Source organism: Paenibacillus sp. MT124 (assembly GCF_058792755.1).
On sequence record NZ_CM179500.1, the window covers coordinates 3,397,991 to 3,455,661 of the forward strand.

Below are 57,671 nucleotides of genomic sequence, written 5' to 3' on the forward strand. Positions count from 1 at the left end.
ACACGTATGTCCATGACAAGGCTATACTCCTATGACCATGATCATCCCGTTCGAGATCACAACATGGTGAAACACTGCCTCATTTCGTTTTAATGGGTTCTATTTATCAAAAAGTAGGTGCAGGTAATTCATCAATTTTCAAACGTAGTAAACTATACGGTTTTATTCGCAGGTCTTTTCCATAATGAAATCTTGCCTGTCTATGTAATTGGTTCACAATTACATATAAGTATTGATCCGGTCCAATAGAAAACGTATCTGGCCATAAAATTCGGGGATCATGGGCGATGGTTTCCATGATTCCATTCGGCAATATCTTTCGAATACTATCGTTTTCATAATCTCCAGCATACACGTTTCCTTTTGCGTCCGTGATCATCCCATCAGATGCACCCTTCTCTCCCCAATACTGCACAAGATCACTTAACTTGAAATCCGGTATCGTTCTGTCTCTTAACGATTCTGTTGAGATCGAGTATAGCTGGCGACTGGTTAATGGACAATAGAATAACATTTTTCCATCAGGGGAAATGGCTATCCCATCAGAGGCCAAGCGAAAGGGAGATGTGGAACCATCCGCGTTTCGATTCATCAAAATTTTACCTTCCACTTTCGGTACAAAATACGGATCGGGTGAGGTTGAGCTTGCTCCATGCAACCGTCTATACGCATTGCCGTTTTCTAGATTTACGACGATAATAGCGCCGGGACCATTGGAAGAAGAATCCGTTATATAGGCGTAACCTGCGTTACCTACACGAAAGTCAAATCGGACATCATTCAGATACGTTGTCGGCAGGACCACATCATCTGCAAATGTATAAACTTTTCTTATTGTGTTTGTTTCTAAATCTACCGCGACTAATTTTGCCCCTCCTATAATTGGCTCAGAAAAATTTGGTGCAGCCGTGTCCAGTACCCACAGGGCTCCCCTTCCATCTGCAACAACACTTTGGACACTAATGAAGGACATCGCGAGATTCAATGGGTTGATCAAATTCGTTTCTACATTAGGATAAGGCTGCAGCTGTCCCTCAACAATTTCCGCAACCGTAAATCTAACGTCATCTCCCCATTTCGGAAAGCAAATAAAGATTCGCCCGGTTTCGGATACACTAACGCCTGTAGGCATAGCCCCGTAAAAGGAATGAACGAGTTCTAGCTTACCAAAATATTCTTCCATAGGTAACATAGGCTGTATGATGTCCTCCTCAACATAGTTGGATAGATATTACCTATAATTATGTTCAAGACTTTTTCTAATGCCTGGCCCTTAATCATTCTTTATCAACCGTGATTTTGAAATTGTCCGATACATCTAAAAATACAAAAAACTTCGGCGTAAGCCGAAGCATGTTGACCGTAACGATATGTGTTCTAGGAAAATTGCTTCCTCCGATCGTCAACGCAGAGTAAATCCCCATGCAGAGAGTATCGGAGAAAATACGGAATAGAAAGAAAAACGCTGCCAAGCTTATCAGTACCAGCACCGTTTTATTGTTGGTCCGGGAGACGTAATGCGTTTGCGGAAGTTTGCGCTTGATCTAAAAATTCATCTGCTCGGGTCAATTGCTGCCGGGCTTTTTCCAAAGCTTGTGAATTTGTTGCATTAGATTCATTTAACGAGCTTATTGCCTGATTTAAAGCCGTCTGCACCTCAGAAACCGCATTAGATGCATGCTGCTCCAGTGTATTTCCACTCGAGTTAAGGGCACCTTCTGCCGGTTTTCTTGCATTTTCGGTGGCTAGATCAATTTTGTTTTTATTGGGCACAGTGAGTCCTCCTCCCTATTTCAAAATCATTTAAAACAGAAATAAGTATCGGATTATGATTTTGTTTATATTCCTGCAACTGTATGGGAATATTCGGATCTCCCATATCCCGCAATCCATTTTAGTATAAGATCCGATTCGTTGGAAAATCTAACGCTAATGAAAAAGGAGGTGATCATTTCTCCATGAACAAACCAACACTAGCGCCGCACGAATCGATGGAACTGCATGAAGCTTTAAACTTTAAAACGCTATGCATCGCTAAGTCAAAACTGATGCAAGGCCTGGTCTTTGACCAAGAGCTAAAAGCTTTAATGCAGAAAGACGTCACTGAGTCCATACAACAGATCGCCGAGCTGCAAGCAATCTACGCGAAAGCTCCTTTCCAAGCACCTGTCCCGAGTAGTCCGACACCTATAACACATTAAGGGGAGCTCAAATGAATACCGATTATTTAGACCCGATTAACTCATTAAATATGCCGGAAATGGCAGATATGACTTTTGCCATGGACTTCCTTATTCGTGCCAAGGAAGGTGTACGTAATCTGTCTATCGCCCTAACGGAAACGGCTTCACCAGATGTAAGAGCCCTTCTGCACACTCAGCTTAAACAAGGGATTGCAATGCACCAGGAAATCTCGGAGCTCATGATTCGCAAAAAGTGGTTCCATCCTTACGAGCTGAATGAACAGTATCAACTCGACCAGCTATCGGCGAATAATACGGTAATGATCGGGCAGATGAATCTGTTCCCGGGAGATACGTCGCGTAAAGGGATGTTTGATCGGACCCCAGATGAACATATTGGAGGACATAATGCATGAAGGCGGTAACGTATCAAGGGGTTAAAAATGTCGTGGTCAAAGAGGTTCCGGATGCGAAGATTGAGAAACCGGACGATATGATCGTAAAGATCACCAGTACCGCCATTTGCGGTTCTGACCTTCATCTTATTCACGGGATGATCCCTAACCTTCAGGAGAACTATGTCATCGGACATGAGCCGATGGGGATCGTAGAAGAAGTAGGCCCTGGCGTGACCAACCTAAAAAAAGGCGACCGTGTAATCATCCCGTTTAACATCGCATGTGGAGAATGCTTTTATTGCAAAAATCAGCTGGAAAGCCAATGTGACAATTCCAACGAGAACGGAGATATGGGGGCATATTTCGGCTACTCGGGAACGACGGGCGGATATTCTGGCGGGCAAGCTGAGTATTTACGGGTTCCGTTTGCCAATTTCACCCACTTCAAAATTCCTGAGAACTGCGAACAACCGGACGAAAAGCTAAGCTTGATTGCTGATGCCATGACCACGGCATTCTGGAGCGTAGATAATGCCGGCGTAAAAAATGGAGATACGGTCATCGTTCTCGGATGCGGCCCAGTTGGACTCCTGGCCCAGAAATTCTGCTGGCTGAAAGGAGCAAAGCGGGTCATAGCCGTTGACTATGTAGATTACCGCTTGCAGCATGCGAAGCGAACGAACAACGTCGAAATCGTAAACTTCGAACAAGATAAGAACATTGGCAATACACTCAAGGAAATGACCAAAGGTGGCGCCGATGTTGTCATTGATGCAGTAGGCATGGATGGCAAGATGAGTGATCTTGAATATTTAGCCAGCGGTTTGAAACTGCAAGGCGGCACAATGAGCGCATTTATCATTGCTTCTCAGGCCGTCCGCAAAGGCGGCACCATCCAAGTCACTGGGGTATACGGTGGTCGATATAACGGCTTCCCGCTCGGTGACATCATGCAGAGAAATGTGAATATCCGTTCCGGACAAGCTCCAGTTATTCACTATATGCCGTATATGTACGAGTTGGTTACGTCTGGCAAAGTGGACCCCGGCGACATTGTTACTCACGTCATTCCGCTCAGCGATGCCAAGCGGGGCTATGAAGTGTTCGATACAAAAACGGACAATTGTATTAAAGTCATCTTAAAGCCTTAAATATGGATAGATACTTGGGAGGACAATCCGAATGAATTCCAAATACGCATTGCATGAGGTGCTTGAGGTACATGAAATAGCTACATTCAAGACAGTTTGCTTGACTAAATCCCAGACCATGCAAGCTCTGGTAACCGATCCGGAACTCATGCAAATTTTGCAACAAGATGTGACATTATCACAGCAGCAGCTTCAGGAGCTCGGTGAAGTGCTGTCTAAAGCGACTGTATAGGAGATAAAATAATGAACCCAATATTAGAACACATGTCAGGCCTTCATACGCTTACTGATGACGTGATCGCAATGGATTTGTTGATAAACGCCAAGAGCGGAGTCAGAAATTACGCCATGGCTGTAACTGAATGTGCCACCCCCGAAATCAAGCAAATTTTGATGAAACAGCTCGATGAAGCTATAGTCTCTCATGAAAAGATATCAAATTACATGGTACAGCAAGGTTTATACCACCCTTACCATATTTCAGAACAAATTCAGCTTGATCTGAAAAACATTCAAACGGCTATGAACATTCCGTCCTGACACCTTAACCACTACCGGAGACTTCAGAGTGCATAATATACCTGCGTCCATAATCAAGTAATGAAACAAGGGCGGATGCACTCCGCCCTTGTTTCTGCTGCGTCACTATACAAAACTTAAATAAGAGTTTCGTTCCTTTTCCTTCGCCAGTTTTCCTTTGATATTCCTCGCGATACTAGCGGGCACAATTCCATTTTAGAGCAACTTAATTAACTCTTCTAACTCATCAACCAATACTTTTGCAAGTTCAAAATTAGTATTTTTTAAAGCCAATTCTATTTTCATTTCAACTGATTTTTTCTGTTGTTCAGTTTCTAAATAATCTTTATTAAAATGACTAGCATAAATCATCTGTCTAAATTCTTGCATATTCATTTTGCTAATCGTTTTATCGTCAATGATTAAAACATAATCCATACCATTTACAACAGAATAAAAATCATGAGAAATCATGAGAATTGCACCTTTATAGTCTTCAATAGCTTTCTCCAGTGCAATTTGTGAGTAAGTGTCTAGATGGCTTGTCGGTTCATCAAGAAGCAACACGCCTGCTTGACTACCAGAAACTTTAGCCAGTTGAAGCATGTTTTTTTCTCCACCAGATAATGATTCAATCTTCTGATCAAGGATTTCTCCTTCAAATCCATAATCGGTAAGATGCGATCTAATCTCATCATACGTTTTAAACCCAGCATCTATGAAATCATGTAGTATGGTATTCGAATCTTTTAGCATTTCACCTTGAAGCTGAGATAAATAAGCCACATTAACATCATCATTTATTTCAATGGAAGCCTGATTGTTTTTATAGATTTCACGGAGTAAAGTGGTTTTCCCGGTACCATTTGGACCGATCAGGGCTACTTTATCTGTTGATTTGATCTCGAAGTTCACATTTTCCAAAAGCAACTCGTCAAAGGAAACGCTATAATTATTGACTTTAAGAACAACGGTGTCTTCGATTTCCTTATTGATACCAAAACGGATATTCGGCTGCTTGATATCGACAAACGGCTCTTTTATCCGACGTGCTTCCAATCTCTCTTGAAACTTGACTCTGGCTTTTAACGCTCTGCCTCTTGAAGCTTCCGAATTATACGTGGCGATCTCTCTAAGATTGTCGATGATATGATCGTATCTCTCTATTTCTTCAGCTTCAGCAACCGCGATTTCTTGCAGCTCGATCTTAGTCTGAAGCAGCGAGAAGTTGTACTCGATATATCGCCCGTCAAACTCTTGGATTTCCGTATTTTCAAGGTGAATAATTTTGTTGAAACAATGATTCAATAGATAACGGTTGTGCGTAACAACGAGCAGCATTCCCTTGTGGGAATTAATTAATTTTTTAAGCGAATTTAGGTTTTCAAAATCCAAAAATACATCGGGTTCATCCATAATCAATAAGTCTGGACGATTGAGCATTTCCTTCATTACTTGAATAAGTTTGAATTCCCCACCACTCACGTCGGATATATTGAGATCTTTGAGTTTCATGAGGTTGGCCAGGTTTAGCTGCTTATTAATAGTGTTTTCGAAATTATCCCCATCCATCGATTCGAATGCATCCAAAGCCAATTGAACCTTCTCCATCAGCGAATCCATGTCAGACGTGGTGGACATCTCCGCATACAGTGCTGTGATTTCATCTTGTATCTTAATAAATTCTTCTCCGATATATTCAAATACGGTTGTTTCTTTCGTTTTGTCGACTTGCGAGAACTGACTGACATACCCTATTCTGCATTCCGGGTCTATCTCAAACTTGCCCTCGAACAAATATCTTTCAGGATCTATCAGTATATCGACCAGTGTACTTTTCCCACTGCCACTTGTTCCTATAAAAGCGCAATGTTGTGCCTCTTCTAACGTAAATGAAATGTTGTTATATAGTTCTTTTTGCGGAAATGAGAAGGATAAGTTATCAACTTTTATCATCGTGTTACCTTTCTTTATAACCTAAATGGTGACTATTATTAAATAAATTATTGAACACAGACTTTCAGAGTAACACTGTTTACCAACTAGTTCAATCTATTTAACTTTAATCTTACCTTCCCAAGTAATATAACTGATGTATCATTTATTCACCATTCCCTTTTGCCATCGTGTGGAAAGGAAAACTTCCAAAGTTTCAATGCCTATTTAATGGTATTTTTGCATAGTGTAAAGCAATACACCTAAGCCTAGGATTAAAAAAAAGACTCCGCTCTCTAAGAGGAAGTCTTCAAAAATTTACCCATTAACTTATAAAAAATGGGAGGTAGAATACGAGACACACTATATCCTTAATACATCATTTCTATATGGAATTCATAAAAAGCTTTGGCCTTGCCTCTCGACAGCGCCTATTTTAATTTTATCTGCTTTTGCCAGTCACGTTTCTAAAATGTAATGACAATTTTACCTACAGCGTGGTGTGTTTCACTCAAAGCATGTGCATCATAAATCCCCTGTCTGCTAAACGGGAATGTTGCCCCTACAATGGACTTCATCTTTTGGTCTTCCATGAGGTCAGCTAATTTCTGTAATTGATCACCATCTGGCTGCAGCCAAATTCCCTTTGCTGATACGTGGTGAGACTTCGCCATTTCATGGTCGGGTTGACCAACAATGGTAATCAGTCTTCCGGTATTGGGTTTAAGCACTTTATAGCTGTTCTCAGCTACTACTCCACCCATCGTGTCAAATACTAAATCGATCTCTTTTAGAATCTCCTCAAATTTTTCCTTTTTGTAATCAAGGACTTGATCCGCACCCAATGAATAGAGAAGTTCATGGTTTTTTTCACTTGCTGTTGTAACAACGTGAGCGCCCGCATACTTTGCTAATTGAATGGCGTACATCCCTACACCACCTGCACCAGCATGGATAAGTACAGTTTCACCTTCTTTTAGATGGCCATGTGTAAACAAAGCCTGCCAAGCCGTCAAACCTGCTAAAGGTACAGCAGCTGCCTCCTCATATGAGATGGAATCTGGTATTTTTGCCAGTAGGTGCTCATCAACGGCTGTATATTCAGCATATGTCCCGAAACGAGTGGTTTCAGGACGACTGAATACACGATCCCCCACGTTCCACTTCGAAACGTTTGAACCTATTTCAGAAATAACTCCAGCTGCATCCCAACCTAAGATAATAGGGAATTCCCAATCAAACATTTGTTTTAAGTAACCTTCTCTTAGTTTCCAATCAATTGGATTAATCGATGTAGCCTCTAGTTTTACAACCACTTGATTAGCTTCAGCCCTTGGTTTATCCACTTCCTGCTCAACTAACGCATCTTTACTTCCATATTGATTAATCACTACTGCTTTCAATTTTTTATAACGCTCCTTTAAGCTAATAGCCCTTTTGCATGCTATTCCCGATTATTTATTTATATCTAGTCATTGCGTGTTCATAAATATTTATTTTTAGTCTTACTTATTTTTCAACAACTAATACAATATTATGCAAATAAACCAATTGAATGTTTAACTAAAGATCGGCCATCAATACTTTAAAGAACGCCCTTCCTCCCCTGCAGCGATGCGAATTTCCAATTCGCCCGGCCTTTGATGCGGTCAGTGAGCGCTGCCTGAGCTAAAAAGGCTACAATTTTTGCATATCTATAAGGAATAAAAAAGAAGCACATCTAAAAGACATGCTTCCTCTTTGACTTTATTAACTATTTGCCTCGGTGCTTCTTCTTAGCCTTTTGAACTCTTAGTTGGTATTTTCTCTCATTCTCTTCAAGAAGTTGTTGACGATTATGCACTTTTCGTTGGAGTTTCCTAGACTCAAGATCCAGCTTTATTGCCTCCTGAGCATGACTAGTCAAACCTCTCTGGGCAATCTCCTTAGACGCCTGGCGAGCTAGTCTTTTCGGATTTACTCGAGTGCTTTTGCTTCGGTTAGCATTCGTCTCTACCGTAATAAGGCTCATCAATTTCATCATTTTCTCACTTACGAACTCTAAAACCTCTGAATCCTTCGGTTCGTTACCAAAGATATAACGACAAGCTCTTAGACGTCCCTGCTCTTCCTGCTCTATCACACCGATCCAGTACTTACAACTTTCATCAAACAATACGGTAAGCTTCACAACTTTACTCCCCCTCTGTTTATACTGGAGTGATGGACATCCCGAGGGGGGAAGGTCACTGACACAAGGAATAGCCCTGTGCGACCGGACTACCAACCGATCTGTGTTTTTACACTCCTATAAGGTTATACCACACTTTTTACAATTGTTAAACTGCCCTACTATCTGCTCCTTAGTTTAATAAGTTTAATGAAATGACGCGATAATTACGATTAGTTATTCGCCTGAAACGTCAATCGTATACGCCCTTGTCCATTCTGGTAATCGGTATTGATTCTTGAACTTTCTACCATTATATAAACGAGCCCACAAACGAAAAAATACCTGCCCTCTCCCGGGCAGGTATTAAAGGTGAATCGTATGAATGGCTTACCAACGTCGATCACTAAATATTAGTCCAGCAGGCTGTAGATCTGAATGCTCTCCACCTTGGCATCCTTGATATGAAACGACATCACGTCCACATAATTGGACGGCTCGTAACGGAAGTCATCCTCCTCATCAGGGGCTCCATCACCAAGCAGTTTCCCCTCAGGGTAGGCGTTTTTGAGTGTATCCAGGCTGTCTCCTGCTTTAATGTTTCGTACTGTTGCGTACTTAGGATCTGTAATTTCGATATGAAAGATGGAGTCTTGTTTGCCCTCCGGTATGCTGATGGTTTTAATCTCAAGACCAGGATACGTGTACACTTTTTCTGTAAAACCGATTAATGTATCCATGTTTGTTCCATCGCCTGCACTGTACGTATGGGATTTCAGGTTATCCGGTTTGCCCAGCATCTGTTCCATCTGATCTTCATTCGCTGTATCAGAAATCGCAATGGTGTGCTCATTATAGACAAAAGCAAGCTCCTTCAACACCACATTGCCTTCCTTCTCCATCGAACCTTCCTTAATAGCTTCAGTACCCTTTTCTTCCGAATTTTCTGAAGCAGGCGCTGTGGAATTCGCTGCTCCTTCGCCTTTGCTTTGTTCATTCGCAGTGTTCTGTCCGGTTGCTGGAGATGTAGCATCACTGGACTGACAGCCTGTTAAGGCCACCGTTAGTAAAGCACCTAGTACGATAAAACTTGCAGCTTTCTTTGTTAACTTCATCTTGATCCCTCCATAAATCTGTGATTTCTTCTTATGAAGTGATTATAAAAAAAGCATTTGTTAGTCTCATAACAGAAATGTACCAATCTTGTAACGTTACCTATTTAGGCTTGGGTTTAGATGCAGTTCTACACACGAGGCAAAACAATCGTAACGGTCGTTCCTTCCCCAATCTGACTTTCCATGTCGATATATCCATTAAACCGCTCTACAATCTCCTTGCAAATCGAAAGTCCAAGACCTGAACCGTTCGCTGTGCTTGCATTTTTCGCCCGGTAAAAGCGTTCCTGCACTCTCTCCAGTTCATCGCTCGCGATCCCGATACCTTGATCACGTATCCGTATAACTACCTCGCTTGGCGTATGTTCCATCTCTAACTTAATCTGTGAATTATAGCCTGAATATTTGATGGCATTGTCCACAAGATTGGCGATTGCATGGGACATTAACATTGGATTTATGTTGGCGTAAACTCTTGTTGTACCCTCATCATCCGGTTCTTCCTCTCCTTTACTAACCATGATCTCAATCGCTTTATCCTTGGCCTTCGCTTCCATATTCATTGCGACTTGCTGAATCAGTTCGTTCATTTCCGTTTTCCGGGCTTCCAGTTCGTTAGAACCAGCCTTGTCGAATCGGGAGAGCAGCAACAATTCATTAATCAAGCGTGTCAACCGATCCGACTCCTGCAGCAGATGACCATAGATTTTTTGCAGTTCCTTGTTCTCATTCTCCCCTTCAACCAAGTATTGAGAGAAACCACGAATCGCTGCCAAGGGTGTTTTTAACTCGTGAGATACGTTGGAGACAAATTGTTTCTGGTACTGAATGTAATCATGCAGCTGACGCCCCATGGAATCCAGCCCATCTGCCAGCATGCCCAGCTCATCCTTCCGGTTAAGATGAACTCTTCGAAACTCTTGTCTAGAGAAGCTTTGCACTGCTCCAAGCAGCAGCTTAATCGGCTTGGTTGTGTTGCGGGCAATCCACAGACTGGCTAACGTAATCAGCACAATGAATCCGCCTGCACCCACAAAGAGGATATAACGAATTTGATCCATCATCGCATAAAAGTACGAAATGTCGTCCACGAACTCATACACATAAGCATTTTCGTAAAATTGATTCTGAATGGGAGTTGCAAAATAAAGCAGATGATCTTCCGTTACGGTGTAGGCATAACTGCCGCTCAGGGCTTTTTCAATATTTTTGTCAAAAATAAGCGGTTTGCCATCATTAATGATGATGCCATCCACAGCGAGGCCCAGCAGCTGCTTGGAGCTGTCGTAGATACGCACTTCCTTGCCTGAAGCTTTCAGCTTCTCCAGAGCAAGTCTGACGATTTCCTGAGTCTGTGGCTCTCCTGACGATGACCTATGCTGTGCCAACACCTCACGGAAGGACAACTCGGACAGATCGGCCTTCTCCATCATTTGCTTTTCAATGGTAATGAAGCTGTAGTAGTCGATGGCTTTATTCACCGCAACAATGATGATGCCAAAGGACAGCACCGAGAAAAATAAATAATTCAGCAGTAACCGGGTTGCATACTTCAGGCCTCGCCACCTCCAAGTTGATAGCCGAATCCATAGATCGTCCTGACATATTTCGGTTCGTCCGCGTTATCCTCCAGCTTCTTCCGCAATCGCATGATGGTCATATCCACACTTCGACTGTCTCCCATGAAGTCATACCCCCATCCGATCTGCAGCAGCTCATCCCGGGTAAAGATTTTGTCCGGCCTTTTGAGTAACGTTTCCAGAATTTTAAACTCTTTGGCCGTTAAAGACACGGGTACACCGTTTTTCAGCACCCTTCGGCTTTCCAGATCAAATGTGAGCTCTTCATGAACGATGCGCGTTGATTTCACCTCTGTTCCTTCACTGGCTTCCTCCTTGCTCTCGTTTCTTCTCAAAATCACCTTGATCCGAGCGAGCAATTCACGATTGTCAAAGGGTTTGGTCATGTAATCTTCCGCCCCCAGTTCAAGTCCGAGTACCTTGTCGATAACCTTATTTTTGGCAGAGAGCATGATCACAGGAACGGCACGTTTCCCGGTGATTTCCTTGCACAGGTCATATCCGGAGCAGTCAGGCAGCATCAAGTCAAGCACCACTAAATCGGGTTGAAAAGATTCAAGCAAATGCATTCCAGTTTTGCCATCCTCTGCCGTCTGCACATCGTAGTTTTCTCGCCTTAGCACCAGCTCAATTAAATCTCGAATTGCAATTTCATCATCAATGACTAGGATTTTCTTCATTGTACACCCCTATGTATCCTTATTCTTCAGCTTCAATTATATTTAACCCAATCTTAGCACAGACACTTTAGAATCCTCCACCAACTGGAAGATGAGGTATATTCCACTGAGCCCAACATAACTTGTAATAAACCCGAAGAAAGGAGAACAACTCAATGGATCTGCTCTGGGTACTCATTGTTGGTGGACTTATTGGCTGGTTAAGCGGCAACTTGATTGGGCGTGACGTACCAGGCGGTGTACTTGGGAATATCATTGCGGGTTTTATCGGTTCCTGGTTAGGAACAGAATTGCTGGGACCAAGGGGTCCGGTGATTGGCGGATTTCATATTATTCCAGCCATCGTTGGCTCGATTATTGCCCTGCTCATTTTCTTCGCTCTGGCACGCGGCGGAGCCTTCCGAAGACGTTAACGAAGTGAAGCGGAAACCGATACCGTCGTTTATTAGAATTTTGTTAAGATGATGTCACGGCATAGTAGGTAAAGGATAAAAACAAAAGGACCGAAAGCATTCATCGATGAAAGATGAACACTTACGGTCCTTTTTTGTTCTGAATTATCCCTTCTTCAGCGCAGCGATCTGGCGTGCTACCCTTTCGGCTAATGTTGCATCAGCCTCGAAAAAATAGCCTAACACAATCGTCTGTATCTCTTGAGAAACTGCCGATAAGTCATTAGCGAGGTTCTGAACAAGATGATCCTGTTGAACTCCTGTTAGCGACTGGTAGAATTGTCCCGCTTGGGTGAAATTATCAGCCTTCGGAATATCGGATCGAACGAGCCGACCAGCTACATAACGCCTTTCTCCGCTCGTTACCTGATCCGTCGGTGACCAGTTGGCTTGATGGTTAATCGGAATTTTGCGAAAGTCCGATCCAAGGCGATGGCGCTGTGAATCCCAATAAATATTACTGCGGCCTTGCAGCATTTTATCATCGGACAGCTCAGCACCATCCAGAAGGTTGGACGGGGAGAATGCCAGCTTCTCGATCTGCTCCTGATAATTCGTAGGGTTTTTATCCAAGACGAGTCGACCAACGGGCAGAAGCGGGAATTGACGCACATCCCACACTTTCGTGTCATCCAACGGATCGAACGGCAGCATTGCCTCATCCTGTGGGTTCATCAACTGCACATACAGCCCATACTGGACAGGTGTACCTTGTGCAATCGTGTCATATAAATCTTTACCCGAATAATCGGGGTTCTCGCTGGCCAAACGAGCCGCTTCTTCCGCATCGATATATTGCTCTCCAGCTAAAGGAATCCAGCGATATTTGACGTAGAAGCGTTCGTTTTGTGCATTTTTCCATACATAGGTGTTAACACTGTGTCCTGGCGTATGGCGGAGGCTCTTGATCGTCCCTTCGTCCGAGTACAGTCGTACAACGAAATGAGTTGCCTCTGGTGCTCTAGCAATGAACCCCCAGAATCGATTCGGATCAATGAGATTGTTAACGGGTGATGGCAGGAAAGCATGAATTGACTCAGGAAACCGGATCGGATCTCGTACGAGAAACACGGGGATATGATTACAAAGCAGGTCGAAAACGCCTTGCTCGGTATAAAATTTCGTCGAAAATCCACGCACGTTGCGGGATGTATCGGGTGTTCCTTTGTTGCTAACCGCAAGTGAGAAACGAACGGTAACAGCAACCTGTTGTCCTGGCTTTTGCAAGAAACACAGGTTCGTATAAGCGGCCATCGAGTGTAGGGTTTCAAAATAACCCAATGCTCCGAATCCCTTTACGTGGACCGGACGCTCTAAGATCTTTTCGTGGACAAAGTTTTCGAGTGTTTCATGCAGCATGCTGTCCTGCTCCAGAATCGGCCCCCGTTCCCCTACTGTCTGTGAATGGTGTTCTGGCGACTGCTTGGCATGCCACTCGGATTGTACATTGCCTCCCTTCCAGCTTCGACTGTTTCCCTGATTATTAGCATTGTTACCGTCCATTGTTCCGCCCCCTATACCTACATTCTCGGGGATATATATGCATGGCTAGGTACTCAATATGACAGCATGTCATATTGAGTGGCCGTGTCTAGAACTTACAACGAAAAACTACTAGGACAAACCTTGGTTTGAAACGACGATGCGTCTTTTTTATAACAGACTGGTGACAGGATGATTCTCACTGAACGTTCAGACTACTGAAAAATCGTTCAACAAAAACATCACCATATATTTTCTTCATATGTACTGTGTTAAAAATATATTGATCCATATGCTCAAGCTTGCGCAGACTGCGTACCAATATTTTCCGTTCATCGTCAGATAGATGAGGGTCATTTTCAATCTTCGGTATCGCATTTTTCACACGTGAGGATACCTGTTCAACATACAGATGATTTTTGGATTTTGGCGGAATACATTGCGTCAGATCACAGTTCACAAAACGAACACCTTCAAAGATGCAGTTTTCAAAATTGGCGATTAGCTTTTGTTTGCCATGTCCCTCAAATGTAATATCCACGAGCTTCCCGGTAAAGGAACAATTTACGATATTCGCTGCTTGTAAAATCCGGTCATTAAATCTGCATTTAACAAAAGTACAATCGATGAAGGTTGCATTCTCCAATGTCATGCCTCTCATATCGCAGGAGGAAAATTCGCAATTGGTAAAAACAGCTTCGCCCTTGGCAATGCCAACTGAGCGCAAGTCGGAACGAATAAATGTACAATGATCAATCGTACTACCGGCAAAAAATCTCGCATTGGTAAGATCGCAGGTATCAAACACAAGTTGATTCAGATTACAGCTCCAGAATATTGGTGAACCAACATTCGAGTTTTTTATGGTCGTTCCGCTTATCGTTACGTGCTCATACCTGACAATATCAGAAAATAATTCGTTATCTATGGACATACCAGACTCGAGTCTTTTCATCCTTCTCATCCTTTCATTTTTTCCTTCAGAATCTCTTATCATTAAAATACACTATACTTTCAAATGCTGCTTCTAAAAGTGATGATTCCCTCTTAAATTTTTCAAGTTATTTCTATATAACTAAAACCCGAAATTCTCAATCCACCATCTCAGTTTATCAAGCAATTTTAAATAATTTATTTATCTGGAGAGATCAAAACAAACCGACGGGTGTTTCAATACAAGGCTATTTGTTTTATTTTATCAACAGCTGGCATTCCGAAATATTACATGCTGGACTAGTACATACTAAGGAAATGTTGGATGAAGCTTACATATCGGAGGTCTCTTCATGGTATTTACAATCACAATTATCATCGTTGCACTATTTGCAATATGGGGAGCTGTCGCTCCTGATCAGCTGGCTGATGCGGCTAACGTAGCCTACAACTTCTCTATTCAGAATTTTGGCTGGTTTTATTTGCTGGCGACGCTGTTCTTCCTGATCTTCGCTTTTTATCTGGCATTCAGCCGATTTGGCAGTATCAGGCTGGGGGATGACGATGATGAACCGGAATATTCTACGGTTTCCTGGCTGTCCATGCTGTTTAGCGCTGGCATGGGTATTGGGCTGGTTTTCTGGGGAGTGGCTGAACCGCTGTCCCACTATTTATCTGCACCGGAAGGAGCGGTACCCGAAACAACGCAAGCCGCAAGACTTTCAATGCGTTATTCCTTTTTCCACTGGGGGCTGCATCCTTGGGCAATCTATACCGTCATCGGCTTAGCGCTCGCTTATTTCCAGTTTCGAAAAGGCTACAAGGGGCTAATCAGTTCCACCTTTATTCCTTTGATCGGTGAACGTCTTGCTGCAGGATGGCTTGGCAAGGTCATTGATATTCTGGCCGTCATTTCCACCATCTTCGGAGTTGCGACCTCGCTTGGATTGGGCGCCCTTCAGATCGGTGGGGGGTTGAATTACTTATTCGGCATTCCCAACTCAACGCTGTCCCAGGTTGTCATCATCGCCATTGTAACGGTATTGTTTTTAATCTCGGCAACCTCCGGTCTGGATAGAGGTATTAAGATTTTGAGCAACACCAACCTCGTTATAGCTGTGCTATTAATGTTGTTTGTTTTGGTGACTGGGCCGACTTCTTTTATATTTGACACATTCACGACCACCTTGGGAAGTTACCTGCAGAATATTATTAACATGAGTTTGAGACTGACGCCGTTCTCAAGAGAAACCTGGATTGGAACCTGGACGTTATTTTACTGGGCCTGGTGGATCTCGTGGGCTCCTTTTGTTGGAACGTTTATCGCAAGGGTATCCAAAGGAAGAACCATTAAGGAATTTGTAATTTACGTCATGGTTATCCCAAGCCTTTTCGGATTTATCTGGTTCTCCGTCTTTGGGGGAACAGGACTTCAGTTGGAATTGTTCAATGCCGCTCATCTGGCAGAAGCCGTCAAAGAAGACACGACAACTGCTTTATTCCTTATGCTGGAACAGCTGCCTCTAGGCACGATTACTGCATTCGTTGCTACCCTTCTGATCATGATCTTCTTTATTACGTCGGCGGATTCAGCTACCTTTGTGCTGGGCATGCTGACTTCAGATGGCAGGTTGGACCCGAGTACAAGAGTAAAATTAACCTGGGGAATCTTGCAATCCTCCATCGCGGTAGTTCTTCTAATCAGCGGGGGATTGAACGGCCTCCAGACGGCCTCCATTGTGGCCGCACTGCCGTTCGCTGTTGTCCTTATCGGCATGTGTGTCTCCCTACTTAAAGCGCTGCAGGCTGAGGACAGAGAGCGCCGTCAAAAGGAAAAACGGCAGCGCCAAAAATTGAAACGATTACTGGAGGAACAGGAACTTGCAAAATGATGTTCCCCATAGATAATGTATACTTGATCTCTATAGAGATGGCACCTGCCTATAGGCGGGTGCCTTTTGATTTGTCTGTCCTACATTATTGATATCTAAGTTTTCAGTACTACTTGACATGTGAATCGATTATCGATATGGTGTGAATGAGTTCACACTTTATATTGAGGAGTACTCTATGCCAAAAAAAACTTTCTTTCGTTTAGATGAAGCAAGACGCGAGGAAATATCTAATAGCGCTATGCATCTTTTTGTTAATAATCTTTATGAGGATATATCGATGAAGATGGTTTTGGATTGTTTGTCCATGCACCCTGGAACATTTTATCGGTATTTTGAAGACAAAGATGACCTTTATTGTCACTTAATGCGTAATGTGACCCAGAAAAGAGCTTCGTATTTTAATAACACGAATGAAGATTCCCTTTACCGGTTTTTCCTTACTGGCTTATTTGGTCATGTTAATGGCAAGATGATCGAGCCATTGAATGAGTTGGAAATCAAACTTACTGAAACAGTACTATACATTCCTGAGGACATTTTGCTTAAAATCTATCTGGATGTGCTAAAGGGGGAGTCATTCCCCATCATCAAGAACATTTTACGTCGAATGAGGGTTGATGGATCTCTCCGACCTGATATTGATGACGACCTGATTTCTTTTATGTTTGAGTCCATGCAGTTTAATCTTGTCATGTTTTTTCGAGAATTCGATATCAAGGACTCTAAGCTGCAACTGAAGATTAGCAAGTACTTTACTGACTTTATGGGTCATGGGCTGCTCGAAGATCATAAATATTCTGAAATGGTTAGCGATCTCAAGAAAGCTAAGGAGTAGATACGATTCCAACGAATATAGGGGGAATAAGAAAATGAAAACGTATGACGCATTTCCAGAACCCATTGGCGGCTATACGGTCGGTCGAACCCAGATGGATTTTGAGTACACGGCATCAGACCACTCAAAAAGAGAACTGACGGCGTTTGTGTACTATCCGTCCGACAGTAACGAAGGGAAGACGACATCAACGTACATGTTTCCTGAAGTATACGAGATGTTGCATGAGCAGCCACTTCTCACTGCGTTGAAGGATGCTTACTCTATCGATATCCAGACCCAGTGTTACGACGACCTTGCTCTCTCCGGGAAGGAAAAGCGCTATCCGGTATTATTCTATGTTTGCGGCGGGGGAGGTTCTCCAGAATGGGGTACCGTGATCTGTACAGACTTGGCAAGCATGGGATATGTAGTGGTCAGCGTCGGCCACCAGAATAGTACCATGTATAAGTGTAAAGATGGACGCCTGTTTAATGTATCAAAGGATTTTTCGGATGTTATTATGGCGTTTTCTGAAGATCCGGAAATGGTGGAGTTGGCTGGTAAGATGGAGATGCGGCCTGACGAAGAAACTGCCATTGAGATGTGCCAAAACGTGCTTACACTGCCGATACTTGCCAAGTTAACAGAGCATAGCGAATTACAGGCAGAAGATATAAGGTATGTAGCCGATTATCTTTACAAACTGGACTCTGGAGAACTGAATTCCATCTTTAAGGGCAGATTATGGCTTAACATCGGCATGGGCATAGTCGGACATTCTTATGGAGGACCTACGGCGGCGATTGTTTGCCGGGACGACAAACGGTTCGCCTGCGGGATTGGCTTGGATAGCGGTGCGTTCGGACTTCAGGACAGCGACCTTAAGAAACCCTTCTTGCTACTGTTTAGTGAACCTAACTATAATATGAATGCGATAATTGGCGCTAACAATAGCATGGAAACCTATTATTTCTCTGTTGATGGTGCTGCACATTTAGATTACTGTGACATCGTGTTTACCAATGTTAATGAGGAACTCAGAGGCGAACGGGATGCTATGGAAATGCGAAGTCTTGTAACAGACTATACGAAGAACTTTTTTGATCACTACATACTACAGAAGGCAGCAAGTGTGGAAAGTCTAGCATACGTTGGCGTGGATTTAATCAAGAAGACCTGCAGCAAGTGACATACCCGAGAGGCTGCTAACAAACGCATATCAAAGAACTAGCCATACAGATATAGAGCCAATAACCAATTACACGGTTATCGGCTCTCTCCTATTTCGGGCATTGTATTCTATTAGAAGTCTATCTCTATCAGGAAACTTCAGGGTTATTCAACTGTATGGGTCCAATGAGTCCATTTGGTTCCTGTTGGGCAAAAGAAGACAAGAAATTTCGTTGATTTTTTACCAACGTTTTGTAACTTCAATAATTCGTTTATCCCCCCCTTTCTTTAACTCCCCATGGATTTGGAATCGATAAGGCGGACAGATCCGCACGCCTATATGCTCACCATACCTGATGATAGTGAAATGGGCAGTCCCTGAGTAGATGGAAATCGTTTTCCAGTAAAATACAATTAGACGAGATAAAGCAAGGTCATGTATGGTGATTACACAACAATAAATACTGAGGAGTAATTTTACACTATGATTAATCGATTCGTTAGCCTATTTTCCATTCCTTCGTATGCTTTACTCTTTATGTGTATGGCATTACAGGGTATGGGCATTTCGCTCAGCACCCCCTTTTTATCAATTTATTTCACGGAAAAGCTTGGCGTATCTATTGGCATGTTTGGTCTTTATCTAGCCGTCACACTAATTGCAGGAATATGGGTCAGCACGCTAATCGGGAGACGTTCAGACCTCGGCCTAAATCGAAAGGGCGTTTATCTTTTCTCTACTCTCGCTAATGCCCTGGCCTTTAGTGGATACTTGTTCATTCATGATTTTCCGATTTTGTTCATTTACATGACTGTGTTTACTGCACTAGGTGCACCAGGGATGCCTCAGTTGTTCGCTATTTCCAGAGAAGCTGTGATAAAGAGTCATTTTACGGAGCTTGCGTTTGCTAATTCTACGTTGCGTTCTGCTTTCTCTCTCGGCTTTATTACAGGTCCCTTAATCGGCACTTTATTACTCGCTGCTATTGGATTTAAGGGGATTTTTTTGGGTACAATCGGAGCTTTCCTACTTGTTGCTCTGCTTGTTTTCCTGTTTCTCAAATCAAACACAGAAATGAAGAGCAATCAAGCTGAAGTGAAAATAAAAAGTTTCCGGCTGGCTCAAAACCGGGATATTTTAATTCCTTTTCTAATTCTGATACTCATGTATACCGCTCATTGGATGAGCAGCATTAACACGGCTCTCTTTATTACAAATAATCTTGGGGGAACGACAAGCGATGTCGGTTTAGTTAGTAGTATATGTGCTGCACTGGAAATTCCTTTTATGATTGTACTCGGTCTACTTAGTGCAAAGTATAGTAACCGAATCTTGGTGTTTTGCGGGGCTATTTTCGGAGGAGCTTATTATTTCGTTATACTTATATCAAACGCGATGTGGCAAATGCTTGCAGCACAAATCTTGCTCGCTGTTTTTGTCGCCGTCATTTCTGCAATTGGAATTAGCTATATACAGGACCTGCTGCCCAGAATGCCAGGATATGCTTCCACGCTATATTCCAATTCATCCACAATCGGCAGACTACTTGGCAGTCTTGTTGGTGGTGGAGTAGCCAGCATTGTCGGTTACCGATACTCATTTATCTTCTGCTTTATACTAATCATTATTGCTGTCATTATGCTTGCAGTAAGTGGACGACAGCCTGCAGATGAACCGCAAATCTCAACCTAACTATGCCAATTCAACGGGAAAATTTATATTTTTGAGCTTCTCCCCACGTATAGGATATTCCATCTTATCACTAAACTAACCTGCCCAAAAGTCGAACAAAAGCAGCCGATCATGGATTAGCTGCTCTTGTTCGACTTTTGAATTATCATTTCCTTTAAGCTTAGTTAAGAATTTCCGATTTGGTGCCATTTTGATTTAAAAATTTCATTAAATCGTTACTCAGCAGAACAATCTCATTAGTAGCATGGTTCGCATAATCCGGCAACATCATATCCCTAACCATATTCGTTCGTAGCCATGTCATAAAGAAAAGATCCAAAATTAAGTTTGGAAAGTTAAGCACCATTTTAAGCATTGGTGGATCAATTGAAACGCCAGCTTTTTGTATTGCCCTCAGATACGCTTTTAAAGTGATTGTTATTTTGCGTGCTGTCCTTCTGGTTCTGGATGTTTTTTTGTCCATTATCTTATTCTCGGATTGTAAAATGCTCAACATGGCAATGTCTGATACGGAATGTGTGATTAGATACGACTGCATATCCCTTTTAATAACGTAAGGAAGCTTTGCTGTTTTAAATATTTTTGCGAGGTTTTCTATGCGTTCTGTCACTACACCATTAATTTCTCCAAATGCTGTTGCCGCTATAATCTTTGGTAGAAATCGAGCATGCAATACTCCATCCTTAATCTGTCCGCCGAAGCCAGGAAAAGCTGGTAAAAGTCTATCCCCCACGATATCCAGCCACGAGGAAAATCCCATTGAATTACTAGTCATCGTAACTATATTTCTGCTTTGATTATCTTTTAGCGCTAACAACGCTGATTCGGACCGATCATAACGAACGGTAACGAAAATGAAATCGTATATATCATCATTTTCGAGCGTATCGATGACATTCACTTGTATCGATCTAACTGTACCTTTCCCCTCATATCGCAGGCCATTTTCTCTTAACGATTTATATCTATTAGAACGTGCAAACAGGGTAACGTCAAAACCTGCTTCAATAAGCTTAATTGCGTACATGCTCCCGATGACACCTGCACCAAAAATTAGAATTCGATCTTGTTTTGTTGACATTAAAAACACTCCTACTTATTAACAATTCTTTTAAATATCCGACAACATGTTGTATGATGTGATTATAAATTTTCATTATTCGTTGATCAACCATCAGTTTTTTATGATTTGTCGGATGATATTCTTATTCGCTAGTAGGAGGAAAACATGAAAAAGCAACCCCAAATAACGGAGAAAACAAGACAAACATTTGTTGAAGTTTTTTGTGAGTTATACAGCCAAAAACCAATTGAGAAAATTTCAGTTCAGGAAATTGCGAATAAGTCAGGATATAACCGCAGCACCTTTTATCAATACTTTACGGACATTTATGAATTGCTAGACTCTGTTGAAAATGAGTTGTTAAATGACATTAAAAAAGAATTGGCGAACAAAGAGCTATCGATGCATACGGTCCAAGATACGCTCTATTGTCTCGACAAAAGAGAACATCTCCTGGTTCTAAATGCTCTTTTGGGCGATTATGGAAGTGCACGTTTTTTGAAACGTTTAAAAAAAGAAATCACTTTAGAACAATTGGAAATGAACGTTCCACAAAACCATGCCTTAACGCCATACTTAATTGAGTTTTACCTGACAACTTCCCTTTCTTTATTTCGTCTATGGCTCCAGCGTCAAAAGGATTTATCGTCAGAAGAATTTTTCAAGTTAGTGGAGAACCTATATTCAAGAGGGATTACACCCTATTTTAAAGAATGAGTCTTTCATTCAAACCTTATCCAAAAGGTTGTTTAACTATGGAAAGCGCGCACAACCTTGTTTAAACAACCCACTTTCTAAAGAAAAAGAATAACCCACTCTTACGAATCCGCAGTCTGTAAATACATACTTCTCCAAGTTTTTTTCAGGAAAATTGCCTCTATTTGTGGTACGGTTCTCCGCGTTGTCTGTAACGACAAGTTTAAGGACCATCCTTCGCCTAATGGTTTCTAACTTCACAAGCCGTTATATCCCAATCTATATTGTTAAGCTCTCTACTTTAATTACTTTTCCGTCCACCGTTTCTGGCCGCCCCATGCATTACAGCAAGATTTGAAAAGTGTATTTGTAGTCCTCATGATATCTTGAGATCATTCATAATAATTGCAACAGAACGGAGGGCGTGGCTAATAGGCTGAATCAATCGGGAGTTTTTTGATAGGTGCATATATGTGGAAGGCAGATTGAAAATTGTGAATATCATCAAAAGTTTGAATAAGCTCGATATGTGAATCCTCCGTTTCCTGCCTAGAAATTTTTAGAAATCTGGCGTAATCAGTTTTAAGGACATCTCCTATTTCAAGGAGATCACCGAAATACTTGAATTTGGCACAGAAGAGCTGTGGCACGTCAATAGTAAAATAAAAAGGTTTGTTGATCTGAATGTCATATGGAATTCCAAATAGGACTTTAAAGCGGGTTGAATTAGGTTGGCAATTGGAATAGATGACATAACATGGACCGCTTACTGTTTTATCAATGTCCTGCAACAGTTTGTCAGAGTGCGAGCGAATCTTTGCCTTGTAATCATCATCAGCCAGATCAACTTCAAAAGCTATACCGGTTACCCGTATGGATTCGAAGTCTGTTAGGGTGAAGTCGGTGACAACATCACCATTGATGTTTTTAACGGGTCTTCTAACCACTGATGGCATGGGTATTTGAGGAATGTTCATGTTTTGTACTCTTAGAGCGCTCGGGGCTATTCCATATTGGCGTTTAAAAGCACGAGTAAATGATGATTGGGCTCCAAAGTTCAGCAGGTAAGAAATATCTGTAAGTGATAGCTGATCGGATTCAATGAATTGTAGTGAAGCGTTCAATCTTCTGGATAGGATGTAATTGTTTAAGGAAGAACCTGTTATCGCAGAAAATAGTCTGTGAAAGTAATATTTCGACATGTTAACTGTATCAGCTACAGACTCTAATGATAAGGGCTGGTCTAAATTGTTCTCAATATGGAGTAGAGCACTCTCTATGACTGCATAATGATCCATAATAACCTCCAATCCATTTTTTCGGAGTAACTCTTCAATTTTATACCTAAACAGTAACTAACTTAAGGAGGTAGGGTAATGACGCAAGACAGAAGGAACGGAATTATAATCGGCATTTTTTATATTGTAGCTGCAGTCACTTCAGTCATCGCTGTTATCTCATATGAGCCGGTTTTATCTGAACAATGGTATTTGTCCGTGGCAAATGGTTTTAGAACACAGGTCTTGCTTGGGGTATTTAACGATCTCATGCTCGTTCTAACTGCAGTTGGTACATCGGTCATGCTGTTCCCTTATCTTCGTCGGTGGAATGAACCACTCGCTCTAGGATATCTATGCTTTCGATTTATGGAAGCAGTACTTATTGCCATAGGTGTGGTAAGTATTTTAGGTTTAGTACAACTTAGTATACATTATGAAGCAAACAATTTAACAAGTGTAGAAAATCTTAACGAGATCGGTTACATGCTGCAAGCATTTCACCGCTGGACATCGATGTTAGGTCCCAATTTTATGCTGGGTATTAATACGGTACTGTATAGCTATTTGCTTTTTAGAACAGGTTTAGTTCCAAGAACGTTAGCGCTTTTTGGTATAATTACTGCTGTACTTGTATTTTTAGCAGGGCTATTAGAAATGTTCGGTATGATAGAACCTCTTTCTGCAGTAAAAGGAATGATTGCTCTTCCAGTCGGCATATATGAATTGAGTTTGTCTGTATGGTTGATTGTAAAGGGATTTGACAAGCGAAACCTCGAGGAAATAGGAGCGAATCAGGAGTTTTCTTAATCTTACAACTCAGATAGATCAATAAATACGAAGAATATCCAAAGAATCTGCTTTATAAACAGTGGCCTTGTCAGAAACATAAAATTAGTGCTATAGCGAAAGAGTTCCACTATTCCTTTTTTGATGATGTTCCCATCATGTTTAGAACAATACATGGTATTTACTAATGTGCTCACATTATCCTCAGGTTCCCATAGTTAATAAGGTTCATATTAAACATTGGGAACAGTATCATGCATGAAGCATTACCTGAAAAAGAAACCGACCTTGGTCCTGCATAAAACAGGATCAAGGTCGGTTTCTTTGATTATAGCTGTAAGAAAATCTTATACAAAACCTGAGCAGCCTCTGCTCTGGTTGTCGTTCCGCCAGGACTCAAGGTGACATTGCTTCGCCCGTTTATGAATCCCATTTTAACCATTGCAGCCATGTCATCAACTGCGTACTTTGCTACATTCGCCGCATCTGTAAATCTCTTGAGATCCTCAGCTGTACCGCTCTGCTCGGATTTGCCCACTGCCCGCAAAGCCCTCATGGTCAGCACAGCCAAATCTTGTCTAGCAATTTCCGTTTCCGGATAGAAGCTGCCGTTCGCGCCAAGGGCGATCCCGAGTGCTTTCGCGATTCCGACTTCCTCATAATAGAGGTCTGTTTGCTTCATATCACTGAAGGTGGTGTTGAACTCTGCTTTGAGATCCAGTGTCCTTACCAACCAAGCCAGATACTCACCTCTTGTGACCTTTTGCCCGGGATTAAAGCTTGTTGCTGATGTCCCGTCGATGAATCCTTTGGACGCCATGGTTTCAACCGCTGGTGCGTACCACGAATCCTTGATGACATCATTGAAGAATTTCTTCGTATAAACAACTGCATATTGACCTGTGTTTGCCGCTGGAAAAACCATGGCTTGTAGAGCACTGTCGTATTTGCCATTCAGTAGCTGAACAAATGTACTGTTTGCAGCCACGTACGAAACGGTAAGGTATTTGGAATTGGCCAATTCTTCAACATCAGGAGCATAAGGCAGTCTGATTTCGGCCGGTTCATTCAAGGCTACCACCTCTTCGCCATCTAATAGAACAGTGAATGCAATAACAGGTCTGCTGGTTGTTACGGATTTTACATCTGAATGAAGCTTTACAGTATCTAACCGGCTCAGTGACAGTTCCACATTTTTGGCACCTGATACATACTTCAGTAAATTAGAAGGTACTGCAACGGTTCCAAATTCCGTATTAATCTCGATCTTGATGTTGGCATGCGCTGCGGTTAGGACAGCCGCTGGAAGCTCAACCGCATAGGAATTTGCTCCCTCTGCTTTCGGAATGTCCACCATGATTTTTTTAATATTACTGCTATTCGCCTTTACATGCTCCAGAGCCTTATTTAGATCTTCCTGCCGGATGGGTGCTCCTTTAGCTTTACCGGTTTTGGGATCCGTCTTTGGTGCCACAATCTTAATTAAATTCCCTTCGACTTTGATGTTTTCAGGAGCCGGTGAAGGTGTGGTCACTGACACAGGTGCATCCGTTGACGGGGGTGTTTCCGTCGGCTTCGGATTGATGAATGGATTGCTGATAACGACAGTAAGGGATTGGCTCGCATAATGAGTTGCCGTTTCTTTATATCTTACTTCGTAGATTCCGTTACCAAGACCTGTAACCTCTTTGCCTGTGATCGCATTCCAGCTGCCAGCGTCCACTCCCACTTGCCGGTATTCCATTACAGGACTTACACCAATGATCTTGCCATCCTTGGCCCCAGCTGCACTAACATTTACAGCCTTGACCTCTGCACTGGACGGCGGACTTTGCTCCTGCTTGGTTCCGTCGGGCACAACGATCAGGATAGCAGGACTTGGATTGCTCAAATCCGTTCCGGCGTACCGGAGCTCGTAGCTGCCGGCCTCTAGGCCTTCAATGCTGGTTCCACTAACCGGCATGTAACTACCATGATCCGCCTTCCGGTACTCCATTTCGGCAGTCACATTTTCAATTCTGCCATCATTCCCGCCTGCTGCTGTAGGCGGTGTAATGACGAGTCCTTCCGCTGTTGGAGCCTCTCTGTCTGCCTTGGCTTCATTGCGAATGTCCACGGTTACCGGCGGACTTGCCTTTAGGCTGTCTGTGGCTGCATACCGGATCTGATAGCTGCCAGGCTTCAGATCGTTGATACTTGAACCTGTAACAGGCGTGTAGTCCTCTTCGCCCAGCTTCCGGTATTCCATCGTATCATTCAAGCCCTCAATTATGCCTTTTATGTCGGTATCCGAATTGGCGTGTGAGATTACCCACCCACTCGCATCGGGTGCAGCCTGCTCCTGGGCCTGCCCTTCCGGAATAACGACTTCCTTATCCAGGCTGGCGCTCAGCGAACCGGTCTTCATATACCGGACATAATATTTACCGGCGGTGAGACCTGTGACCTCAATTCCTGCAATTGCAATATATTCTTCTTCGCCTTCCTTCTTATACTCCATTTCTGTTGTCACACCGATCAGTTTGCCGTCATCTCCATCAGGAATGGACGGTGCCACACCAGCCGGTGTTACTGGAGCCTCACGATCAGGACTGGATATGGCCTGGTGGACTTCCCATTCCCATAGGCCTACACCGTTATCTCCTGCCCGCGATTGCTTGGTCAGGGTTACTCGCACTGCCTTTACATTCAGCACCGAGTCAAACGTGTACGGATTGGAGGATTCCGCTGGAGTATGTTCAACCACTTTGATTCCCTCCGTAACCGTTCCCGCTGTTACCCATTCATCAGTTGCGCTATCCGCCGGGATGTAGGAATATACAATTTGGGTAGGCGGCTTGATTCCGCCGCCATCTGACCACAGCAACAGATTCGAACCCAGGATAGATGCACCGTGCGGCCATTCATATTGCACCCACTCCTCTGCGCCTTCATGACCCCAGGTTCCCCAGTTGTTGCCATCTTTCTTTCCGTCGTTTACTGCAGCCAGACTCTCCCAAGGAGAGGTATAGCTGGAAGAAGCATTTGCGAGGAAGGCCATATTGCCGTCTCTCGGACTGAGCAGACGCAAATCCGTCAGCAGCTTCTCAAGCGCCAAGGTAACTTCTTCTTCTGTGGCATTCGTATTCTTGATCACAGCAGAAGCTTCCGCCTTCGCCGCTTCTATTGGCGCAAGACCAGGATCCGCAAGGTTCGAAGCATTTAATGTATTTACATAGTTATAGACCTTGACCAGTTCTGTCTTATCTACCGCTCCGGTATAGCCGTATACCTTCCATTCCAGAATACCACTGCCATTAACGGAAGGCTTCATGTCCATACGAACACCTGTAATATAGGCGGGCTCAAAGGTCGTTGTATTGTATTTATTAAGTTCATTGCCCAATCCCTTAATGTCCCGCGGGGTGTACCATTTCCCATCTTCGCCGCGAAGCATAAGCTGCATATCCTTCGGACGAAAGTTCCCGCCGTTGTCTTGAAATACATATACATCCATGGATGAGGCCAGGAATGGCTGATCCCATTCATACGTCACCCATGCAGGATCTCCTTCTCTTCCCCAGTTATGCCATGCACTGTTGGGGGCACCTCGGTTCGGAGAGAAATCTGCCGAGCTCTTAGGGTCAATGCCGTTATTCATCGCTTCCGGATAACCGTCGCCACCAGAGAAGCTAGCGGAAGCCTTGGCTGTCAGCGCCGCATTTTGCAGCGCAGTATTCACGACATGTACAGTAGCCCATACCTCCAAAGCACTTCCATTGACCGTTCCTCTGGCTTCAAATTGGCCTACACTAGCATAGCTACTTGGATCAATAGCATCCCAAGTGATTTCCTGCTCTAGATACCCTTCCACTGACAAAATATAGATTTGTCTAGGAAGTTCTGGTTCAATATCCTTCTTGGTCACAACGCTTAATGCCCGGTAAACGTCAACGGTATCTTCCTTGATCTCTATCGTTATATCCTTGCTGGACTTCTTATCTCCATCTGCCACACTGAAGGTAAACGTGTAGGCGCCTGCCTTGCTAACACGCGCATAGGCCACTGCTTTGTCACCATCCACAAATGAAATGTCCGCTGAACCTTCAGGCTTTTGCTTGACGGCCCAAGTGTACTTCAACTGGGGTTCTTCTGCCTCGCTATGCACAGGGTCAGGAATGGCTTCCCCGGACAATACTACGATACTGTTATTGGCAACATCCTGAACCGCTGTTACTTGGCCAATTGCTGGAGGCTGTTTATCCGGCGGTGAAGCCAGTTCGAAGATTACCTGGCCGGAGCCAGTCAGTTGTCCATCACTTGCGCTAAGCTTAACTGTATATGAGCCTGCTTTGGTACCCGTAGCCTGTGTAATACTTGCTTTTGGGTGAGTAAAGGTTAGCTTGGCGCCTTCCGGGGCACTGACCACTTCCCATTGATAAGACAGAGGCTTTTCCGGCGCACCATCATCGGTTACAATCCCATTCAGCATCAATGGAATCAATGCCTGTGGATGTTGTGTCACCAACTCTACAGTAATTTGCGGAGCTTCATTTTCACCGCCTGCTGACTTTTCAATGATCAATTCAGCACGCTGCACGCTACCCATCTGAAACATGGCAACGCCCTCATTGTTCTGAACATAGAACTGGCCGGCAGCTGCACCATTCAGCTTCATGGTATAGTATCCATTCTCCATCCCCACTCCATCGAACAATATCCGTGAAGTATGCTCTTTCCCTGATGGATTCAGGAGCTGAAGTGCAAAACCCTTACCATCTTTTTGAATTTGCGCGCTTTCTACTTTATCGCTTTCTAGCTCCAAATAGATTTTCTCATCGATCAGATTGATCCGTTTGCCGAAACCGTCTTTCGGCGTGATGTTGTAGCTATCTCCTTCGTCAGTTACCAACGCTCCATAACCGAACAGCCCGAATATCGGATCTGTAACTATGTCGGAGCTGATGCTGAGAAGGGAACCATAGAGGCCTTCTTCCGATTCGCCCGAAAAATCATTCCAGCCGTTACTCATGACGCGTGAGCCGCCATCGTATACGTCCTTCGTACCTGTGCCTCCTTTATACATCGAATATCTCCAAGAGGTGCTGCCAACTGAATTAGCCGAAATCTGTCCCATATTGACGGCGTTAAAGTTCGAAATCTTCGCGGCATAATTGCGCTGCTGTGCAATTGCCCTCTGCTCCACCGATCTGCCATCATTCTCATACCTAAGCCAGTCATCCATAATGTATCCTGCTAAAGACGCAGTATATTGGAAATTCCACCAGCCTTCACCGCCGCGGAAAACAGGCACGGAATAATGGAACCAGGTAGGCTGAATACCGCGCATGGCACGTGTTTTCCAATCGGCCATTTCCATACTTCTCTCAGCTGCACCTGTAAGTGCGTCTGTTGGATAGTACGTGCGCAGCGCCTTCGTTGCTGCATAAGCCCCTTCTTCGCCAGTATTATCATATTCAAATTCCGAGCCGTAAGGATAAGATGCTCTTGTCATATTCCGTCCCTTGTCGAGAGCGAATTTCTTCTGCAGATTGGCTGACTCGGTCTGCATTCCCTCTTCCTTCAGTGCTTCAATCATATCCGGGATTTGCTGCTCGCCATAGAACCCAATGGCTTCGGTGGAAACACGCTTATCGTAGATGTTATATGCTTTTTCCAGATAAAACTGAGGCGATTCCCGGTACTCGATCAGATTAGGATAAGCCTTCTGAATCCGGTACATGTTGAAAAATCCGGTAGCTTCCATGATTTCGGAGAAGGTACGTGTATAAGGTTTATCTTTGTCGGTGTACGCTCCAGAGTCTTTTAGCCAATTCGCAACGATGTAGCTATCCTGAGTATTCTTCATGTATCGTTCCCACATGAAGTCGATCAGGTATGTCTCGATAGAGCGAATTTCATCGGGACTTGGAGCCAGATAGTTCTTCATCGTCATGAAGTTGATGTTGTCATGGCTCCAGTCATCCCCCCAATGGCTTGTGTTAAGATCCATGCCGCTTGTAAGATACCAGTCGAAATAGTTACCATAAGTTGGACTTTCCGGATTCTTATCCTGAGTTTGCTGGACCATGAATTCGGAATGGGCATCCGAGATTGCATCCAGCTCGGCCAGAACATTGAATTCAAATTGAGTAAATTTATCCACCCATTCGTTGCCGTCCTTCAGCTTATATTCGATACGCACACTGTTATTGCCGATCGAATCAAACTGAAGCGAATAGATATGATGCTGTTCACCATTTACGATCTTGGTCTCCACAAACTCAACCGACTCGTTGTAGCCAGGGTTCCCGTCAGGCAGTCCACGTCCGGCCCGCGAGTTGTCAACCATTTCCTTTCTGCTCTTCCCAGGCTTGATATCCGGAATATGCGCTTCGTCAAATGGATCATTCTCTGCCACATTTTGAATATCGATGGATTGTACATCAACGATACTGTCGTCGTAGTGCAAGCCTAGCTTGACAGGCATATTGATCGCTGTCTGGAAGCCCGGCACCGCTACGGCATCAATCATGCCTGATTTATATAGGATGGACCGGAGATTGGCTTCACGGTCTTCCATCGAGGTCGAACTGTTATTTGGGCTTTCGGCACTTTCCTGCGGCGTGTTGTCTCCTCCACGGACTGCTGAGAATTTGAACTTATACGTCTTGGACTTATCCGGTCCTAGTACGAGGCTGGAAGCATCGGTAAAGTATCCGCGTCCCGTTTTTTGGATATCTTTGGAATGGATATAGAGTACGTTCAGCCCCGGATACCAGCCGCCACTGTCCCCTGTCCAGTTCTTAAAAGTATCTGCAGCACGCACCTCTCCTGCTTCATGCATCCAATAATCCACATACTCGATTCGAGCGCCGCTCTCCGGCACCGGAGTGAAGACCATAAAGTTCCCCTCACCACTGGTGCGGATGGCATAAGAATATCCACTGTCAGCACCTGCGAAATTATGCACCGTCACACGGTCATCATAGGTATCGGATAAGGTCTGGTATTTGTTGTTCCAAGGCATCGGTAAGCCGATATCCCCAAATTCGATATACTGATTACTTTTGTTCTTCACCGTAATTTCCCAAAGCATTGAACCGTCATCGGTCTCCATATCAAAAACGGATTTCACATCGAAGCCCTTCATTACCCGCGGGTCTGTAGAATTTAGGTTCTGTCCAATAAAGTTGACTTCTACCTTCTTGCCGTCTGCTGATGAGGTCTTGTTAATATAGGGGTTATCCGGATTAATGGTCGAAACTTGTGTAGATCCCCCGGCAGCCAATGTTTTATTGGTATCAACTTCTACAAAGCCGTCCCTGTTGTCAGGGAATTGTCCATTGGCGCCTGTACGGTAAGAGAAAATCATTTCACCCATCCACTGGTGCTCGGTACCATTCTGCGGCGATGTCGTGTTAGGTAGGACGAAATTAATTGGCTTCCCTTGTTTATTCGTAGGATTGTTGTTGATAAAGAGCTCTTCAATCTGGCCTAAATCGCCGACTTTGGCCGACAGGCTGGCATTGGAGATATCGGTTCCTACTGCAGCCGCCGTGACCTCAGGCAATGCGCTAACCTGCAACGGTAGACTTGGGATAGCCAGGAGCAGCGCGATCATCAGCGGCTTCCACTTCTTCGAAATCATTGTCATTATAACCTCCTGTATATATGTGATCATATCCATTAGGGGTTTAATTCTCTTAAACCGGTAAGTATAGTTTCTTCTACGAGATACCTTTGACCGATCCATCGAAAATGACGTTTATTCTTTCGCCTAAAGTAGAATCTCGAAGTCGTTTGTTAAGATAATCGAATCCTATAACCAAATCCTGAATCCGGTTAAGGTTAAAACTGAATTTCGTAAGCGCTTTATTTTCTATGTTACTTGCTATATCATAAAGAATAAATGCTCGATGCCAACGTGAATTTTAAATATTTCAACCTGTTCGGAGGTGCCGGATTGGACTCGCCCATCCTTCATTTCATCACCCCGCCCATTCCCTATTTTATTGATTGCGGACGTGCTTATTACGAAGCCGGCGAATATCATATTAGCCGTAGTGACATCGGTGTTTTTGATCTAATTGTCGTTACACGCGGTTCGCTCGCCCTTAGCGAGAACGGGACTGAGTGGCTTCTGAACCAAGGAGATGCATTGATCCTTAAGCCGGATGGACACCATTACGGCAGTGCAGCCTGTATGACGGAAACCGAAATGATCTGGATTCATTTTCAAACCTATGGCAGCTGGAGAGAATCTGCCAACATGGAAGAATGCCTCGCCAATCAAGCCGAGTTAATCGAGACACATAAGGTGAGCGCATATCTGAACCACTGTGACGTCTGTTCCATTTTCATTCCCAAACGTATGCATATTGCATCCAAAGACATGGAGCTGCTGGAGCATTTCTCTCAGCTTGATCAGGAGCCTCAGTCCATGCGCAATTGGAAACGACAGGCGACATTCCAGCAATTTATGCAGCATCTGGATCTTGGGCTGTCTTCACTGTCCGATGTTGCGGCAATCCGGATTGCCGAGAAAGTTGAACTTTACATCCGCCACAATTACCCGCTACCAATCTCCAATCCGATGCTGCAAAAGGAACTCAACTACCATCCAAACTATCTCGCACGCAGCATGCTGAAAGTGTATGGCATGACACCCATGGAATATCTGCTGCATTACAGAATAGAACAGGCCAAAAAGCTGCTGCTGCAAACCGCCTGGTCCGTTGCACGCATCGCCGAAGAGATTGGCTTCAACCATGTATCCTACTTCTCTTCCTGTTTCTCGAAAAAAGAGGGCATCTCTCCTTCCAACTTCCGCTCCAAGTTTACCAACTCAGATAAATAATCTGACTCAATCTGAACTGATGCCGTGAAAAAAAAAGCGTCCGCTCACTAAAAATCGCGTTATCCTGCAGCTCGCATTCTGGGTCTATCGGGCGCTTTTCTTTTTGCCTACCTTTTTAAAGCAGCACTAGTAGACCTCTTCTTATTCGCTCTCCCGAATCCAAACGCTCATTTCTCCTTCATCCCGATTGGCCCAAGTGAAGTAAGGAATAAACCGAAGCTCGGCTGGCTGTGTATCCCAGTGGACGTCACTGCGATACAGATGTATTCCCCAGTTTTCTTGGGATACGATTCGCTGCCCAATGGTTGTAAGTGCTGGAACCTCCAGAGGCATCCCTTCCCCGCTGCCGATATAAAACTCGGCATCCCGGGGCAGTTGAATGCGATGCAATCCGCGGCCATTATCTACTTCCTCGAGACAGTACATAAACGGTCCCCGCTGGATGGCTGCTTTTCCGAAAGTGGCTTTGATGTGGTCATGCCCTTTCATCCGAAGTACCTCCATAGGGAAGTGAAGCCTTATCTCATCACCAGCTCTCCACGTGCGGGTCACCTTTATGTAACCGCATTCAAAAGTGAACTCATCCTGTTCGGTCTTTTTCCCATTAATCCACAGCTCGGGAATCTTGCACCAGTCCGGTTTTCTCAGAGCTATCGTAAACGGCATTCCTGTCGGGGAATCGGGCCGCACGATCAGCTTCACTTCTCCGGTGGAGGTATAGTCAGAGACCATGGTCAGGGCTGCTCTCCTACCCTGAAGTGTGAATTCCCCTTCCCCGCCAATGTACAATTGCACATACAACGTAGCCTGTTCCACAGCCGGGGTATATACATATTGATCCAATGAGGCCAGTAATCGTGCAATGTTCGGCGGACAGCAGGCACAACCAAACCATCCTTGCCGGCGTGTTCGCACGTGGGCATAATTAGGATTCACACGTTGAATCTCCGGATCGACTTCAAGCGGATTTACATAGAAGAAACGTTGACCATCCAAAGACATTCCACTAATCACCGTGTTGTACAAGGCCCGCTCCATAACGTCTGCGTACCGGCTATCCTGCTCCATCTGCAGCATGCGCTTCGCCCAAAAGATCAGGCCAATTGAGGCACAGGTCTCTGCGTAGGCGGTATCTCCCGGCAGATCATAATCGCCTGTAAATGCTTCTTCTTGGGCTGATGAACCAATGCTTCCCGTAATGTACATTCGCTTGCTTACGGTGCTGCTCCACAACCGCTCACAGGCTTCTTTCAGCGGTTTATCTCCGGTCTTCGCAGCTACATCTGCCATTGCCGCACACATGTACACCAGTCGAACCGCATGGCCTTCTGCAGTCGATTGCTTCCTAATAGGCAGATGGGACTGGGAGTAAGTGTGTCGGTGAACCATATCCAACTCGCCAAAATGTATGGTACGGCCCCTTTGTTCCCATTCCTGTATAAAAAAATGCGGACTCGCTCCCCGCTGATCCAGAAAATAACGGCTCAGTTCCAGATATTTATCTTCCTTTGTCGTCTCATACAATTTGAAGAGTGCAAGTTCAATCTCCTGATGCCCATCATAACCTGGCAATTGTCCCTGCTCTGTACCAAACACGGTGCCTATATGATCCGCCAGGCGAATAACCACATCCAGCAGCGTGCGCTTGGCCGTGGCGTGATAGTACGCCACACCAGCCTCAATCATATGTCCTGCACAATAGAGCTCATGACACTCGGCGAGGTTCGTCCAGCGCGCCCCAGGTTCACGCAGGGTGAAGTACGTGTTCAGATAACCATCTTCTTGCTGTGCCCGAGCTATGGTCTCAATAACGGAATCCACCAAGACTTCCAGTTCCGGGTCGGGCTTCGCGGAGAGCAGGTACGAAGCTGCTTCAATCCATTTCGCAACATCGCTATCCTGAAATACCATGCCATAATGATCGCCCTCTTCTTCCCCTGCAGCGATGCGAAAATTCCGAATGGCGCGACTTGGTTCAGTTCCTTCGATACGGTCATTAAGCGCTTCCCATTGATAAGGAACAACCACGTTGCGAACAAGTTCAATATAATGCGACCAGAATGGATCATTAATTTTATGGCTATAACCTGATGTCTGCGGACGGTGCGGGACGTCTGGCTTTGTCATAGGAACCTCTCCTTGTTCTTTAATAAGCTTATTTTACAAATCATTACATCAGGGTGAAATCATCATTTCCAACTGAAATTTACATAATTACAACCTTGTAAGACCGCAGTAGCAATGCGGACGGCGAAAGTAGCTAGCAACTTTTACCATTAACATAAACTCTAGTGCTTCAAAAGTTTTTATCCTGCTCGTGTCTTTTTTGGTGAGGAGTTGGTTCGAACTCAGAAGAAAATAAACAACCGTCCCCCAGTAGGCTAACGGGAAACGGTCGCAGATTAGTTGTTTCTTATGTAAGAATAAAGGCCTGGGTGGTACGCACCCCTGACCTTTCACCCCGGTTCCAATTTACCATCCAATAGCCGCACCATCACAGCGGGGGTCTGTGCCCCCGAGCAGGAACCCATTGTCATCGATCATAATGGCATGCGCATGTCCCATGACTCTAGCAAAATCTTCAACTGTGTGTACCTCGTGTCCGGCTAACCTTAAACGCTGCTGTACTTCTGCCTCGATTCGGCCCTCCACTCTCAATTCTTGTGTTGCCTCTCCCCATGTTCTTCCCCACACCCAGCGGGGTGCACGCACAGCGGTCTGGGGAGTCATACCATAGTCCACCATGCGAGTCAGCAGCGCGGTCTGAGTCTGGGGCTGACCTTCTCCTCCCTGGGTACCGTACAAAATATATGGCTTCCCATCGCGGCAAGCCATCGCCGGCATCAGCGTATGAAAGGTTCTTTTGTCAGGTTCCAGCCTGTTCACATGCGACGGATCAAGGGAGAAGAATGAGCCTCGGTTCTGCAGCAATATACCGGTGTCTCCCCCAACCACAGCAGAGCCGAACTCAAAATAGAGACTTTGGATAAATGAAACGGCATTGCCCTCACTGTCTACTACAGCCGCATATGCCGTATCATGACCTACCGGCTGGGTATCCATCGGCAGGGCTCGCTCCATATCGATGCAGGCCGCCAGCTTCGCGGCATAGGATTTGGATAGCAGCTGGTCCAGAGGAATGGAGGAAAATTGTGGGTCTGTCAAATAACGATCACGGTCACGGAAGCTCAGCTTCAGCGCTTCCACAAGCAGGTGATAGTACTCATAAGAACCATGCTCTACACTCTCCAAATCAAACTGTTCTAGAATTTGAAGCGCCATTATACCGGTAAAGCCCTGTGAGTTCGGAGGGACCTGATAAAGATCAAGCCCTCGGTAACTCCCTTTGACCGGTTCCACCCATTCACCTCTGTGTCTCGCAAAGTCCTCCAGTGTCAGCAGACCTCCCTGCTCCTTGAGTGAGCGAACAATCTCCTGACCAACACTGCCTGAATAAAATACGTCTCGGCCCTGGTCCGCAACCTGCAGCAGGCTGCTTCCCAAAGCAGACTGCACAAAGCGGCTGCCTTGCTCCGGGACCTCGCCTCCAGGCAGATAGATGGCGGCTGTCTGCGGATAAGCTGCCAGCACATCTGAACGCTCGGCCGTATTGACATGCTGGTCCGGCGACAGCGGGAAGCCTTCCAGCGCATAACGGATCGCGGGCTCAAGCACCTCTGCCAGCGTCTTCGAGCCATATTCCTGTAATATGGCATCCCAGCCGTCCACCATACCCGGCACGGTAATGACGCTGCGGGGTCCCCGCTGCGGGATGGCTGATTCGCCCGCAAAGCGGGCTGCGGTAATCCCGCTGCCCGAACGTCCACTCGCGTTATATGCCCTGACTTTTCTCTCTTCGGTGCTATAGGTTAACCAGAAGGAATCTCCTCCCATTCCCGTCATATGTGGATATACGACGGCAAGACAGGCGCTCACAGCTACGGCGGCATCAAAGGCATTGCCTCCTTGCTGCAAAATACGCGATCCTGCCGCGCTGGCCAAAGAATGAGGACTGACTACCATCGTTTGTGTGCCTGTGACTTGTGGAACCATCTTGCCACCTTCTTTCTCTTCTATGTTCAACTGACGGTAATTCCTGTTTGTTGCTAATCATGTTACCCATTCAGACGCGAATGTCTGAGCTGTATGCAAAGCAGACTGCCATCTGCCGGAGGCATACACCCAGCGACTCATTTTAGTGCCTGATAGCAGCTGCGTGACATCCGAAGCATCCGTGACAACAAAGTTGCAGGCATGCCCTTCTTCTATTCCATACTCGTCGCAGCCCGTAATTTCAGCAGGTATATCCGTGATCATCCGCAGCAGCTGTACTAAATCTCGTTCACTGCCCATATGGGCCGCATATGATGTGATTTGGGCGATCTGTATCAGATCCCCGCGGCCGAACGGATGGAACGGGTCTTGAATATTGTCGGAGGCCGCAGCAAGTGGAATGCCTTCTGCAAGCAGCTCGCGAATGCGTGTTGTGCCCCGTCTTACCAGGCCGCGATCTTCCCGTCCCTGAAGATAGAGGTTCACCGCAGGCAGCGTTACCGCGTTCAGACCGGCTTCGTTCATCTTCGCCATCACATGCTGTGCATCTTTTTCCGTCATTGCAGACAACGAGCACAGATGATCTGCCGTCACTCTGCCCTGATAACCGTGGCGAATCGTATGCTCTGCTATGCTCAGCACGGTTTTTTTTCCGGGATTATCACTTTCATCTGCATGCAGATCAATGGGCACGCCGAAACGTTCCGCTAACCGAAAAATCCTGCCAATCTCACTTTCAGGCTCGTCTGCCAGATGAGGGGCTCCACCCAGTACATCAATTCCCATCCGCAGTGCTTCCTCGATTGCCTCATCCGCAGCTTCTTGATTGCCGCGGAACGGAACCATGAGCACATATTGGATAGCCATACTGTCCTTCAACTTCTCCCGTACTTCCAAGGCTGCCTCAATCGTCCGAAAGGCCACCTCTCTCCCCAAATGAACAGGGAAGTCAAGGTGGCTCCTTATGGTCGTGGTTCCGTAGCTCATTGCCATTCTGGCGGCAGTCAGCATGCGTTCCGCTAGCTGCTCCTTGCTGAATGTCTGTACAGCCTGGCTGTAATTAAGAATGGCTTCATGAAGTGTGCCGGATCGGTTCGACACCTGCTCAAGCGAAAAAGCTTTATCCAGATGCATATGACAGTCAACCAGGCCAGGAAGCATCATGCAGCCCTGCAGATCGATGCAATCCGCGTCTGAGAGCCGTTTTAGATCCGAACCGGCCTGGTGCGGGACCATCAGACGGGAAGCACCGCTTTCCCGTGCATCAAGGAAACGATCTTGAAGGCGGATACTAACCCATTTTCCAACCTCCGCCTTTAGTTCATAAAGGCAGAGGTCTTCCCGGTGCGGAAGGCATACATTAATGAAACGCAGCCCCGCACTCATTGTGCGGTAGCCAGCGCCTGCAGCACGGCCAGATCTTCCTCGTCAAGCTCGGCGGCCGGACCCGCTTTGATCATATCCGAGAACATTTCGTCCGGTACCATGGTCGTCAGACAATACAGACGCGTGCTGCCCGTGTTAATAATATCGTGATGGTTGCCCGGTGGAATAATAATGAATGAGCCTTGGCGGATCGGAGTCTCATACTCGTTGCCAACTTTGGCAAGCCCCTCCCCTTTTAACACATAAAAATATTCATAAGCCTCCCGGTGTTCATTGGATGGTGTTCTGCCTCCAACCTCGAAGATCTCCACAAATGAAGTGAAAGGAACCTGCTCCCTGTCACACAGCAGGATGAACTTATTCGTATCCTGTGCGGAAATTTTGTGGACGGGACAATTCTCAAAGTTACCAGCAACCAGACCTGGAATGTTCACCATATACATTCAACCTCACTTTGATTGATTTTAATTAATGCTTGCTTTTCATCTTTTTAACGGCAGCCTCAAACAGGATATATCCTGTTCTGTACTGCGAACAGCCGTTGTGGCAATCTTCAACCCACCCGTTCCCGTGCTGTTCATCTCGTCCGTAACACCGTTTGGATGCCGGGCGAATAACGGGAAGGCGCTGCCTGTCAACTCAAGCCGTACATACGAGCCAGCCGGCAGGGTGGCCGCCAAGGGACGCAGACGGATCCGCGCTGTTCTCCATTCATTGGAGGCATCTGCTCCTTCACTGCAGATTTCCGTGCGACCCACACTCAGTAGCCGGGCCGTCCCTTTCTCGGATACGGTCGTGAGGATTGCCACCAGATCCGTCGGACCGCCCAATGTTTGATACTGAACGGATAACTCCGGGGACCCAAAAATCGGGATATCCTCTGCAAGCGGTCCTCCCGTATATATCAGAATCTCTTGCCGTTCCTGAATGGCAGCTCTGTCGGACGGCAGGTAAGAGTCCAGACGCATCGGCAGACGCGAGTCGTATACGAATACATCCGGCACAGCTTCCTCCACATCTTCCTTATGCTTTTCCAGTCTCCCTCCTCCTGCCGCACCGTTCGCCGGGGTCTGTGACCCGGACAGATAAAACCATTCGGACAGAGAGGACCCATCCTCAAATACAGAAGGCAGCTGTTCCGCCGTATGCCATTCATGACTCAATTGGTCAAAATATCGGATCGGCCGTTCACCAAACAATTCCATGTCTTCCTTGCCCTTCAGCCAATAATCAAACCAGCGCAGCTGCTCCAGATGATGACCACCATCTGCCTGCTCGCCATGATCGATTCCGCCTGCTCTGCGCCCCCATGGAATGTGGGCCCACGGACCGACAATGAGCCGATGAAAACAATCCGATGTGGCCGTAGCTTGCAGAGCCTCGAACGACTGCAACGTGCCCATGAGGAAACCGTCATACCAGCCCCCAATATGCAACGCCGGCACCGGCTCCCGGGCGATCTCGTCGATCCAGTTCATCTGTTCCCAGTACTCATCGTACGTTTGATGATCGATCCAATCATAAAATGCAGGAAAGTATTGCTCCAGAATCGGATGCCTTTCATTCAATGGCATTTTCCAAAGCATCTCCTCGGGGCTGCGCATCAATCGGGAGCATTGCTCTGCCGTTTCGAAGTCACCCGCTCTTTGTGCCGTGTCACGAGCCAGCTGGAAAGCCCACGGCAAATGATTGCCAAGTGCAAAAGAGCCATGCGGGTAAAATAAGCCATGATACATGTCTGCCGGACACATGCTCGGTGCAATTGCCTTGAGCGCAGGGGGGTGAAGGGAAGCCGCTGCCCATTGTGTTAAGCCTTGATAAGAAAAACCGTACATGCCTACTTTCCCGGTCGAGCCGGACAGACCGGCTACCCATTCGATGGTATCAAATCCGTCCTCTGATTCCTGAACAAACGGATTAAATTCGCCTTCCGACTCTCCCCGCCCTCTGACATCCTGGACTACCACAATATATCCCTTACTTGCATACCAGACGGGGTGGGCATGCGTAACGGTAGATGCAATCGACCGTCCGTAGGGCTGGCGCATCAGCAGCACAGGATATTCTCCTGTCTCGTCCGGCAGGTATATATCTGAATACAACGTTATGCCGTCGCGCATCGTGCAAGGGACCTTTCGGCGGATGACTACATTTCCAAATTTCATGCAACTCGCTCCTTTGCTATAGATACGGATTGACTATTAAAATCCGCTTGGCACGTTAACTGCTGCAGGTTGCGCCATTCTTCCGTCACCCGTTGATCAGATACCGCTAACTGCCGAACGCTTTAATTTCTCCTGATTCAAAATTCCCCTCGGGTCGTTGTGGTGTTTGATTTCCCACAAACGATCATGGGCGTATGATCGCCCGCCTTCCTTCAAATCCCAAGTATGTGGATTATTGACTCTAACCCGGTTTTTCTCGTAACATTCCATCAGCTGATTCAGGTTTTCCTCCGTTGTGAAAGGGACCAGCGGCAGGCCGGAGATTAGCAAATTTCCGTTTTGCCGGGCAAACTCGATATGATTCATCACTTCCGGATATTCCTTTTTCATTGATGAGATTTGCTCAAGGGCACTGGATGGTTCAAAATTTAGCTGCAGGTAGGTCAAGCCAGGGTCTGCCTTGCGCGCCCACAATGTTGTATGATTCCATGTGAAATCGGAGACCCCTACACCTTTGTGATACTGTTCGGCAGAGACCTTCATAGCCAAGTGACCCCCATATTCCGATAGGATACGTTCAAGCTGGAGTTCGTTGGCTGTATCCACTTCCAGTAATGCGACAGCATGATCAGCGGGGAGATCAAGCGGGAGAAAATAGGATGGTACCGGCCATTCATGGATGGAGATTAGCCGTTTCACCAAGGAAGTGTCCTCAGCTACCGACTGCCCGAAGCGAAAAGCCTGTTCAAAACGGTCAAAGGTTACTGCCCATTGCATCCATTCCACTCGGGGAGCCAGATTGATTTCCACTTCGGACAAAATGCCGATTGTACCGTAAGTATGCAGGTAAGGCAGCACCTCGTCTCCCTGGAGCTCAATGGTACGGGGATGAACCTCAACGGTCTTGATTTTTAGAGAACGTACCAGCCCATCCCAGATCGTACCCCAGCTGATCGAACCGATGCCGCCAAAACCGCCGCATAAAAAACCGCCGATCGTCGCGGATTGAAAGGTGGAAGGCATCGTACGCAGCTCATAACCCGCCTTGCGGGCAGTGGATTCCATTTTGCCGAGTCTGGCCCCGGCCTGGATCCGCATCGTGCCTTCTCCCATTTCGAGCACCTTGTTGTATTTGGCCAGATTCAGAACGATTCCGCCTGTGACCGGAACGCATTGGCCATAGTTGCCGGTGCCGTTCCCCCTGATCGTCAGCGGAACTCCCAGCTCTGCTGCAATGGAGAGCAGATCGTCAAGCTCCTCCTCGGTGCGCGGACTGGCAATACACTCGGCGACCTTACCCTGCAGCTGACTGGCCAGCACAGGAGAGAAGTGATGATAATCCATCGAATATTTGGCAAGTGCTGCCTCCTCCCACTGCAGCAATTCCGGGTCCATGCGTTCTTTCAATACGGCTATCCAATGTTTATTCATTCGGTTCCCCTCCCGTATGTTGTATAACTGATCTCCCAAAGGAATCTCTTAGGAATTCGGCAAGAACTCATCCGTAAATACTTTGCTGACATCGGGCTCCTCTTTCAATGCCCCAATCTCCTTTAACTGCTTTCCGAGCTCCGTCCAGCGTTCCTCTGTCATGTAACCAACACCGTGTTTCACCGCATCACCTTCGTATACGAACGGGATAAGTGTTTCAGCGGCATAGTTCAGCTTTTCTTTCGTAAAATCAGGGTTTTCCTTTAAAATGACGTCATTCACGGTATCATAATTGGTCTTGTAATAGTCCCAGCCCTTCATCGAAGCCTCGACATAACCACGCACAATATCAGGATGATCCTGTATGTACTGCTCCGTGGTGAACAGCACATTGGAATACGGGTTATAACCGGCATCTGCCAGTAGCAGGAAATTAATGTCCACATTCTGCTGCTTCATCTCGTACGGCTCACTGGTTACATATCCCTGAATGGCAACCGTTTCATCGGCTACAAAAGGAGCAAGAGAACCGGTATAAGCCAATTCCTTCACGTTACCCAATTGGTATTTACTCTTCACAAAATCCCAGAACACCGAGCCTGTCCCCACGTATACGGAGCGGTTGTTCAAATCGGCCAGGGAGGACATGTTCTGATTGGCATGAACCATAAGTCCCTGCGGGCTTTTCTGGAATATCGTCGCAATCGCTACAAGAGGGATTCCTTCTTCACGAGCGACCAGCAATTGATCCGCTGTTGCCAGTCCGAACTGCGCCTTGCCGGAAGCCACGATCTGTGTTGGAGACACCTGCGGTCCACCTGCCTGGATGGACATATCGAGACCAGCCTCATTGTAATATCCTTGTTCCTTTGCCGCATACAGACCCCCGTGCTCTGCTTGTGCAAACCAGTTCGTCACCTGTGTAATTGCCGTGAGTTCCTCGCTTCCCCCTGTAGCAGAGGCATTCTCAGCAGTTGGCTGATTCCCGCAAGCCGCCAGCAATGTGGATAAGGAAAATATTGCTGCGAGTAAAACGACAGTTCCCTTTTGTCTGTACTTGTTCATCTCATTACCACTCCCCAAGGAAAATTACTGATGATTTATACGACTTCCCCTACCGGATTTCGAAGCGTCATAAAGCCACTGATTCTACACTCGGCCACATCTCCTTGCTGAATCCGGACGGACCCGGGTGTGCCTGTCATGATCACATCACCCGGATAGAGAGTCATCATCTGTGAAAAATACGAGACAATGAACCATGGATGATACATCATGTGTGACACCGTATTGCTATGAATAACCTCATTATTCAACACCGTTTCAACAACGAGGCTCTGCAGATCACTTATTTCATCAGGTGTTAATAGTTGTGGTCCAAGACTGAAAAATGTATCGAATACCTTGGATCGCTGCAGGAATCTGGGGTTCCGTGCGTGAATGTCCTGGTTAGTCATATCCAGCGTTGCGGCAAAACCGGCAATGACCTCCTGCGCACGTTCTTCCGGCACATTTTTGCAGGTTCGGCCGATGATAATGCCAAGCTCTGCTTCTGATGTCACATTCACATCCTGAGCCGTCAGCTGGATATACTCTTCCGGCCCGATCAGGCTTGAGTCCGGCTTCATGAAGCAGACTGGCTCACGCTCTGGAGGAGTCGATGCGAGATCGATCGCTTTTTGCACATAATTCATGCCAATTCCCCATATTTTACGAGGGTTACGGAAGAGAGGAGCAGGTACGGCTCCCTCTGAAGGTATGAAAGGGATCGATGAAACTGTTCTGTCCCCGTGCTTCTGATACCACTGGACAAGCTCCCCTAGCTGGCCTTGCTGCAAGATCTCCATAACGGAGGTGCCCCATGTGCTTCCTTCCGCCTTGTTGATCTCCTCCAGAAGAAAGAATCGTTTGCCATGTTCAATCGCGGCCTGTTCACCATCGCCGTGTTTCAGACTGACGAGCTTCACAGGGTGCTTCCTGCTGGCTGCTGAACCGGCTCAGTCCCGCGGACATCGGTGATCTCGAAATCACACAGTTCCTCCAGCGCCTCCGACAAAATCGTTGAGATTCGTTCCTGAATAATCCTGCCTTTCTCAGGCGTGGCCGTCGTAGCATCACCAGCAATGCCGGTAGCAGAGATATCAGCCATCTTCCAGGCGAAGCGAATTTTCCCTTCTAATGTAAGAAAGCGGTATGAGGACATATCAGGAAGCTCCTTGACGAGGAACTCCTCCTTCACCCAGTCCGGTTTGATGGACATTACAAGAGAAGTCTCATAATCGCCACCATGAATACCGAATTCCAGTTCCTCGGAAGTGAGGAGATCCTCCGCCACATTCAGACTGCTGGGACTGAGATAGAAAACCATCATCCCCGTTCTGATCCGTATTTCTCGGGATACCGTATTCAGCAAATCCACGTTGCCGCCATGGGTATTAAACAACAGTAACTTGCGAAAACCACTGGCCTTCAGACTTTCTGCAATGTCCAGCATGATGGCATGCAGTGTGCTCCCAGATAAGGAAATGGTGCCCGGAAGTCCGATATGTTCATTGCTTTTGCCATACGAGACCGGAGGCAGCAGCCAGATCTCCTTATCCGTCCGCACCCGCTCCAGCGTTTGTGATAATGTCGCTTCCCCAATCAAAGTGTCCGTATATACGGGCAGATGGGGGCCATGCTGCTCCACAGCTCCGACTGGGAGAATAACCAGCGCCTTATCCTTCGGCAGTTCTTTGACCTGTTTGCTTGTCAGACGGGGCAAAAATCGTTCCTCCCAAGCTGTTCCTTCATATCGTTGAAACATAACTGACACCCTTTCTCCTGCAGCTTTATTTTTTTAAACGTAGCTTCATGTCCATATATCGAATGATGCTCTTATCCTTTTACTTCTGAATTCACTACTGAAAGAACGGATGTGGCCCATTCTAGCAGACGTTGATCCTGTCCCGGACCTGCAATGATTGAAATACCGACCGGGCGGCCCAGTACATCCGCAGCTGGAATCGTAAGCTGCGGCAGACCCGACAAGCCGGAAATGCAGGTTAATCGCATCGTATTCACTCTTCGTTCTTCAATTAAAGGCCCGCCCAAGCCCAGCTTCGGGGCCGTTCCAGTCGTCGTCGGAATTACAAGCACCGTATCCGTTCGGAGCAGGTCAGACATGTGCTTGCACACCTCAACCCGCCGTTTGGCTGCCTTCTTCTGATCGGCACGTTCAACGGTGCCTGCCCAGGAGAATCGCCCGGCCGTATCTGGTCCGAAGGTCGGCTGCTCACGTTCAATCCACGCCCCGTGCTCCTGCCATATTTCATAACCCTGGATCGTCCTGAACATGGTCATCCATTCAGGTAGACCCTGCGGGGCGATGCGAACCGTTTCATGGCTCGCAGCCATGCCGCACAGCAACTTCAGGTAAGGGTTAAGCGCCTCTTTGCTCTCCGTGTCAGCAAGCTCCCATGCATCCTCACCGATGAGCACCCGGCTGAAGCCTGTACCCGGGTCTGTCTGCGGCAAAAGTACTTCACCTACCCGGCACAGTGTCTCGAGATCGCGTGCCATCCAGCCGACGGTGTCGAAGCTGGGAGCGAGTGGGATAACGCCTTTCTCGGAGACCATGCCATGCGATGGACGCATTCCATAAATTCCACAATACGAAGATGGCACACGTACCGATCCTCCCGTATCCGTTCCAAGGGAGAAGTCAGCAAGCCCAGCGGCGACAGCAACCGCCGATCCGCTAGATGAACCTCCAGGGATACGATCGGGAGCCCTCGGATTCACTGGTGTTCCATAATGGACATTTTCCCCATTCAAGCTGAACATCAGCTCATCCGTATGCGTCATGCCCGTTAGCCTTGCTCCTTGCTGCAATAGCAGGTTGAGCGTTTCCGCGTGTTCCTTCGCCGGCTCATGCGTCTGGAGCCAACAAGGATTACCCGCGCCATTAGTAATGTCACGTACGGCAAACACATCCTTGACCATAAAGCTGAGTCCGTTCAACCTACCCTGTCCTGTCGGTTCAACGATCACCTGGTTGACAATGGCGTTCCATAGGTCCTTCATTGCATCATCCCATCCTTCCGCTCAGCCTTCTAACGATGCCAGCTCTTCCGAGGTGTTTCTCTCTATAGGAGTCGCTCCCCCGCTCAGCTCTTGTACCAACCAAGTGGAATCCGTAACGAAGCCATAACATTGCTTGATATTGTACAATGTCGCTTCTATGCAGAAATCTGGGGAGCTTGTTGCCGAGCAATCCTCCAGAAGTATGCCGTCATATCCGAGACAAGCCGCGTCCTGCAGTGTATGCATGACACACTGATCGAGATTTACCCCGGCAAACAACACCGTTTGAATATTAAGATTGCGTAGAATACTGTCCAGTGGTGTATCCCAAAACCCGCTCATGCGATATTTATCCACATAGATATCATCGGGGGACGAATCCAGACCATCGACAATTGCCGTTCCCCAACTGCCTTTCTCCAGCACCTTGGAGCCGTTCCCCGGCAGCGGGTCCCCGATACCGTTGCCCCGACCATCCGAATTGTACACATGGAGCACGGATGGCGGCACGTTCATTCGGTCTTCCCGGTTGCCCCAGTTCACCCAAATAACAGGCACTCCCGCTTTGCGCAGCTCGGGCATCAGTCGGTTCAGCCGGCTGACCGGGTTTAGGAGCGGAGAGGTATCGACCCCAATGGAATCCAGCCATCCACCCGGTGTACAGAAATCATTCTGCATATCGATGACAATAAGTGCCGTATGCTCGAGATCAAATATGACTTCCTGCGGCTGTGCAGGGAGGGTTACTGACTTGCCGTACTTTTGCGTTCGCCTTAGATCCACCAGCGTTTCGGACACTTGCCAATAGCTCTTTCGATTTCCAAGTTTGAACATATTAAGTCCCCTCATTTTTTCTGAAATTTCTGTTTTGAAGCTTTAAATTACTTTGGATTCAGGTTATGGCTTCCTCAGATACTCCGTTGTAAACGCCTGGGTAACATCTAGTGCCTTCGTTAACCCTCCGCCCTTGATCATCTGATCCTGCAGGGTGCTCCAGCGTTCCTTGGTCATGTAACCAATACCGTTTGCCTCTGATTCCTTGTTCAGAATAAAGGGTTTTTCCTGCACTGCCTCGTAATTCATTGCTTCTACCGTCATATCCGGATTGTAGGTTTGAATAAACGGATTTACCTTTTCATAGTTGTCTAGATAATAGCTCCAACCTTTCTGACTTGCCTGCACCACAGCTTCAACGACATCAGGGTGCTCTTTGAGATAATCTTCCGTCGTAAAAAGAACGTCTGCATAATTCGCATAACCGGAATCGGCAATTTTTAGATAGTCCACCTCAACCCCCTGCTGAGAAAGTGCGTAAGGCTCATTCGTGATGTAACCCTGATTGAGCGAACTGGAGTCATTGATAAAATTGACAAGCTGTCCGTTATACTTCATTTCTTTTACATCTGTCAGATTGTATTGACTCTTGATATATTCCCAGTAAGGTACCGCTGTACCGATGTATACGGTTTTGCCGTTCAGGTCTGTGAAATCCTGAATGTTCTCCCCCTTGTGGTACATCAGAACCTGCGGTGTGCTTTGAAAACCGGCAAGGATACCGACGACAGGGATTCCCTGTTCCCGCGCCTTCAAAATTTCATCCGCATAAGAGATGCCGAACTGAGCTTTGCCTGCAGCGACAAGCTGCATGGTTGACACCTCGGGGCCTCCTGGCTGAATCGTCATGTCGATCCCCTTGTCCTTATAATAGTTCTGCTGCAATGCCGCAAAGTAGCCTCCATCTTCCCCTTTGGCGTACCAACCCTCGATCAGTTTCACCTGCTTCAAATCGGTTCCGGCTTCCCCACCCGCCGGGGCGGCGGATTCTAGAGCGGAGGAATTGGAGCATGCGCTCAGAAGCAGTAGGATCAAAGAAGCAGCAGACAGCAGCCATTGCTTGTAACGAAAATTCATATGATGTTTGGACATGTTGGATCCCTCCCCCGGTTCTGGTATCATTTCATTGCTGATTCATGCCAGGACTTCAAAAGTTTGTTCGACACCATGTTGATGATCAGGAAAAATGCGATTCCTAGGGCGGATGCAGCTAAACCGCAGGCGAACAGGTAAGGAGTTTGCAGGCGGGTTGCCGCAACGGTAATCCCGTACCCGAGTCCGCCTTGTCCGCCACCAATGCCTGCAATGTATTCACCCACGATCGCTCCGACAACCGAACTGGAGCATGAAATTTTCAGCCCTGCCATAATGTACGGGAGTGCCGCCGGAAATCTAAGCCTCCAAATGGTTTGCAGCTTGCTTGCATTATACAAATAGAATAAATTCTTCATGTTCTGATCCGTTGAGTTCAATCCGATCAGCGTATTCGATAAAATCGGGAAAAAGCTAATTAAGAATGAGATAATTACAATCGCATTTATTCCCGCTCCGAACCAGATCACTATGATTGGCGCTACCGCAACGACCGGAATAGTCTGGAGAATAATAGCGTAGGGATATACGCTTTTTTCTACCGTTTTGGACAAGGCCAGTAGAATGGCCAATGAAATACCGAGCACGACACTGATCGTAAAACCGATCAACGCCTCAACAATGGTTGTGCTTACGGACGTAATCAGATTTGCGCTGTTCTCAGCAGCGGCTGCGGCAATATCGGATGGCTTGGGCAAGATATATGGGGGCATTCCGAGTATCCGCACGATTAATTCCCATCCACCGATAAACAGGACAAACACGACGATTGGCGGCAGAATTTTTTTCAGCAGTCCAATGACTGGGCTCTCTTCTGCCGGATGATGGCTGCGGGCATTGTCCTTCCCGGAAGCTCGGATACCTGGTGTCGTTTCAACGGCTGAATTAGCTACCATCTCTTCCATGTTGCTTCCCTCTCCTCTCATTTCTGGCTATCAATGATTCAGTACATTGGACACGCTGCGTACATATTCACCGAATTCAGGCTGGGTCCGGAATTCATCATCCCTCGGATAGGCAAACGGAATATCAACGAAATCCGAAATTTTACCGGGACGAGGCGTCATCACTACGACTTTTGTTGATAGGAACACACTTTCAAACACGTTATGCGTAATGAACAGAACCGACATTTTCTTGTCCTGTTCCCAAATATTTAACAGTTCATTCTGCAGCGTCTGCCTGGTAATTTCATCAAGGGCGCCAAACGGTTCGTCCATTAACAGCAACTTGGGACGAGATATCAACGCTCGTGCAATAGATACTCTCATCTTCATTCCGCCTGACAACTCACGGGGCAGCACCTTCATATAATCCTTCAGGCCTACCAGCTCTAGTACCCGTTCCCCTTCGGTAATCCGCTCTTTTTTGGATACGCCACGTAAAGTAAGAGGCATGGTGACATTATCAATCAGCTTGGCCCACGGGAGCAGGGTGTGCTCCTGAAATACAAAGGCAATTTCATTCTGTTTACGTGCTTCCTTTGGGGAAGTACCCAGCACGGTCAGATGACCGGAGGTCGGTTCCGTCAAACCGGCAATCATATTGAAAATGGTAGATTTGCCGCAACCGGAAGGACCGACAAAACATAGAAATTCTCCTTCCCCCACATGCAGATTCGCATGCTGCACAGCTACAGTGCCATTGGGGTAGATTTTGCCGACATCATCGATTACAAGCATGGAACGACTGTCCTTATGGGCCGCTGCCTGTTGATTTTGGGTGAGCTGCATCTGAATCCCCTCTTCTCTTTGAAGTTGTGTCCTATCATATAGCCAAAAAATATTCGTGTAAATATTCCTGACACAATTTTGGTTTTTTATCTAATGGTATACGCTTTACGTTGGTTCAAAAACAGAATAATCTATGTTTTTGGTCATTTTATATGACATGTATATAACAATAGGGATTGCAGGGATTCGACAAGACCCTATATAATTGCTTAAAAAGTTACGCGGTGTCCGGTACCTGATTCAGATATGTATCGTTTAGGAGGATGGATTGACATGCATTTAACTATAGAAGATGCGTTGGCGGTATACCCGTTATCGGAAGGGAAGTTGGCAGCTGGTAAAAAAGGAATTTCTCGAACGATTAGCTCTATCAATTTGATGGATGCGCCGGATGTGATCAACTGGATGAAAGAAGGGGAGCTCTTGTTGACTACAGCTTATGCGATTAGGGATTCACCTGAGGAATTTGTTAATTTGCTGCAAAAGCTGAATGAACGTGGGGCCTCCGGGCTTGGCATCAAGCTTGGTCGATACTGGGCGGAAATACCAGAGATAGCCCTGTTGGAAGCCGATCGGCTGGGCTTGCCCCTAATTGAGCTGCCTTTTGAGTTTACCTTCTCCGAGCAGATCACCGCTCTCTACCAATCCGAGTTCCAACGCGATACCCGCCGGCTGAATGAATTGCTTGAAACACAGAAGAAGCTGGTTGATTTTGCGATGCAGGCTGATGATCACACCAATTATTTTCAAAGTATCACAAGCATTTTAGGGGTTCCTTTAGCCATCGTTACCTCTGACGGACAGACCTTGTATAATATGACACGCTGTTCCGATATGGAGCTGTTGAGCGATTGGCCCTGGAATCAGGACAATCGGTTTTACAAGTCGGCGAGCAACCTGTTGTATCGGGTCCCCCTGCTGAAAAACGGAAAGTCATACGGTTACTTGCTGATACAAACTGAAAATCTGCTGGAAGCACATGAAATGGAGGGCATTTTTCACCAAGCTGCCGTTATTCTTTCCTATCATCTAGAGGTCATTCAGAATCAGGAGGCTGCTGCGGCAGGTAGTCGTCTTGGCATGGCCATGGAACGTTACTTAAAAGGGAACGCCTCTCTGAAAACGGTGCTCGAATTTGCCGAAGCATTGGGAAACACATTTTGGAGCACGCCCTACGTATGCATGGTATCTTCCACAAGAGCGGATGCTTGGGACCATGAAAGTCAGAGGCGCAAACTGAGGGAGATCCAGAACAGACTTCAGGACCATCCCAAAACGTCCTCCTTGGAATCCCATCATTTTTATGTGATGAACCGCATATATTCACTCTTCCCCCTTCTAGAAGAAGAGACCAAGGATCGAAGGAAGTATGAGAATTCGGTACGTTTGTATGCGGATTTGATGCATTCATGGGACCACGGAACAAGGACATGTTTTATAAGTAAAGTGAGAACGGGCATGAAGGAGTTCATTGACGGCTTCCGGGAGTGCGGGGAGGCTGAGAGAATCAGTACAGAGCTTGGTTTGAGCGAACCGATTGTCATGTTTGCTGACCTGGAGTTTATTTATCTCTTTAAGCATATTCCACAGGAGGTTATGCTCCGGTATTGCTCTTATTTATTCCGTCCACTGCTGGACAAAGAAGAGGAATACACCAGCGAGATGATGCACACACTTGAAGCCTATTTCGCCAACAACGGGCAAGTGAATGAAACGGCACGTGAGCTATATATCCATCGCAACACCGTGCTGTACAGGCTGGAGAAAATTTCGGGGCTGCTGAATCTGGATTTGAAGAATACCGATCATCTGCTGCTCTTAAAGCTGGGACTTATGTTTAGGCACTTGATGTCGCCTGAGAGGCAAATTTAAAAAAGGGTAATTGTCGTCGCACTCTGTTCCACCCAATAAAGAAAAACCTCAGCAGGTTTACCGAGCTGAGGTTGATATTTTCATTATACTTGTTCACTTTTATCTTGAGCTGATGCCACTCTGGTGTCTTTTGATTCCGCTTGAATTTCGCATCAGGTGCTTCGAATACTCCCTAATTGACTACTAGAGCCGCACCTAGCTTATTCATTTAATAACTTCAACCTTTTTATCCCCTGCTGTCTTCGCTACCTCTAACGTTGTGGTACCTTGGATCGCGACGATCACGCCAGCAGCCAGCATAGAAACGATTAAAGCTGCGCTGAGAGTTGTGGACATTTTCTTCTTGACCATAATCATACCTCCGGTATCTATTATGTATTAAGCAACTCAAAATGGACGAGTCGAGGGTGACTACATGATTGCGAAAAAGAATTACAATATTTCGCGCATTTCTTGTGAAGTAACTCATTTGTTGATTGTATTATAACCTACTGTAAATGATTGTAAAGTTATTTATTTCTAAGTTTAGATAAACAAAATATTAGGCACGGAAAATAAAGTTGTAGACTATAACTCCGTTATTTGGACTCTTCCAGCACAACTATATGGCTAGAATGAGAGAAGAAACACTCATATTTCACGCCCCTCCGCCTTGGCCAACGACAAATATGCCCAATCTTCTCCGAGCCTGATTGGACTGCATCCATCCGCTTGGAACTTCATGACAGCATCATCATATTGCTTTTTCTGCGCTTCGCTTAGATTGGCAACGTATCGCTGTCTCGCCTGTACAAATTGTTCTTCTGTACCGTAACGATAGTAAAAATAAGGGCTGAGGATTCTTTTTGGCATCTTAGCATTTTCTTCTATGACGATATCAACAATTCCTGTGTTTTCATCTCGAGTGCTTTGCGGGATTTTACAACTTTGAAGCCAGCGAGTGGTCTCAAATCCCGCAGTGATTTTAACGTAAACTCTATCAACTCATGGGCTGATGACTGCTCGCTAAAAGCATACTGGCTAAGAATGGCGTTCATGTTTGCGTCTATACTTGATTCCGCACTTGCACGTTGACCTGCGTTTTTGTTCATAGTAGATCACCAGCAGAGGATGCGTAAAATACGTCTCCATGCATATGTTTAATTCGATCCCAGTTAGCGGGATTGGTTGTGTCTAGGGAGCGGTTCTCCATTATGGCTTGATATAAAGTGGTCTTTTCTTCCAAATGTGCCAAGTGCTGTTTGGCTTCTTCAAACTTAGCAAGAGCTGCTTCTCGATGCTCCATCATAAGTGTGTACCGTTGTGGGATCGTTGAATCTCCTTCGAGACAGTAATCAACATACATTTTAATAATATCAATCGGCATCCCGGATTGTTTGAGACATTTGATGCCATGTAACCAGTTGATTGATTCTTCGTCAAACATTCGAATATTATTCTGATTGCGCTTTACACTTGGAACCAAGCCTTTATCTGTATAAAAGCGAATAGCGTGCTCGGTGAGTCCTGTGATCTGCGCGGCCTCTTTAACGGTATGCATGAGAAGACCTCCTTGAAAAATATAAATTCCAGAGTATGCTTGCCTTCGTGTAACACGAAGGTGATAGGCTCATTGTAATGCAACTCGACCATGAAGGTAAACCCTGTTGAGGGGCCCAAATTCAAATCTAGGGCCATTGCATGATATTTAAATATTAGGAGGAATTACGATGCAAACCGTAACATTAAACAATGGGGTAAAAATGCCGATTATCGGCTTTGGTGTTTACCAAGTTCCGGATGCTGAAGAATGTGAGAATGCAGTATATGAAGCGCTGATGGCTGGTTATCGGTTGATCGACACTGCATCCGGTTATCTAAATGAGGAAGCGGTCGGACGTGCGATCAAGCGCAGTGGCGTGCCTCGTGAAGAGCTGTTCATCACGACCAAGCTCTGGGTCCAGGATGCCAGTTATGAGAGCGCTAAGCTCGCTTTTAACAAATCCTTAAATAAGCTGCAGTTGGATTATCTCGATTTATATCTTATACACCAGCCGTTTGGCGATTACTACGGTGCTTGGCGTGCCATGGAAGAACTGTACCATGAAGGTAAAATCAAGGCGATCGGTGTTAGCAACTTCCTGCCCGACCGTCTGATGGACCTTATCGTGCATAATGAGATCGTGCCAGCTGTTAACCAGGTCGAAACTCACCCGTTCTATCACCAAACCGAGAGTGCCACCTTTATGAAAGAACAAGGAGTTCAACATCAGTCGTGGGCTCCATTCGCTGAAGGGCTTAATAACATGTTTGGCAACGAAGTGCTGACATCCATTGCTGCAAAACACAGTAAGTCTGTCGCACAGGTCGTGCTGCGTTGGCTTGTCCAGCGTGGGATCGTTGTCATTCCGAAATCAGTAAAAAAAGAGCGGATCGTCGAAAACTTCAACATCTTCGATTTTGAGCTCAGTACCGAGGATATTGAACAAATTACGGCCCTTGATACGCGGAAGAGTCTTTTCTTATCGTATCACGATCCGGAAGTCGCCAAGATGATGGGAAACTGGAAAATTGATCTGTAAACCATACTGTTATGTGCAAAAAAGAATGTTGATCTGAAAGATCAACATTCTTTGTTTTTCTTAACCATCCGATGCAAAAGCAGACTATTTCAGGACTCGTAATTGAATCATTCTACATCCACATAACCTTGTTGTGTTTCGAGGTTCAGGTTGTATATCCCACAAGTTTTCACCCTGCAAGTTCCAAACCGATCTCAGCCATATGCTGGATGTATTAACTGACGGTCCCCATATTCGTTACCAACTTTTCAAGTTTATCAGCGTCATCCATCGTTATTGAATTGAACTGAGTATCAGCCAAATTATACAGATTGGGAAGTATACAATCTATTAAGTGTCTACCTTTATCCGATAGTTGTACGAATATCACTCGACGATCCGAATGACAAGGGATCCGAGCTAGCAGCTTTTTATTCTCCAATTTATCCAAGATATACGTCAAAGCACCACTAGTCAAAGAAACATGTTGAGAAATCTGTTGAATTGATTGTTTCTCTTCATGTTCAAGCGATACTAACACGGAAAGTTCCGTGAAATTGAGGTCTGCTTTCTTTAACTCGCTCCGAAATTGGTCCTGAATCATTTTTGACATTTGAATGAAATGAAGACATGCTTGATATCGGAAATTATTCATTGCTTCTCACTCCATTTTATATATCTCAGTTTTAAGATTCTTTATATAAATATTACTTGTTATATGTACTTTTGTCAATTTCAAACCAAGCTCAGGATCAAAATTTCTTGTTACTGATAACTAAAAAAAAGCCTCCATATTCAATTACCTACGATCCCAGATAAACGCAAAAAAACCTCCCAAGCTTCAATGAGCTCGGTTCGGTTTTTATTCACAGCATGATGACACAGCTATCTCAGTCCAACATCTTTAAAACGATTGCCGATGGTTTCGGGAAAGGCCTGCTTAATGGCATCAATGGCACGTTGTTCCGTTTCTCTCGCTTGATGGAGAAGCGCTATTACAGACTGAACACACCCCGGTTCTTTTACATCCCATAAATTGGACTGATCAACCCAACCAATGATCTCCAAATAAAGATCCGACAAGGATGTATATTCTTTTATGACCTGAACCATCTGTTCAGAGAGGTATCCAAGACCTGCAACATAGGAGGCAATATTCTCTCTTGATTTGCAATAATATCGGAGGACTGCAGCAGCTTGCCTCGGATCATAAACGCTTGTTTCCAGTGCTGAAGCAATGACAGAATATGCAGCAGATCCGCAGGCGTAATCTTGAGGTGGCAGCATGTAATCATGGATTTCCCATTTGTAGACGGCCTGAATCAACGATTCCTTGCAGACCTCCCATACATCTACCGCTCTACAGGATTCAAGCACCTGATAATACCAATAAGGCGTACTATTTCGCCCAAAAGAATCGTAAGGCAAACGAGTAACGTCATGTCCTTCGCAGTTACAGATGAGCAAAACTTGCTCCACATCATCATACCCGGCAGCAATAACAAATTGGTCATGCCATACTATGGCCCCCACACCCCGATCAATGGATGTCTTAATGTCCACCAATGCCTGTTTTTGATACAAAGGAAACGTCGCTGCAAATGAAAACCCTGCTGACTGACTGGCCGTTACTCCAATAAAATCAGCAGCTACAAAGTTTTCTGCCATCCAGTTGTAGGCTGAGATGGATTCTTCGGTCAGACGCCGATCTACGACCAATCGAAATACAGTTGCTGTCATACCCGCAATCATGTGACGCGGGAATTCTGTCCACTTCTTATGTATTAAAATGCGGTGCATCACATCTGCATAGGAGCCCATGCTGCTACTTATAATGTTTCGATCCTTAGAATACTGGGCTTGTTCGGCTTGAATCAGGTCCAGATAAACTTGTTTTGCCATTATCCTTCCTCCCTCTGTCTATCTTGCCGAGTGCGCTCCCCATCGTGGTACAGTAGAGCGCTTACGATCAGGGGAATTTACGGATATCATGCGAAAAAAATGGACCGCTTGCTCTTCTAGTCCTTTCGCTTCCATTAGAACTTGTGCCAGTTTTTCCGCTGCATCCAGCTCCAGGGTCCATTTGTCTTCCTGCTGAATCATGAATCCCCTCATCTGGTGAATTAACGTTCCAAGCTGGTCATAACATGAATAAGCTTGGTCCAGCTCATCCCATATTCCTTGCATATCCTGCAGGTACATTCGAATTTCATTTCGAGACTGACAATAAGATTCTAAAAGATAAGTTGCCCCTGATGGATCATAATCTCCACTTCGTAGAGCTTGCACCCATACGTCATATGCCAATCGGCCAGAAGCGATGTTTTGATCTGGTAATAGTCGATAAGGGATATCCCAATCCTCGATAGCAAGTCGTAAGGATTCCAACAACATATCCTGTTTGGGTATTGGAATCTGCTCACCAAAGATCTGACAATACCAGAAACCTGTGAAGTTTAGCCCGAAATTGTCATATAGCAAAATCTGAGGCTCCTTACTCGACCCATCTTGTAAATAAAAGATACAATCTTCGTCATCATATCCATGGATAACCCCGAACTCCGGAATCCAATAGATTACTCCTTTTCCCTCGTCCAGACTTCGCTTTACCCATTGCACTGCATCTAGCTGATAATAATCGAATGTAGAATGGCGTGTACGACCTCCATCCCAGATTGTGAATATTCCCAGGTTGTCAATTCCAGGGCGGTGTGCTTCTCCCCATTGTCCATACGCCGTTACCGACATGGGAAGAAGCCTGCGATGCACCGAAAGTTTAAAAGCCATTCCCGTATACCCGGAGAGCAAATGCTTTGCACCTTGAAACTGACCTGTATGGGTCAATATAGCATGCAGACTATCCACAAATGATTTAGACTCTCGCTTTACCACCAGGTTGTTTAACTGTACTTCGGCCAAGATAAGATCTCCCTCCATGGTCTTTACTTCACTTGAGCATGATTTGAATTGTGAAGTCTGTTAAGTATTGCGTCTGCATGGCTCTGCATCCTGCGTCTTAGCCACCCGGGAGATATTAATTCCTCCCAGTCACTTATAAATAATTGCTGCATGAAAGCCTCTGTGTCATAAAATTCAATAGCGTGGATCTGATCCTGTTTGTCCCGAATGGGGTACCCTTGCCACTGCCCTGTTTGCTGTACTTCTTTCAGACGAATCTCAGCTACAAATGGTTTTCGAACAGGTAGGGGTTCTTCCCATCCACTGAGCTGCTTGTCTGATTTACACTCGAATGTTTCATCCGTCAATCGGACATGAACGATACCCTCCAGACGTAGGGCACTTTGCTGTACAGGATCCGTTTCATAGCCAATGACGTAATCAGCATTATACTGGGAGATGATCTTCAATGGGCACCAAGAGAACTGCCTTTCTCCGGAAAAGTCTCTGTAATACATATGTACTTTAAGTGATTCTGTTATGGCATGGGATAATAATTCAAAATGCTGAAGAAGCTTCGGCGATGCAGCGAATGTGGGTAGTGGTCGGCTCAATATCTGTTGCTCTTCAGCCGTAAATCGCTCTAACAGATGCGCCACACGCTTTACCACATCAGATTGTTCGTGATTAAAATGCCGATAACGATGAGCCAAATACTTAAGGACGCTCTGTTCTTCTTCTGTCATATATAAATGGGGTAAACGATAGGTCTGGTCCTCATAACAA

Annotated in this window: 51 protein-coding genes (2 of these 51 running past the window's edge); 15 read left to right on the top strand and 36 right to left on the bottom strand. The window is 45.7% G+C overall.

Annotation, left to right across the window (positions count from 1 at the left end; translation table 11 throughout):
- The 3 genes from AC3RCI_RS15495 to AC3RCI_RS15505 all read right to left on the bottom strand — a co-directional run.
- Nucleotides 1-19, bottom strand: partial view of a TetR/AcrR family transcriptional regulator gene (locus tag AC3RCI_RS15495; RefSeq protein ID WP_246058121.1) — the 5' portion only. It extends 599 nt beyond the left edge of the window; the window shows 19 of its 618 coding nt (coding positions 1-19); it begins with the start codon at nucleotides 17-19; its stop codon lies off the left edge, out of view.
- 87 nt (nucleotides 20-106) lie between these two features.
- Nucleotides 107-1,192 (bottom strand): L-dopachrome tautomerase-related protein, encoded by a 1,086-nt coding sequence (locus tag AC3RCI_RS15500; protein WP_354484142.1) that lies wholly within the window; start codon nucleotides 1,190-1,192, stop codon nucleotides 107-109.
- Nucleotides 1,193-1,494: 302 nt separating this feature from the next.
- Nucleotides 1,495-1,773 (bottom strand): hypothetical protein, encoded by a 279-nt coding sequence (locus AC3RCI_RS15505; protein ID WP_153978672.1) that lies wholly within the window; start codon nucleotides 1,771-1,773, stop codon nucleotides 1,495-1,497.
- Nucleotides 1,774-1,958: 185 nt separating this feature from the next.
- Here AC3RCI_RS15505 and AC3RCI_RS15510 point away from each other — a divergent pair, with 185 nt between their 5' ends.
- From AC3RCI_RS15510 to AC3RCI_RS15530, 5 genes are read left to right on the top strand one after another with little or no spacing between them, the layout of a single operon-like run.
- Nucleotides 1,959-2,201: a spore gernimation protein GerQ gene (locus AC3RCI_RS15510; protein ID WP_095357839.1), complete on the top strand. Its 243-nt coding sequence runs from the start codon at nucleotides 1,959-1,961 to the stop codon at nucleotides 2,199-2,201.
- 11 nt (nucleotides 2,202-2,212) lie between these two features.
- Nucleotides 2,213-2,599, top strand: a complete 387-nt coding sequence (locus tag AC3RCI_RS15515; protein WP_354484140.1) for a spore coat protein — start codon at nucleotides 2,213-2,215, stop codon at nucleotides 2,597-2,599.
- On the top strand, nucleotides 2,596-3,732 hold the full coding sequence (locus AC3RCI_RS15520; RefSeq protein ID WP_127537083.1) for a zinc-dependent alcohol dehydrogenase: 1,137 nt from the start codon (nucleotides 2,596-2,598) through the stop codon (nucleotides 3,730-3,732). Before AC3RCI_RS15515 ends, AC3RCI_RS15520 begins: the two co-directional genes overlap by 4 nt.
- A gap of 31 nt (nucleotides 3,733-3,763) precedes the next feature.
- Complete coding sequence (locus tag AC3RCI_RS15525) at nucleotides 3,764-3,964, top strand: hypothetical protein (protein ID WP_492525312.1); 201 nt, start codon at nucleotides 3,764-3,766, stop codon at nucleotides 3,962-3,964.
- 11 nt (nucleotides 3,965-3,975) lie between these two features.
- Entirely contained in the window at nucleotides 3,976-4,272 is a 297-nt protein-coding gene (locus tag AC3RCI_RS15530; protein WP_127537081.1) for a spore coat protein, read from the top strand.
- 195 nt (nucleotides 4,273-4,467) lie between these two features.
- On the opposite strand, the gene AC3RCI_RS15535 is transcribed toward AC3RCI_RS15530, so the two are convergent.
- The 6 genes from AC3RCI_RS15535 to AC3RCI_RS15560 all read right to left on the bottom strand — a co-directional run bounded on the left by AC3RCI_RS15535 (nucleotide 4,468) and on the right by AC3RCI_RS15560 (nucleotide 11,710).
- Complete coding sequence (locus tag AC3RCI_RS15535; protein ID WP_492525314.1) at nucleotides 4,468-6,207, bottom strand: ABC-F family ATP-binding cassette domain-containing protein; 1,740 nt, start codon at nucleotides 6,205-6,207, stop codon at nucleotides 4,468-4,470.
- Between the two features lie 446 nt (nucleotides 6,208-6,653).
- On the bottom strand, nucleotides 6,654-7,589 hold the full coding sequence (locus AC3RCI_RS15540) for an NADP-dependent oxidoreductase (RefSeq protein ID WP_492525316.1): 936 nt from the start codon (nucleotides 7,587-7,589) through the stop codon (nucleotides 6,654-6,656).
- A 350-nt stretch (nucleotides 7,590-7,939) separates the two neighbouring features.
- Entirely contained in the window at nucleotides 7,940-8,356 is a 417-nt protein-coding gene (locus AC3RCI_RS15545) for a YjdF family protein (RefSeq protein ID WP_336781631.1), read from the bottom strand.
- Nucleotides 8,357-8,748: 392 nt separating this feature from the next.
- On the bottom strand, nucleotides 8,749-9,450 hold the full coding sequence (locus AC3RCI_RS15550) for a hypothetical protein (protein ID WP_492525318.1): 702 nt from the start codon (nucleotides 9,448-9,450) through the stop codon (nucleotides 8,749-8,751).
- Between the two features lie 128 nt (nucleotides 9,451-9,578).
- Nucleotides 9,579-10,931 carry a sensor histidine kinase gene (locus AC3RCI_RS15555; RefSeq protein WP_492525320.1) on the bottom strand — a complete coding sequence of 451 codons (1,353 nt, stop codon included), beginning with the start codon at nucleotides 10,929-10,931 and terminating at the stop codon, nucleotides 9,579-9,581.
- 71 nt (nucleotides 10,932-11,002) lie between these two features.
- Complete coding sequence (locus AC3RCI_RS15560) at nucleotides 11,003-11,710, bottom strand: response regulator transcription factor (protein WP_492525322.1); 708 nt, start codon at nucleotides 11,708-11,710, stop codon at nucleotides 11,003-11,005.
- A gap of 155 nt (nucleotides 11,711-11,865) precedes the next feature.
- On the opposite strand from AC3RCI_RS15560, the gene AC3RCI_RS15565 reads away from it, so the two are divergent.
- A complete protein-coding gene (locus AC3RCI_RS15565) occupies nucleotides 11,866-12,123 on the top strand; it encodes a GlsB/YeaQ/YmgE family stress response membrane protein (RefSeq protein ID WP_024630063.1) in 258 nt (85 codons plus the stop codon).
- A 144-nt stretch (nucleotides 12,124-12,267) separates the two neighbouring features.
- On the opposite strand, the gene AC3RCI_RS15570 is transcribed toward AC3RCI_RS15565, so the two are convergent.
- Both AC3RCI_RS15570 and AC3RCI_RS15575 read right to left on the bottom strand, forming a co-directional pair.
- Nucleotides 12,268-13,665, bottom strand: coding sequence for a catalase (locus tag AC3RCI_RS15570; protein ID WP_492525324.1), 1,398 nt, complete (start codon nucleotides 13,663-13,665; stop codon nucleotides 12,268-12,270).
- 178 nt (nucleotides 13,666-13,843) lie between these two features.
- A complete protein-coding gene (locus AC3RCI_RS15575; protein WP_492525326.1) occupies nucleotides 13,844-14,599 on the bottom strand; it encodes a pentapeptide repeat-containing protein in 756 nt (251 codons plus the stop codon).
- Between the two features lie 331 nt (nucleotides 14,600-14,930).
- Between AC3RCI_RS15575 and AC3RCI_RS15580 the strand changes: the two genes are divergently transcribed.
- From AC3RCI_RS15580 to AC3RCI_RS15595, 4 genes are all read left to right on the top strand, one after another.
- A complete protein-coding gene (locus tag AC3RCI_RS15580) occupies nucleotides 14,931-16,469 on the top strand; it encodes a glycine betaine uptake BCCT transporter (protein ID WP_492473430.1) in 1,539 nt (512 codons plus the stop codon).
- Nucleotides 16,470-16,647: 178 nt separating this feature from the next.
- Nucleotides 16,648-17,307, top strand: coding sequence for a TetR/AcrR family transcriptional regulator (locus AC3RCI_RS15585; RefSeq protein ID WP_492473429.1), 660 nt, complete (start codon nucleotides 16,648-16,650; stop codon nucleotides 17,305-17,307).
- 34 nt (nucleotides 17,308-17,341) lie between these two features.
- The gene (locus tag AC3RCI_RS15590) at nucleotides 17,342-18,478 is read left to right on the top strand and encodes an alpha/beta hydrolase (RefSeq protein ID WP_154894149.1); all 1,137 of its coding nucleotides are present in this window, start codon (nucleotides 17,342-17,344) and stop codon (nucleotides 18,476-18,478) included.
- 465 nt (nucleotides 18,479-18,943) lie between these two features.
- On the top strand, nucleotides 18,944-20,152 hold the full coding sequence (locus AC3RCI_RS15595) for a sugar efflux transporter (RefSeq protein ID WP_492525328.1): 1,209 nt from the start codon (nucleotides 18,944-18,946) through the stop codon (nucleotides 20,150-20,152).
- 160 nt (nucleotides 20,153-20,312) lie between these two features.
- On the opposite strand, the gene AC3RCI_RS15600 is transcribed toward AC3RCI_RS15595, so the two are convergent.
- Nucleotides 20,313-21,233: a ketopantoate reductase family protein gene (locus tag AC3RCI_RS15600; protein WP_492525330.1), complete on the bottom strand. Its 921-nt coding sequence runs from the start codon at nucleotides 21,231-21,233 to the stop codon at nucleotides 20,313-20,315.
- Between the two features lie 147 nt (nucleotides 21,234-21,380).
- Between AC3RCI_RS15600 and AC3RCI_RS15605 the strand changes: the two genes are divergently transcribed.
- Nucleotides 21,381-21,932 (top strand): TetR/AcrR family transcriptional regulator, encoded by a 552-nt coding sequence (locus tag AC3RCI_RS15605; protein ID WP_336781642.1) that lies wholly within the window; start codon nucleotides 21,381-21,383, stop codon nucleotides 21,930-21,932.
- A gap of 407 nt (nucleotides 21,933-22,339) precedes the next feature.
- Here the strand turns inward: AC3RCI_RS15605 and AC3RCI_RS15610 are convergent, their stop codons facing one another.
- Nucleotides 22,340-23,209 (bottom strand): helix-turn-helix transcriptional regulator, encoded by an 870-nt coding sequence (locus tag AC3RCI_RS15610; protein ID WP_492525332.1) that lies wholly within the window; start codon nucleotides 23,207-23,209, stop codon nucleotides 22,340-22,342.
- A gap of 78 nt (nucleotides 23,210-23,287) precedes the next feature.
- Here AC3RCI_RS15610 and AC3RCI_RS15615 point away from each other — a divergent pair, with 78 nt between their 5' ends.
- Nucleotides 23,288-23,998 carry a DUF4386 domain-containing protein gene (locus AC3RCI_RS15615; RefSeq protein ID WP_492525334.1) on the top strand — a complete coding sequence of 237 codons (711 nt, stop codon included), beginning with the start codon at nucleotides 23,288-23,290 and terminating at the stop codon, nucleotides 23,996-23,998.
- 307 nt (nucleotides 23,999-24,305) lie between these two features.
- On the opposite strand, the gene AC3RCI_RS15620 is transcribed toward AC3RCI_RS15615, so the two are convergent.
- The gene (locus tag AC3RCI_RS15620) at nucleotides 24,306-31,613 is read right to left on the bottom strand and encodes a DUF5695 domain-containing protein (protein ID WP_492525336.1); all 7,308 of its coding nucleotides are present in this window, start codon (nucleotides 31,611-31,613) and stop codon (nucleotides 24,306-24,308) included.
- Nucleotides 31,614-31,922: 309 nt separating this feature from the next.
- On the opposite strand from AC3RCI_RS15620, the gene AC3RCI_RS15625 reads away from it, so the two are divergent.
- On the top strand, nucleotides 31,923-32,816 hold the full coding sequence (locus AC3RCI_RS15625; RefSeq protein WP_492525338.1) for a helix-turn-helix transcriptional regulator: 894 nt from the start codon (nucleotides 31,923-31,925) through the stop codon (nucleotides 32,814-32,816).
- Nucleotides 32,817-32,957: 141 nt separating this feature from the next.
- On the opposite strand, the gene AC3RCI_RS15630 is transcribed toward AC3RCI_RS15625, so the two are convergent.
- The 14 genes from AC3RCI_RS15630 to AC3RCI_RS15695 form a co-directional block, all read right to left on the bottom strand.
- Complete coding sequence (locus AC3RCI_RS15630; RefSeq protein ID WP_492525340.1) at nucleotides 32,958-34,943, bottom strand: glycoside hydrolase family 127 protein; 1,986 nt, start codon at nucleotides 34,941-34,943, stop codon at nucleotides 32,958-32,960.
- Between the two features lie 345 nt (nucleotides 34,944-35,288).
- Nucleotides 35,289-36,869, bottom strand: coding sequence for a gamma-glutamyltransferase (ggt, locus tag AC3RCI_RS15635; RefSeq protein ID WP_492529919.1), 1,581 nt, complete (start codon nucleotides 36,867-36,869; stop codon nucleotides 35,289-35,291).
- 57 nt (nucleotides 36,870-36,926) lie between these two features.
- Complete coding sequence (locus tag AC3RCI_RS15640; RefSeq protein ID WP_492525342.1) at nucleotides 36,927-38,255, bottom strand: amidohydrolase family protein; 1,329 nt, start codon at nucleotides 38,253-38,255, stop codon at nucleotides 36,927-36,929.
- Nucleotides 38,252-38,692, bottom strand: coding sequence for a cupin domain-containing protein (locus tag AC3RCI_RS15645; protein ID WP_154894140.1), 441 nt, complete (start codon nucleotides 38,690-38,692; stop codon nucleotides 38,252-38,254). Before AC3RCI_RS15645 ends, AC3RCI_RS15640 begins: the two co-directional genes overlap by 4 nt.
- A 45-nt stretch (nucleotides 38,693-38,737) precedes the next feature.
- Nucleotides 38,738-40,420 carry a CocE/NonD family hydrolase gene (locus AC3RCI_RS15650; protein WP_492525344.1) on the bottom strand — a complete coding sequence of 561 codons (1,683 nt, stop codon included), beginning with the start codon at nucleotides 40,418-40,420 and terminating at the stop codon, nucleotides 38,738-38,740.
- 96 nt (nucleotides 40,421-40,516) lie between these two features.
- Nucleotides 40,517-41,851: an FAD-binding oxidoreductase gene (locus tag AC3RCI_RS15655; protein WP_492525346.1), complete on the bottom strand. Its 1,335-nt coding sequence runs from the start codon at nucleotides 41,849-41,851 to the stop codon at nucleotides 40,517-40,519.
- Between the two features lie 48 nt (nucleotides 41,852-41,899).
- Entirely contained in the window at nucleotides 41,900-42,916 is a 1,017-nt protein-coding gene (locus tag AC3RCI_RS15660) for an ABC transporter substrate-binding protein (protein WP_336781651.1), read from the bottom strand.
- A 35-nt stretch (nucleotides 42,917-42,951) separates the two neighbouring features.
- Nucleotides 42,952-43,818: a fumarylacetoacetate hydrolase family protein gene (locus AC3RCI_RS15665; RefSeq protein WP_336781652.1), complete on the bottom strand. Its 867-nt coding sequence runs from the start codon at nucleotides 43,816-43,818 to the stop codon at nucleotides 42,952-42,954.
- Entirely contained in the window at nucleotides 43,815-44,657 is an 843-nt protein-coding gene (locus AC3RCI_RS15670; protein WP_492525348.1) for a creatininase family protein, read from the bottom strand. The genes AC3RCI_RS15665 and AC3RCI_RS15670 overlap by 4 nt, the downstream gene beginning before the upstream one ends.
- Before the next feature lie 71 nt (nucleotides 44,658-44,728).
- Nucleotides 44,729-45,916: an amidase gene (locus AC3RCI_RS15675; protein ID WP_336781654.1), complete on the bottom strand. Its 1,188-nt coding sequence runs from the start codon at nucleotides 45,914-45,916 to the stop codon at nucleotides 44,729-44,731.
- 21 nt (nucleotides 45,917-45,937) lie between these two features.
- Nucleotides 45,938-46,750 carry a cysteine hydrolase family protein gene (locus tag AC3RCI_RS15680; RefSeq protein ID WP_336781655.1) on the bottom strand — a complete coding sequence of 271 codons (813 nt, stop codon included), beginning with the start codon at nucleotides 46,748-46,750 and terminating at the stop codon, nucleotides 45,938-45,940.
- Nucleotides 46,751-46,813: 63 nt separating this feature from the next.
- On the bottom strand, nucleotides 46,814-47,842 hold the full coding sequence (locus AC3RCI_RS15685; RefSeq protein ID WP_492525350.1) for an ABC transporter substrate-binding protein: 1,029 nt from the start codon (nucleotides 47,840-47,842) through the stop codon (nucleotides 46,814-46,816).
- A gap of 26 nt (nucleotides 47,843-47,868) precedes the next feature.
- Nucleotides 47,869-48,747: an ABC transporter permease gene (locus tag AC3RCI_RS15690; protein WP_492525352.1), complete on the bottom strand. Its 879-nt coding sequence runs from the start codon at nucleotides 48,745-48,747 to the stop codon at nucleotides 47,869-47,871.
- Between the two features lie 30 nt (nucleotides 48,748-48,777).
- Nucleotides 48,778-49,575, bottom strand: a complete 798-nt coding sequence (locus AC3RCI_RS15695) for an ABC transporter ATP-binding protein (RefSeq protein ID WP_492525354.1) — start codon at nucleotides 49,573-49,575, stop codon at nucleotides 48,778-48,780.
- A gap of 273 nt (nucleotides 49,576-49,848) precedes the next feature.
- Here AC3RCI_RS15695 and AC3RCI_RS15700 point away from each other — a divergent pair, with 273 nt between their 5' ends.
- Nucleotides 49,849-51,447 (top strand): PucR family transcriptional regulator, encoded by a 1,599-nt coding sequence (locus AC3RCI_RS15700; RefSeq protein ID WP_492525356.1) that lies wholly within the window; start codon nucleotides 49,849-49,851, stop codon nucleotides 51,445-51,447.
- A 204-nt stretch (nucleotides 51,448-51,651) separates the two neighbouring features.
- Here AC3RCI_RS15700 and AC3RCI_RS15705 read toward each other — a convergent pair whose 3' ends face one another.
- The 4 genes from AC3RCI_RS15705 to AC3RCI_RS15720 all read right to left on the bottom strand — a co-directional run bounded on the left by AC3RCI_RS15705 (nucleotide 51,652) and on the right by AC3RCI_RS15720 (nucleotide 52,987).
- A complete protein-coding gene (locus AC3RCI_RS15705) occupies nucleotides 51,652-51,798 on the bottom strand; it encodes a hypothetical protein (protein ID WP_164764185.1) in 147 nt (48 codons plus the stop codon).
- A 279-nt stretch (nucleotides 51,799-52,077) separates the two neighbouring features.
- A complete protein-coding gene (locus AC3RCI_RS15710) occupies nucleotides 52,078-52,299 on the bottom strand; it encodes a hypothetical protein (protein WP_492525357.1) in 222 nt (73 codons plus the stop codon).
- A 14-nt stretch (nucleotides 52,300-52,313) separates the two neighbouring features.
- Nucleotides 52,314-52,538, bottom strand: coding sequence for a hypothetical protein (locus AC3RCI_RS15715; RefSeq protein ID WP_492525359.1), 225 nt, complete (start codon nucleotides 52,536-52,538; stop codon nucleotides 52,314-52,316).
- Nucleotides 52,535-52,987, bottom strand: coding sequence for a MerR family transcriptional regulator (locus tag AC3RCI_RS15720; protein ID WP_154894128.1), 453 nt, complete (start codon nucleotides 52,985-52,987; stop codon nucleotides 52,535-52,537). The genes AC3RCI_RS15715 and AC3RCI_RS15720 overlap by 4 nt, the downstream gene beginning before the upstream one ends.
- A 169-nt stretch (nucleotides 52,988-53,156) precedes the next feature.
- On the opposite strand from AC3RCI_RS15720, the gene AC3RCI_RS15725 reads away from it, so the two are divergent.
- Nucleotides 53,157-54,008 (top strand): aldo/keto reductase, encoded by an 852-nt coding sequence (locus AC3RCI_RS15725; RefSeq protein ID WP_336781661.1) that lies wholly within the window; start codon nucleotides 53,157-53,159, stop codon nucleotides 54,006-54,008.
- Between the two features lie 214 nt (nucleotides 54,009-54,222).
- Here AC3RCI_RS15725 and AC3RCI_RS15730 read toward each other — a convergent pair whose 3' ends face one another.
- From AC3RCI_RS15730 to AC3RCI_RS15745, 4 genes are all read right to left on the bottom strand, one after another.
- Nucleotides 54,223-54,642 (bottom strand): MarR family winged helix-turn-helix transcriptional regulator, encoded by a 420-nt coding sequence (locus AC3RCI_RS15730; protein WP_492525361.1) that lies wholly within the window; start codon nucleotides 54,640-54,642, stop codon nucleotides 54,223-54,225.
- A gap of 230 nt (nucleotides 54,643-54,872) precedes the next feature.
- Complete coding sequence (locus AC3RCI_RS15735; RefSeq protein ID WP_492525362.1) at nucleotides 54,873-55,889, bottom strand: hypothetical protein; 1,017 nt, start codon at nucleotides 55,887-55,889, stop codon at nucleotides 54,873-54,875.
- 18 nt (nucleotides 55,890-55,907) lie between these two features.
- Nucleotides 55,908-56,906 (bottom strand): cysteine peptidase family C39 domain-containing protein, encoded by a 999-nt coding sequence (locus AC3RCI_RS15740; protein WP_492525364.1) that lies wholly within the window; start codon nucleotides 56,904-56,906, stop codon nucleotides 55,908-55,910.
- Nucleotides 56,907-56,929: 23 nt separating this feature from the next.
- On the bottom strand, nucleotides 56,930-57,671 hold the 3' portion of the coding sequence (locus AC3RCI_RS15745) for a helix-turn-helix transcriptional regulator (RefSeq protein ID WP_336781664.1). Its footprint extends 179 nt past the window's final position; the window shows 742 of its 921 coding nt (coding positions 180-921); its start codon lies beyond the right edge, outside the window; its stop codon occupies nucleotides 56,930-56,932.

Bases quoted from the DNA above. Each gene is read 5' to 3' on its own strand.
- AC3RCI_RS15530 (WP_127537081.1), top strand. From the start codon at position 3,976: ATGAACCCAATATTAGAACACATGTCAGGCCTTCATACGCTTACTGAT.
- AC3RCI_RS15575 (WP_492525326.1), bottom strand. From the start codon at position 14,599: ATGAAAAGACTCGAGTCTGGTATGTCCATAGATAACGAATTATTTTCT.
- AC3RCI_RS15720 (WP_154894128.1), bottom strand. From the start codon at position 52,987: ATGCATACCGTTAAAGAGGCCGCGCAGATCACAGGACTCACCGAGCAC.
- AC3RCI_RS15690 (WP_492525352.1), bottom strand. From the start codon at position 48,747: ATGGAAGAGATGGTAGCTAATTCAGCCGTTGAAACGACACCAGGTATC.
- AC3RCI_RS15655 (WP_492525346.1), bottom strand. From the start codon at position 41,851: ATGAATAAACATTGGATAGCCGTATTGAAAGAACGCATGGACCCGGAA.
- AC3RCI_RS15705 (WP_164764185.1), bottom strand. From the start codon at position 51,798: ATGGTCAAGAAGAAAATGTCCACAACTCTCAGCGCAGCTTTAATCGTT.
- ggt (WP_492529919.1), bottom strand. From the start codon at position 36,869: ATGGTTCCACAAGTCACAGGCACACAAACGATGGTAGTCAGTCCTCAT.
- AC3RCI_RS15645 (WP_154894140.1), bottom strand. From the start codon at position 38,692: ATGGTGAACATTCCAGGTCTGGTTGCTGGTAACTTTGAGAATTGTCCC.
- AC3RCI_RS15630 (WP_492525340.1), bottom strand. From the start codon at position 34,943: ATGACAAAGCCAGACGTCCCGCACCGTCCGCAGACATCAGGTTATAGC.
- AC3RCI_RS15565 (WP_024630063.1), top strand. From the start codon at position 11,866: ATGGATCTGCTCTGGGTACTCATTGTTGGTGGACTTATTGGCTGGTTA.
- AC3RCI_RS15605 (WP_336781642.1), top strand. From the start codon at position 21,381: ATGAAAAAGCAACCCCAAATAACGGAGAAAACAAGACAAACATTTGTT.
- AC3RCI_RS15700 (WP_492525356.1), top strand. From the start codon at position 49,849: ATGCATTTAACTATAGAAGATGCGTTGGCGGTATACCCGTTATCGGAA.
- AC3RCI_RS15670 (WP_492525348.1), bottom strand. From the start codon at position 44,657: ATGTTTCAACGATATGAAGGAACAGCTTGGGAGGAACGATTTTTGCCC.
- AC3RCI_RS15675 (WP_336781654.1), bottom strand. From the start codon at position 45,916: ATGAAGGACCTATGGAACGCCATTGTCAACCAGGTGATCGTTGAACCG.
- AC3RCI_RS15680 (WP_336781655.1), bottom strand. From the start codon at position 46,750: ATGTTCAAACTTGGAAATCGAAAGAGCTATTGGCAAGTGTCCGAAACG.
- AC3RCI_RS15550 (WP_492525318.1), bottom strand. From the start codon at position 9,450: ATGAAGTTAACAAAGAAAGCTGCAAGTTTTATCGTACTAGGTGCTTTA.
- AC3RCI_RS15735 (WP_492525362.1), bottom strand. From the start codon at position 55,889: ATGGCAAAACAAGTTTATCTGGACCTGATTCAAGCCGAACAAGCCCAG.
- AC3RCI_RS15560 (WP_492525322.1), bottom strand. From the start codon at position 11,710: ATGAAGAAAATCCTAGTCATTGATGATGAAATTGCAATTCGAGATTTA.
- AC3RCI_RS15585 (WP_492473429.1), top strand. From the start codon at position 16,648: ATGCCAAAAAAAACTTTCTTTCGTTTAGATGAAGCAAGACGCGAGGAA.
- AC3RCI_RS15515 (WP_354484140.1), top strand. From the start codon at position 2,213: ATGAATACCGATTATTTAGACCCGATTAACTCATTAAATATGCCGGAA.
- AC3RCI_RS15580 (WP_492473430.1), top strand. From the start codon at position 14,931: ATGGTATTTACAATCACAATTATCATCGTTGCACTATTTGCAATATGG.
- AC3RCI_RS15640 (WP_492525342.1), bottom strand. From the start codon at position 38,255: ATGAGTGCGGGGCTGCGTTTCATTAATGTATGCCTTCCGCACCGGGAA.
- AC3RCI_RS15610 (WP_492525332.1), bottom strand. From the start codon at position 23,209: ATGGATCATTATGCAGTCATAGAGAGTGCTCTACTCCATATTGAGAAC.
- AC3RCI_RS15730 (WP_492525361.1), bottom strand. From the start codon at position 54,642: ATGAATAATTTCCGATATCAAGCATGTCTTCATTTCATTCAAATGTCA.
- AC3RCI_RS15660 (WP_336781651.1), bottom strand. From the start codon at position 42,916: ATGAACAAGTACAGACAAAAGGGAACTGTCGTTTTACTCGCAGCAATA.
- AC3RCI_RS15535 (WP_492525314.1), bottom strand. From the start codon at position 6,207: ATGATAAAAGTTGATAACTTATCCTTCTCATTTCCGCAAAAAGAACTA.
- AC3RCI_RS15600 (WP_492525330.1), bottom strand. From the start codon at position 21,233: ATGTCAACAAAACAAGATCGAATTCTAATTTTTGGTGCAGGTGTCATC.
- AC3RCI_RS15570 (WP_492525324.1), bottom strand. From the start codon at position 13,665: ATGGACGGTAACAATGCTAATAATCAGGGAAACAGTCGAAGCTGGAAG.
- AC3RCI_RS15520 (WP_127537083.1), top strand. From the start codon at position 2,596: ATGAAGGCGGTAACGTATCAAGGGGTTAAAAATGTCGTGGTCAAAGAG.
- AC3RCI_RS15710 (WP_492525357.1), bottom strand. From the start codon at position 52,299: ATGCCAAAAAGAATCCTCAGCCCTTATTTTTACTATCGTTACGGTACA.
- AC3RCI_RS15620 (WP_492525336.1), bottom strand. From the start codon at position 31,613: ATGACAATGATTTCGAAGAAGTGGAAGCCGCTGATGATCGCGCTGCTC.
- AC3RCI_RS15595 (WP_492525328.1), top strand. From the start codon at position 18,944: ATGATTAATCGATTCGTTAGCCTATTTTCCATTCCTTCGTATGCTTTA.
- AC3RCI_RS15685 (WP_492525350.1), bottom strand. From the start codon at position 47,842: ATGTCCAAACATCATATGAATTTTCGTTACAAGCAATGGCTGCTGTCT.
- AC3RCI_RS15590 (WP_154894149.1), top strand. From the start codon at position 17,342: ATGAAAACGTATGACGCATTTCCAGAACCCATTGGCGGCTATACGGTC.
- AC3RCI_RS15500 (WP_354484142.1), bottom strand. From the start codon at position 1,192: ATGTTACCTATGGAAGAATATTTTGGTAAGCTAGAACTCGTTCATTCC.
- AC3RCI_RS15650 (WP_492525344.1), bottom strand. From the start codon at position 40,420: ATGAAATTTGGAAATGTAGTCATCCGCCGAAAGGTCCCTTGCACGATG.
- AC3RCI_RS15695 (WP_492525354.1), bottom strand. From the start codon at position 49,575: ATGCAGCTCACCCAAAATCAACAGGCAGCGGCCCATAAGGACAGTCGT.
- AC3RCI_RS15615 (WP_492525334.1), top strand. From the start codon at position 23,288: ATGACGCAAGACAGAAGGAACGGAATTATAATCGGCATTTTTTATATT.
- AC3RCI_RS15725 (WP_336781661.1), top strand. From the start codon at position 53,157: ATGCAAACCGTAACATTAAACAATGGGGTAAAAATGCCGATTATCGGC.
- AC3RCI_RS15715 (WP_492525359.1), bottom strand. From the start codon at position 52,538: ATGAACAAAAACGCAGGTCAACGTGCAAGTGCGGAATCAAGTATAGAC.
- AC3RCI_RS15510 (WP_095357839.1), top strand. From the start codon at position 1,959: ATGAACAAACCAACACTAGCGCCGCACGAATCGATGGAACTGCATGAA.
- AC3RCI_RS15525 (WP_492525312.1), top strand. From the start codon at position 3,764: ATGAATTCCAAATACGCATTGCATGAGGTGCTTGAGGTACATGAAATA.